Source organism: Streptomyces griseoruber (assembly GCF_001514205.1).
Taxonomy (GTDB): domain Bacteria; phylum Actinomycetota; class Actinomycetes; order Streptomycetales; family Streptomycetaceae; genus Streptomyces; species Streptomyces griseoruber.
On record NZ_KQ948763.1, the window covers coordinates 114,763 to 171,129 of the forward strand.

At 72.6% G+C, this 56,367-nt stretch carries 49 protein-coding genes and 2 pseudogenes (1 of these 51 only partly in view); 28 read left to right on the forward strand and 23 right to left on the reverse strand.

From position 1 onward, the window contains the following. The 4 genes in view from AQJ64_RS00495 to AQJ64_RS00510 are tightly spaced (each overlapping or abutting the next) and all read left to right on the forward strand, a layout consistent with a single transcriptional unit that may run on beyond the window. Positions 1 to 281, forward strand: partial view of a TIGR02677 family protein gene (locus tag AQJ64_RS00495; protein WP_059202298.1) — the final stretch only. Its footprint begins 1,297 nt before the window's first position; the window shows 281 of its 1,578 coding nt (coding positions 1,298-1,578); its start codon lies beyond the left edge, outside the window; it ends in the stop codon at positions 279 to 281. Beyond that, positions 278 to 1,477 (forward strand): TIGR02678 family protein, encoded by a 1,200-nt coding sequence (locus tag AQJ64_RS00500; protein WP_055633693.1) that lies wholly within the window; start codon positions 278 to 280, stop codon positions 1,475 to 1,477. Before AQJ64_RS00495 ends, AQJ64_RS00500 begins: the two co-directional genes overlap by 4 nt. Beyond that, positions 1,474 to 5,658, forward strand: a complete 4,185-nt coding sequence (locus tag AQJ64_RS00505; protein WP_240512594.1) for a TIGR02680 family protein — start codon at positions 1,474 to 1,476, stop codon at positions 5,656 to 5,658. Before AQJ64_RS00500 ends, AQJ64_RS00505 begins: the two co-directional genes overlap by 4 nt. Then, entirely contained in the window at positions 5,655 to 7,001 is a 1,347-nt protein-coding gene (locus AQJ64_RS00510) for a TIGR02679 family protein (protein ID WP_079061445.1), read from the forward strand. The genes AQJ64_RS00505 and AQJ64_RS00510 overlap by 4 nt, the downstream gene beginning before the upstream one ends. Here the strand turns inward: AQJ64_RS00510 and katG are convergent. After that, positions 6,964 to 9,150, reverse strand: coding sequence for a catalase/peroxidase HPI (gene katG / locus AQJ64_RS00515; protein WP_055633692.1), 2,187 nt, complete (start codon positions 9,148 to 9,150; stop codon positions 6,964 to 6,966). The two genes, AQJ64_RS00510 and katG, sit on opposite strands and share 38 nt — an antisense overlap. Before the next feature lie 26 nt (positions 9,151 to 9,176). Further along, positions 9,177 to 9,620, reverse strand: coding sequence for a Fur family transcriptional regulator (locus tag AQJ64_RS00520; protein ID WP_055633691.1), 444 nt, complete (start codon positions 9,618 to 9,620; stop codon positions 9,177 to 9,179). A gap of 208 nt (positions 9,621 to 9,828) precedes the next feature. On the opposite strand from AQJ64_RS00520, the gene AQJ64_RS00525 reads away from it, so the two are divergent. Together AQJ64_RS00525 and AQJ64_RS00530 are read left to right on the forward strand one after the other, a co-directional pair. Then, on the forward strand, positions 9,829 to 10,479 hold the full coding sequence (locus tag AQJ64_RS00525) for a TetR/AcrR family transcriptional regulator (RefSeq protein WP_055633690.1): 651 nt from the start codon (positions 9,829 to 9,831) through the stop codon (positions 10,477 to 10,479). Between the two features lie 146 nt (positions 10,480 to 10,625). Then, the gene (locus AQJ64_RS00530) at positions 10,626 to 12,239 is read left to right on the forward strand and encodes an MFS transporter (RefSeq protein WP_055633689.1); all 1,614 of its coding nucleotides are present in this window, start codon (positions 10,626 to 10,628) and stop codon (positions 12,237 to 12,239) included. Between the two features lie 553 nt (positions 12,240 to 12,792). Here AQJ64_RS00530 and AQJ64_RS00535 read toward each other — a convergent pair. Then, positions 12,793 to 13,425 (reverse strand): MarR family winged helix-turn-helix transcriptional regulator, encoded by a 633-nt coding sequence (locus AQJ64_RS00535; RefSeq protein ID WP_079061388.1) that lies wholly within the window; start codon positions 13,423 to 13,425, stop codon positions 12,793 to 12,795. Between the two features lie 112 nt (positions 13,426 to 13,537). On the opposite strand from AQJ64_RS00535, the gene AQJ64_RS00540 reads away from it, so the two are divergent. Beyond that, positions 13,538 to 14,056 carry a YceI family protein gene (locus AQJ64_RS00540; protein ID WP_055633688.1) on the forward strand — a complete coding sequence of 173 codons (519 nt, stop codon included), beginning with the start codon at positions 13,538 to 13,540 and terminating at the stop codon, positions 14,054 to 14,056. A gap of 12 nt (positions 14,057 to 14,068) precedes the next feature. Here AQJ64_RS00540 and AQJ64_RS00545 read toward each other — a convergent pair whose 3' ends face one another. Further along, entirely contained in the window at positions 14,069 to 15,760 is a 1,692-nt protein-coding gene (locus AQJ64_RS00545; protein ID WP_099053942.1) for a hypothetical protein, read from the reverse strand. Positions 15,761 to 16,000: 240 nt separating this feature from the next. On the opposite strand from AQJ64_RS00545, the gene AQJ64_RS00550 reads away from it, so the two are divergent. The 8 genes from AQJ64_RS00550 (at position 16,001) to AQJ64_RS00585 (ending at position 24,917) form a co-directional block, all read left to right on the forward strand. After that, positions 16,001 to 16,387: a cell division protein SepF gene (locus AQJ64_RS00550; RefSeq protein WP_055633687.1), complete on the forward strand. Its 387-nt coding sequence runs from the start codon at positions 16,001 to 16,003 to the stop codon at positions 16,385 to 16,387. 94 nt (positions 16,388 to 16,481) lie between these two features. Continuing rightward, complete coding sequence (locus tag AQJ64_RS00555; RefSeq protein WP_079061389.1) at positions 16,482 to 17,693, forward strand: AAA family ATPase; 1,212 nt, start codon at positions 16,482 to 16,484, stop codon at positions 17,691 to 17,693. After that, complete coding sequence (locus AQJ64_RS00560; protein WP_055633685.1) at positions 17,690 to 18,016, forward strand: nucleotide pyrophosphohydrolase; 327 nt, start codon at positions 17,690 to 17,692, stop codon at positions 18,014 to 18,016. The genes AQJ64_RS00555 and AQJ64_RS00560 overlap by 4 nt, the downstream gene beginning before the upstream one ends. Positions 18,017 to 18,243: 227 nt before the next feature. After that, the gene (locus AQJ64_RS00565; RefSeq protein WP_055633684.1) at positions 18,244 to 18,744 is read left to right on the forward strand and encodes a DUF6099 family protein; all 501 of its coding nucleotides are present in this window, start codon (positions 18,244 to 18,246) and stop codon (positions 18,742 to 18,744) included. A gap of 58 nt (positions 18,745 to 18,802) precedes the next feature. Beyond that, entirely contained in the window at positions 18,803 to 19,726 is a 924-nt protein-coding gene (locus tag AQJ64_RS00570) for an LLM class F420-dependent oxidoreductase (RefSeq protein ID WP_059202299.1), read from the forward strand. 99 nt (positions 19,727 to 19,825) lie between these two features. Next, on the forward strand, positions 19,826 to 20,797 hold the full coding sequence (locus AQJ64_RS00575; RefSeq protein ID WP_059202300.1) for a DUF4232 domain-containing protein: 972 nt from the start codon (positions 19,826 to 19,828) through the stop codon (positions 20,795 to 20,797). Positions 20,798 to 20,901: 104 nt separating this feature from the next. Next, entirely contained in the window at positions 20,902 to 22,371 is a 1,470-nt protein-coding gene (locus tag AQJ64_RS00580) for a 3' terminal RNA ribose 2'-O-methyltransferase Hen1 (RefSeq protein ID WP_055635576.1), read from the forward strand. Further along, positions 22,368 to 24,917, forward strand: coding sequence for a polynucleotide kinase-phosphatase (locus tag AQJ64_RS00585; protein WP_055635577.1), 2,550 nt, complete (start codon positions 22,368 to 22,370; stop codon positions 24,915 to 24,917). Before AQJ64_RS00580 ends, AQJ64_RS00585 begins: the two co-directional genes overlap by 4 nt. Positions 24,918 to 24,919: 2 nt before the next feature. Here the strand turns inward: AQJ64_RS00585 and AQJ64_RS00590 are convergent, their stop codons facing one another. From AQJ64_RS00590 to AQJ64_RS00600, 3 genes are all read right to left on the reverse strand, one after another. Continuing rightward, positions 24,920 to 26,011 (reverse strand): Kelch repeat-containing protein, encoded by a 1,092-nt coding sequence (locus tag AQJ64_RS00590; RefSeq protein WP_055635578.1) that lies wholly within the window; start codon positions 26,009 to 26,011, stop codon positions 24,920 to 24,922. Between the two features lie 109 nt (positions 26,012 to 26,120). Continuing rightward, entirely contained in the window at positions 26,121 to 27,020 is a 900-nt protein-coding gene (locus AQJ64_RS00595) for an NAD(+)/NADH kinase (RefSeq protein WP_055635579.1), read from the reverse strand. Continuing rightward, positions 27,017 to 28,180: an SPFH domain-containing protein gene (locus tag AQJ64_RS00600; RefSeq protein ID WP_055635580.1), complete on the reverse strand. Its 1,164-nt coding sequence runs from the start codon at positions 28,178 to 28,180 to the stop codon at positions 27,017 to 27,019. Before AQJ64_RS00600 ends, AQJ64_RS00595 begins: the two co-directional genes overlap by 4 nt. Positions 28,181 to 28,319: 139 nt before the next feature. Here AQJ64_RS00600 and AQJ64_RS00605 point away from each other — a divergent pair, with 139 nt between their 5' ends. Both AQJ64_RS00605 and argF read left to right on the forward strand, forming a co-directional pair. Beyond that, on the forward strand, positions 28,320 to 29,543 hold the full coding sequence (locus tag AQJ64_RS00605) for an arginine deiminase (protein ID WP_055635581.1): 1,224 nt from the start codon (positions 28,320 to 28,322) through the stop codon (positions 29,541 to 29,543). An 88-nt stretch (positions 29,544 to 29,631) separates the two neighbouring features. After that, the gene (gene argF / locus AQJ64_RS00610) at positions 29,632 to 30,639 is read left to right on the forward strand and encodes an ornithine carbamoyltransferase (RefSeq protein ID WP_055635582.1); all 1,008 of its coding nucleotides are present in this window, start codon (positions 29,632 to 29,634) and stop codon (positions 30,637 to 30,639) included. 6 nt (positions 30,640 to 30,645) lie between these two features. Here the strand turns inward: argF and AQJ64_RS00615 are convergent, their stop codons facing one another. From AQJ64_RS00615 to AQJ64_RS00640, 6 genes are all read right to left on the reverse strand, one after another. Further along, entirely contained in the window at positions 30,646 to 31,134 is a 489-nt protein-coding gene (locus AQJ64_RS00615; protein ID WP_055635583.1) for an ATP-binding protein, read from the reverse strand. A gap of 181 nt (positions 31,135 to 31,315) precedes the next feature. Further along, positions 31,316 to 32,527 carry a sulfate adenylyltransferase subunit 1 gene (locus AQJ64_RS00620; RefSeq protein ID WP_055635584.1) on the reverse strand — a complete coding sequence of 404 codons (1,212 nt, stop codon included), beginning with the start codon at positions 32,525 to 32,527 and terminating at the stop codon, positions 31,316 to 31,318. A 2-nt stretch (positions 32,528 to 32,529) separates the two neighbouring features. Continuing rightward, on the reverse strand, positions 32,530 to 33,432 hold the full coding sequence (cysD, locus tag AQJ64_RS00625) for a sulfate adenylyltransferase subunit CysD (protein WP_055635585.1): 903 nt from the start codon (positions 33,430 to 33,432) through the stop codon (positions 32,530 to 32,532). Beyond that, positions 33,429 to 33,995: an adenylyl-sulfate kinase gene (cysC, locus tag AQJ64_RS00630; RefSeq protein WP_055635586.1), complete on the reverse strand. Its 567-nt coding sequence runs from the start codon at positions 33,993 to 33,995 to the stop codon at positions 33,429 to 33,431. The genes cysD and cysC overlap by 4 nt, the downstream gene beginning before the upstream one ends. Positions 33,996 to 34,147: 152 nt before the next feature. Beyond that, positions 34,148 to 34,960, reverse strand: a complete 813-nt coding sequence (locus tag AQJ64_RS00635) for a PaaX family transcriptional regulator (protein ID WP_055635587.1) — start codon at positions 34,958 to 34,960, stop codon at positions 34,148 to 34,150. A 95-nt stretch (positions 34,961 to 35,055) separates the two neighbouring features. After that, complete coding sequence (locus AQJ64_RS00640) at positions 35,056 to 35,250, reverse strand: DUF5999 family protein (protein WP_055635588.1); 195 nt, start codon at positions 35,248 to 35,250, stop codon at positions 35,056 to 35,058. A 232-nt stretch (positions 35,251 to 35,482) separates the two neighbouring features. On the opposite strand from AQJ64_RS00640, the gene AQJ64_RS00645 reads away from it, so the two are divergent. Beyond that, positions 35,483 to 35,911, forward strand: coding sequence for a DUF6299 family protein (locus AQJ64_RS00645; RefSeq protein WP_055635589.1), 429 nt, complete (start codon positions 35,483 to 35,485; stop codon positions 35,909 to 35,911). 268 nt (positions 35,912 to 36,179) lie between these two features. On the opposite strand, the gene AQJ64_RS00650 is transcribed toward AQJ64_RS00645, so the two are convergent. The 4 genes from AQJ64_RS00650 to AQJ64_RS00665 form a co-directional block, all read right to left on the reverse strand. Next, the gene (locus tag AQJ64_RS00650) at positions 36,180 to 37,196 is read right to left on the reverse strand and encodes a LacI family DNA-binding transcriptional regulator (RefSeq protein ID WP_055635590.1); all 1,017 of its coding nucleotides are present in this window, start codon (positions 37,194 to 37,196) and stop codon (positions 36,180 to 36,182) included. 95 nt (positions 37,197 to 37,291) lie between these two features. After that, positions 37,292 to 38,128, reverse strand: coding sequence for an ATP-binding cassette domain-containing protein (locus AQJ64_RS00655; protein ID WP_055635591.1), 837 nt, complete (start codon positions 38,126 to 38,128; stop codon positions 37,292 to 37,294). Continuing rightward, positions 38,125 to 39,120, reverse strand: a complete 996-nt coding sequence (locus AQJ64_RS00660; RefSeq protein ID WP_059202301.1) for an ABC transporter permease — start codon at positions 39,118 to 39,120, stop codon at positions 38,125 to 38,127. The genes AQJ64_RS00655 and AQJ64_RS00660 overlap by 4 nt, the downstream gene beginning before the upstream one ends. A gap of 181 nt (positions 39,121 to 39,301) precedes the next feature. Then, positions 39,302 to 40,324 carry a sugar ABC transporter substrate-binding protein gene (locus AQJ64_RS00665; RefSeq protein WP_055634426.1) on the reverse strand — a complete coding sequence of 341 codons (1,023 nt, stop codon included), beginning with the start codon at positions 40,322 to 40,324 and terminating at the stop codon, positions 39,302 to 39,304. Between the two features lie 226 nt (positions 40,325 to 40,550). Here AQJ64_RS00665 and AQJ64_RS00670 point away from each other — a divergent pair, with 226 nt between their 5' ends. The 3 genes from AQJ64_RS00670 (at position 40,551) to helR (ending at position 44,187) form a co-directional block, all read left to right on the forward strand. Beyond that, the gene (locus tag AQJ64_RS00670) at positions 40,551 to 41,525 is read left to right on the forward strand and encodes a carbohydrate kinase family protein (RefSeq protein ID WP_055634425.1); all 975 of its coding nucleotides are present in this window, start codon (positions 40,551 to 40,553) and stop codon (positions 41,523 to 41,525) included. A 55-nt stretch (positions 41,526 to 41,580) separates the two neighbouring features. Then, positions 41,581 to 41,871, forward strand: coding sequence for a putative quinol monooxygenase (locus tag AQJ64_RS00675; RefSeq protein ID WP_055634424.1), 291 nt, complete (start codon positions 41,581 to 41,583; stop codon positions 41,869 to 41,871). A 138-nt stretch (positions 41,872 to 42,009) separates the two neighbouring features. After that, positions 42,010 to 44,187 (forward strand): RNA polymerase recycling motor ATPase HelR, encoded by a 2,178-nt coding sequence (gene helR / locus AQJ64_RS00680; RefSeq protein ID WP_397804727.1) that lies wholly within the window; start codon positions 42,010 to 42,012, stop codon positions 44,185 to 44,187. A 75-nt stretch (positions 44,188 to 44,262) separates the two neighbouring features. Here helR and AQJ64_RS00685 read toward each other — a convergent pair whose 3' ends face one another. The 4 genes from AQJ64_RS00685 to nac form a co-directional block, all read right to left on the reverse strand. Continuing rightward, positions 44,263 to 45,291 (reverse strand): L-idonate 5-dehydrogenase, encoded by a 1,029-nt coding sequence (locus AQJ64_RS00685; protein ID WP_055634422.1) that lies wholly within the window; start codon positions 45,289 to 45,291, stop codon positions 44,263 to 44,265. Between the two features lie 17 nt (positions 45,292 to 45,308). Further along, positions 45,309 to 46,124, reverse strand: a complete 816-nt coding sequence (locus AQJ64_RS00690) for an SDR family oxidoreductase (protein ID WP_059202302.1) — start codon at positions 46,122 to 46,124, stop codon at positions 45,309 to 45,311. Next, positions 46,121 to 47,128, reverse strand: coding sequence for a 2-hydroxyacid dehydrogenase (locus AQJ64_RS00695; protein ID WP_059202303.1), 1,008 nt, complete (start codon positions 47,126 to 47,128; stop codon positions 46,121 to 46,123). The genes AQJ64_RS00690 and AQJ64_RS00695 overlap by 4 nt, the downstream gene beginning before the upstream one ends. A 61-nt stretch (positions 47,129 to 47,189) precedes the next feature. After that, positions 47,190 to 48,089 carry a nitrogen assimilation transcriptional regulator NAC gene (gene nac / locus AQJ64_RS00700; RefSeq protein ID WP_055634899.1) on the reverse strand — a complete coding sequence of 300 codons (900 nt, stop codon included), beginning with the start codon at positions 48,087 to 48,089 and terminating at the stop codon, positions 47,190 to 47,192. Positions 48,090 to 48,323: 234 nt separating this feature from the next. On the opposite strand from nac, the gene AQJ64_RS00705 reads away from it, so the two are divergent. From AQJ64_RS00705 to AQJ64_RS00735, 7 genes are all read left to right on the forward strand, one after another. After that, positions 48,324 to 49,136, forward strand: coding sequence for a LamB/YcsF family protein (locus tag AQJ64_RS00705; protein ID WP_055634898.1), 813 nt, complete (start codon positions 48,324 to 48,326; stop codon positions 49,134 to 49,136). Then, positions 49,133 to 49,846, forward strand: coding sequence for a 5-oxoprolinase subunit B family protein (locus AQJ64_RS00710; protein ID WP_059202304.1), 714 nt, complete (start codon positions 49,133 to 49,135; stop codon positions 49,844 to 49,846). Before AQJ64_RS00705 ends, AQJ64_RS00710 begins: the two co-directional genes overlap by 4 nt. Beyond that, on the forward strand, positions 49,839 to 50,831 hold the full coding sequence (locus tag AQJ64_RS00715) for a 5-oxoprolinase subunit C family protein (protein ID WP_059202305.1): 993 nt from the start codon (positions 49,839 to 49,841) through the stop codon (positions 50,829 to 50,831). Before AQJ64_RS00710 ends, AQJ64_RS00715 begins: the two co-directional genes overlap by 8 nt. Positions 50,832 to 50,934: 103 nt before the next feature. Next, the gene (locus AQJ64_RS00720) at positions 50,935 to 52,248 is read left to right on the forward strand and encodes an MFS transporter (RefSeq protein ID WP_055639102.1); all 1,314 of its coding nucleotides are present in this window, start codon (positions 50,935 to 50,937) and stop codon (positions 52,246 to 52,248) included. Between the two features lie 47 nt (positions 52,249 to 52,295). Beyond that, entirely contained in the window at positions 52,296 to 53,039 is a 744-nt protein-coding gene (locus AQJ64_RS00725; protein ID WP_059202306.1) for an SDR family oxidoreductase, read from the forward strand. Between the two features lie 4 nt (positions 53,040 to 53,043). Further along, entirely contained in the window at positions 53,044 to 54,255 is a 1,212-nt protein-coding gene (locus AQJ64_RS00730; RefSeq protein WP_059202307.1) for an aspartate transaminase, read from the forward strand. Further along, the gene (locus tag AQJ64_RS00735; protein ID WP_055631712.1) at positions 54,252 to 54,929 is read left to right on the forward strand and encodes a 4-carboxy-4-hydroxy-2-oxoadipate aldolase/oxaloacetate decarboxylase; all 678 of its coding nucleotides are present in this window, start codon (positions 54,252 to 54,254) and stop codon (positions 54,927 to 54,929) included. The genes AQJ64_RS00730 and AQJ64_RS00735 overlap by 4 nt, the downstream gene beginning before the upstream one ends. Before the next feature lie 19 nt (positions 54,930 to 54,948). Here the strand turns inward: AQJ64_RS00735 and AQJ64_RS47605 are convergent. Both AQJ64_RS47605 and AQJ64_RS50415 read right to left on the reverse strand, forming a co-directional pair. After that, positions 54,949 to 55,071: pseudogene (locus AQJ64_RS47605) on the reverse strand (LysR family transcriptional regulator); the annotation flags it as partial. Between the two features lie 314 nt (positions 55,072 to 55,385). Further along, positions 55,386 to 55,570: pseudogene (locus AQJ64_RS50415) on the reverse strand (hypothetical protein); the annotation flags it as partial. Between the last annotated feature and the right edge of the window lie 797 nt (positions 55,571 to 56,367).

Here is a 56,367-nt window from a genome sequence, read left to right on the forward strand (position 1 = left end):
CGCGCGAGCGGCTCGCGACGGGTGGCCCGGTGCGGCTGTCCCGGCTGGGCGAACTCGACCCGATCGCTTTCCAGTTGTTTCTGCGCCTGCTCGGCGATGCCCTCGCGACCTGGCGGCCGGGTATGACCACTACCGCGGCGACCAGCGGGGACGGCTCGATGGAGGTCCGGCTGACCGCGCTCGACGACGGTTCGATGGCCGAAGTGCGCACGCCGGACGGGGTGTTCCGGGGGCCCGACCATCTGATCGACATCGTGGACCTGACGGCGGAGATCCGGTGACCGGCCCTCTGACCGAGATTCTCGACGGCCAGCGCGAGGCCGATCTCCAGCGGGCCGCGCGAGCCCTGCTGAAGGAGCCGCTGCTCACCGCCGACGGGCCGTACGCCGACGAGTTCCGGCTGGTGCGCCGGCACGCCGCCGCGCTGCGCGAGTGGTTCGAGCGCAACGTCGGCTGGACGCTGCGCACGGACGCCGACGCCGCACGGCTGCGCAAGACCCCGGGCACCCTGGCCGACGTCACGCACCCCGCCCGCGAGGCCGCCCGGACCGCCCTGCCGTTCAACCGCCGCCGTTACGTTCTGCTCTGCCTGGCGCTGGCCGCGCTGGAGCGGGGCGAGGCACAGGTGGCACTCGGCCGGCTCGCCGAGCAGGTGGTGCTGGCCGCGGCCGATCCCGGACTCGTCGCCGCCGGAATCACGTTCACCCTGGAACGGCGTGACGAGCGCGTCGACCTCGCAGCCGTCGTACGACTCCTGCTGCGGCTGGGCGTCCTGCGGCGGGTGGCAGGCGACGAGGAGGCGTACGTCAGCGGGTCGGGGGACGTGCTGTACGACGTACGGCGGCGCGTGCTGGCCGGGATGCCGGCCACCCTGCGCGGCCCCTCCCTCGTCGAGGCCGGGGACTTCGAGGAACGCCTGGTGGAGATGACGGCGCAGACCGCGCTCGACAGCGACGAGCTGAGGTTCCGCGCGATCCGCTGGAAGCTGACCCGCCTCCTCCTCGACGACCCGGTGCTCTACTACGACGACCTGGCCGACGACGAACTGGCCTACCTCACCCGGCAGCGCGGCTTCATCACCGCGCGGATCAGCGAGCTGACCGGGCTGGTGGCCGAGGTGCGCGCCGAAGGCATCGCCATGGTCGACCCGCTGGACGACCTCACCGACGTACGCATGCCCGAGCAGGGTACGCACGGCCATGTCACCCTGCTGCTCGCGCAGCATCTGGCGCGTGCCGCCCGACCCGTCACGGCGGCGGAGCTGGCGCTGCGCGTGCGTGAACTCGCCGTGGAGCACGGCGGTTTCTGGTCCAGGTCGGCCAGGGAACCGGGAGCCGAGCCCGCACTGGTGGAACAGGCCCTGGCGAAGCTGGAGGCCCTGGGACTCGCCGAGCGCACCGAACGGGGTGTCGTGCCGCGACCGGCTCTCGCGCGGTACGCCGTCGGTGAACCCGTCCTCAAGGAATCAGGAAGGTGAACCGCGCTGTGACCGCGCTCCCGGCTCCCGTGCTTCCCCGCCCCGCCCCCGGCCGGTGGCGGCCCCTGCGCATCGGGCTCGTCGACCTGTTCCACTACGACATCGAGGAGTTCTGGTTCCGCGACGGCCGCCTGCTGCTGCGCGGCAACAACGGCACCGGCAAGTCCAAGGTGCTCGCCCTCACCCTGCCGTTCCTGCTGGACGGGGACCTCTCCGCCCGCCGTGTCGAGCCCGACGGCGACCCGGGCAAGCGGATGGAGTGGAATCTGCTGCTCGGTGGCGAACACCCGCATCCCGAACGGCTCGGCTACACCTGGATCGAGTTCGGACGGCTCGACGAGACCACCGGCGAGCCGTACTTCCGTACGCTGCTCTGCGGGCTGAAGGCCGTCACCGGCCGCGGCATCGCCCGCCACTGGTTCGCCGTCACCGACCAGCGGATCGGCGCGGGACTGGACCTGCTCGACGCCACCGGCACCGCCCTGTCCCGGGACCGGCTCGCCGAGGCCGTCGGCAGCCACGGCATGGTGTACGACACCGCCAGGACCTACCGCCGAGCGGTCGACGAGGCTCTGTTCGGGCTGGGGGAGCGGCGCTACGGGGCGCTTGTCGACCTCCTGATCCAGCTGCGCCAGCCCCAGCTGTCCAAGCGCCCCAACGAGGCCGCCCTGTCCCGGGCGTTGACGGAGGCACTGCCGCCGATGGACCAGGCGGTCGTCGCCGACGCGGCGGAGGCGTTCAGGTCGCTGGACGAGGAGAAGGAGGAGCTGCGGGCGGCGCGCGAGGCCGAACAGGCGTCGTCGGGATTCCTCGACCACTACCGGCGCTACGCCCGCGTCGCCTCCCGTCGCCGGGCCCGGCTGCCCCGCACGGAACACGCCCGCTACGAACACATCCAGCGGGAACTCCTCAAGGCACAGGGCGACCGCGAACAGGCCGTGACGGACCGCGCGGAGGCCCAGGAGAGGGCGACGGCGCTCGACGAGCGGGCCGCGCGGCTGGCCGCTGAGGACGCGGCTCTGAGAACCGGGCCCGAGATGCGTGACGCCCGCGCACTCGACCAGGCGGCGGTCGACGCCTCTCGTACGGCAGCCGAGCTGACGCGGTCCGAGGCGGATCGGCAGACAGCTTCGGGGGCCCATACCCGGGCCCTGGGACGGCTCACCACCGCGACGAACCGCCTGACCGCCGCGCAGGAGACCCTGGACGACCTTCAGGGCCGCGTGGCGGAGAGCGCCGAGGCCGCCCGGCTCCACGCCCCCCGGACCGAGGGAGCCCCCGCCGCTGTCCTGCGCCGCGCGGCGGACGAGGCGACGGCGGGCAGACGGCGCGCCGTCGAGCACGTGGAGGCACTCGCCACGCGGGCCGAGCGGGCCGAGGAGAAACGCGGGGCCGCCCGGCTGCGTGCCGACGAGGCCGACGAGGAGGCCGTGCACAGCGGGGTACGGCTGGCCGAGGCCGAGGAGGGAGCGGCGGGGGCGGGGCATGCACTGGTCGCGGCAGTCAGAGATCGTCTCACCCGGTGCGTGGAGTTGCGGGTGACCGGGCTGCCGGGGATCCTCGACGCGCTGCAGGGCTGGGTGAGCAGCCTGGACGGTCCGCACCCGGCAAGGGCGGCCGCGACCGCGGCCCACAGCGCCCTCGCCTCTCACCTGGCCGACCAGGCCGCCGCCCTCGCCCACCGCGAGGCGGCGACGGCGGAACGGCAGCGGCTGGTGGAGCAGGAACTGGCCGCTCTGGAAACGGGCGGCCAGCGAGGCCCGTCGGCCCCGTACACCCGCACGTCCGATGTGCGGGCCCGCGGCCTCGGGGCACCGCTGTGGCGGCTCGTCGACTTCCGCCCGCAGCTCACCGAGGCCGAACGCGCCGGACTGGAGGCCGCGCTGGAGGCGTCGGGGCTGCTCGACGCCTGGGTGCGGCCGGACGGTACCGCGGTCGCGGCCGACGGGCACGATGTGCTGCTCGACCCCTTGGACCCGCCGGCCCCTCGGTCTGGGGGCGGTCTCGACCGTGCGCTGTGTCCGGCGGTCAACCACGCGGACGTGGGGGCCGCCGCCGTGGGGGAACAGACGGTCCAGCGCCTGCTCACCTCGATCGGGCTGGCCGGGAAGAACGACGACGCGCCGACGGAGGACGCCCCGGGGACCGGCGGCCACCGCACATGGGTCTCCATGGACGGACGCTTCCGGATCGGCGCACTGACCGGAAGCTGGGCCAAGGACAGCGCCCAGTACGTGGGTGAAGGGGCGCGGGAACAGGCTCGCCGCGCCCGGATCGGCGAACTGCGGATCGAGCGGGAGGCGTGGGAAACCGAGCGGGAGCAGCTGGCCGAGGCGCTGCGCGCGGTGGCCGGGCGCCGTGGCGTGCTCGACGCCGAGCTCGCGGCCGTACCGGGTGACGACGACCTGCGCCACGCCCACGCCCGGGTCACAGCCGCGGCCGACGCGATGCAGCGGGCCCTCACCCGGCAGCGGGAGCGGGCCGCCGAACTGGACAGGGCGTCGGACGACGCCGACCGGGCCGCGGCCGAACTCGGCGAGACGGCCGCCGCCATGAACCTCCCCACCGACCGGGAGGAACTGGGCAAGGTGCGGCAGGCGCTCGCCGATCACACCGCCCACCTCGCGGCACTGTGGCCCGCCCTGCGCGAGCGCGCGGACGCCGGGCACGCGGTTGCCGGGGAGCAGGCCGAGACGGGCCGGGCCGAACTCCTGGTCTCCGCACTCGCGGAGCGCGCGACCGAGGCGGCCCGGCTCGCCGCAGCCGCGGACCAGCACCTGCGGACGCTCCGCTCCACCGTCGGAGCGGCCGTCGCCGAACTCCAGCGGCAACTTGAGGAGACGGCGGCCGCCGCACGTGTCTGCCAGACCGAGCAACAGCGTGCCCAGGCGGACATCCGCGACGCCGACCGGCGCGCCGGACACGCCGAGGGGCGCATCGAGCGGCTCGCCGAGGACGTCACGGACGCCACCGCCGCGCGGGAGGGTGCCATCGCGGCGCTCCAGCGGTTCGTCGCCACCGGGCTGCTCGCCGTCGCCCTCCCCGACATCGCCGTACCGGACGACGACAGCGGTGCATGGGCGGCGACTCCCGCCGTGAGCCTCGCCCGTGTCATCGAGGCCCGGCTCTCGGCCACCGACGATTCGGACGCGGCCTGGGAACGCGTTCAGAAGCGGGTGAGCGAGGAGCTCGGCCGGCTGCAGGACGCGCTGTCCCGGCACGGCCACACCGCCACGGCCCGGCCGAGCGAGGACGGCATGCGGGTCGACATCGTCTACCAGGGCCGGGAGCGGGCCGTTCCCGAACTCGCCGAGGCGCTGGCCACCGAAGTCGCCGAACTGACGCGCATCCTGTCGGCGCACGAGCGGGAGATCCTGGAGACGCATCTGATCACCGAGGTCGCCGGGACCCTCCAGGAGCTGATCGGCGCCGCCGAACGCCAGGTACAGGCCATGAACAGGGAACTGGAGGAGCGTCCGACCTCGACGGGGATGAAACTCCGCCTGGTCTGGCGGGCCTCCCGCCGGGCGCCACAGGGGCTGGCCCCGGCCCGTGAGCGGTTGCGCCAGTCCGCCGACGCCTGGTCGCCGCAGGACAGGGCCGCGGTCGGGGCGTTCCTCCAGGAGCAGATCGCGCGCCGTCAGGCCGACGACAGTGCGGGCAGCTGGCTGGAGGACCTCACCGCCGCCCTGGACTACCGGGCCTGGCACGAGTTCGGCGTCGAACGACACCAGCACGGCAAGTGGGTACCGGCCACCGGACCCGCATCGGGCGGCGAGCGCGTCCTGGCGGCGTCCGTGCCCCTCTTCGCTGCCGCGTCCTCCCACTACGCGAGCGCGAGCGGGGCACACGCACCGCGTCTGGTCACCCTGGACGAGGCGTTCGCCGGAGTGGACGACGACTCCCGTGCCAAGTGCCTCGGTCTGCTGCGCGCCTTCGACCTCGACGTCGTCATGACCAGCGAACGGGAATGGGCCTGCTACCCCCAGGTGCCCGGCATCGCGATCGCGCAGCTCGCCCGCGTCGACGACATCGACGCCGTTCTCGTGACCCGGTGGGAGTGGGACGGCAGCGACCGGCGGCGCGGCCCCGAACCCGGCTCGACCGCGTTCGCGAGGGTGCCTGCCCAGAGTGCTGCCGCACGGGACGCTCCGGGAGAACAGGAGTCCCTGTGGACATGAATCTGCCGGCCGCACCGCGCGCCGACATCGATCGCCTCGGCCGGTTGCTCGGTGATCCGGGCCTTGACTGGCTGCTGGAGCGCGTCCGGGAGCGGATGGCCGGTGGCCGGCCGCTCACCGGCACGGTCAGCCTGGCCCGCCCGGACGGACTGCACCGCCTCGCAGCCGAGCGGCTGTTGGGGCGACCACCCGGGGCCGGTCGCTCGCTGACGGTGCGACTTGAGGCGGTGGACGCGATGCTGCGCCGCTCCGGTGCCTGCCCCGAGGGCCTGGCGGCCGCCGTGACGGCCCTCACCGGGCCCGTCGCCCTGCGCGCGGAGGCGCAGGCCGACGAGGCACAGGCGTGGCAGGAGGCGTACGCCCCGCTCGGCACCCTGGACACCGGCCTGACCGAGTGGGCGGAACGGATCCGCGCGGACGGTCTCGTACGGCGACTCGCGCGCACGCCGGAAACCGCACGCACCTTGGTGGCCGGTGCCGTACAGGCGCTGCGAGAGCTGCCCGCCGTTCCCTCGATGTCACGCGCGACGTTCGCGGCACGACATCTCGGTGGCGCCCATGCCCTGGACGAGGGGACACCGCTCGCCGCTCTCGTCCTGTCGGGCATCAGATCGCTCACGGGCTTTCCCGACGGCAGCGGCGCCGAATGGCGACGACAGGCGTGGGCGTCGGCCGGCCTGCTCAAGGACGACGTGTCCTCGACGGTCCTCGTCCTGAACCTGCGGGGCACACCGGCCCTCGACTGGATGGCCGACATGGGGGAACCCGCGGTCCTGACACTGCGTTCGCTCACTCGCCACGCGCGGACCCCCGCCCTCACGGTGACCGGAAACGTCCATGTGTGCGAGAACCCGGCCGTTCTGTGCGCTGCGGCCGACACGTTCGGGTCGGCGTGCCCACCGATGGTGTGCCTCCAAGGACAGCCCTCGGCCGCCGCCCTCACCCTGCTGCGCGGTCTGTCCGCGCAGGGGGCCGAACTCCTCTACCACGGCGACTTCGACTGGGGCGGCGTGCGCATCGCCACAGCGTTGAGGAGAAGCGTCCCGTGGCGGCCCTGGCGTTACACGGCCGCCGACTACCGGGAGGCGGTGGGCGGGACGACTGCCGCCCCGGGGCTGTCGGGCACGGCCGCGGAGACTCCGTGGGATCCGGCGCTGGCCGTGGCTCTCGCCGAGCAGGGCGTCCGTGTCGAAGAGGAGGCCGTGCTCGACTGTCTGCTCTCCGACCTGGAGACGCGGCAGCGTCCGGGGCGACCTGGGAAGGCCGGCCCGGACGCTGTTCAGCTGTTCACCGGTCGATCGGGGATCAGACCAGGTCGAACCGGTCCAGGTTCGAGACCTTGACCCAGGCCGCGACGAAGTCGTTCACGAACTTCTCCTTCGCGTCGTCGCTCGCGTAGACCTCGGCGAGGGCGCGCAGCTCGGAGTTGGAGCCGAAGACCAGGTCGGCACGGGTGCCGGTCCACTTCAGGTTGCCCGCGTCGTCGCGGCCCTCGAAGGTGTGCTGGTCCTCCGAGGTGGACTTCCAGGTCGTGCCCAGCTCGAGCAGGTTGACGAAGAAGTCGTTGGTCAGGACGCCCGGGGTGTCGGTGAACACACCGTGCTGGGAGCCGCCGCTGTTGGCGCCGAGGACGCGCAGACCGCCGACGAGGACCGTCGTCTCGGGGGCGCTCAGGGTGAGCAGGTTCGCCTTGTCGAGCAGCAGGTACTCGGCGGGCAGGCGGGTGCCCTTGCCGACGTAGTTGCGGAAGCCGTCCCAGTTCGGCTCCAGCGCGGCGAACGACTCGGCGTCCGTGTGCGCGTCGGTCGCGTCGACACGGCCCGGCGTGAAGGGGACCTCCACGTCGAAGCCGGCGTCCTTGGCGGCCTTCTCGACCGCGGCGGCACCGCCGAGGACGATCAGGTCGGCCACGGAGACCTTCTTGGCGCCGGTGTTGAACTCGGCCTGGACGCCCTCGATCACGCTGAGGACGTGGCGCAGCTGGTCGGGGTCATTGGCCTCCCAGGAGCGCTGCGGCTCCAGGCGGATCCGGGCGCCGTTGGCACCGCCGCGCTTGTCGCTGCCGCGGAAGGTGGAGGCGGACGCCCAGGCGGTGGACACCAGCTGGGAGACCGTCAGACCGGACGCGAGCAGCTTGGCCTTGAGGGCCGTGACGTCGGCGGCGTCGATGGTCTCGCCCTCGGCCTCCGGCAGCGGGTCCTGCCAGAGCAGGGTCTCCGCCGGGACCTCCGGGCCGAGGTACAGCGACTTCGGGCCCATGTCACGGTGGGTCAGCTTGAACCAGGCGCGGGCGAACGCGTCGGCGAACTCGGCCGGGTTCTCGTAGAAGCGGCGCGAGATCTGCTCGTAGACCGGGTCGAAGCGCAGCGACAGGTCGGTGGTGAGCATGGTCGGCAGCTGCTTCTTCGACGGGTCGTGCGCGTCGGGGATGATCGCCTCGGCGTCCTTCGCCACCCACTGGTTCGCGCCGGCCGGGCTCTGGGTGAGCTCGTACTCGTACTCGAAGAGGTTCTTGAAGAACCCGTTGCTCCACTGGGTCGGCGTGGCGGTCCAGGTGACCTCCAGGCCGGAGGTGATGGCGTCGCCGCCCTTGCCGGAGCCGTAGGTGCTGGCCCAGCCGAGGCCCTGGGCCTCGATCGGGGCGGCCTCGGGCTCGGCGCCCACGTTGTCCGCCGGGCCGGCGCCGTGGGTCTTGCCGAAGGTGTGGCCGCCGGCGATGAGGGCGACGGTCTCCTCGTCGTTCATCGCCATGCGGCGGAACGTCTCACGGATGTCGCGGGCCGCGGCGATCGGGTCCGGGTTGCCGTTGGGGCCCTCGGGGTTGACGTAGATGAGACCCATCTGGACGGCGCCGAGCGGGTTCTCCAGGTCGCGGTCGCCGGTGTAGCGCTGGTCGTCCAGCCAGACCTTCTCGGGACCCCAGTAGACGTCCTCCTCGGCCTCCCAGACGTCGGCGCGGCCGCCGCCGAAGCCGAAGGTCTCGAAGCCCATCTGCTCCAGGGCCACATTGCCGGTCAGGATCATCAGGTCGGCCCAGGACAGCGCCTGGCCGTACTTCTTCTTCACCGGCCACAGCAGACGGCGGGCCTTGTCCAGGTTGCCGTTGTCCGGCCAGCTGTTCAGCGGCGCGAAGCGCTGCTGGCCGGCGCCGGCGCCGCCGCGGCCGTCGGAGATGCGGTAGGTGCCGGCGCTGTGCCAGGCCATACGGATCATCAGCGGGCCGTAGTTGCCGAAGTCGGCCGGCCACCAGTCCTGGGAGTCGGTCAGTACCGCGGCGATGTCCTGTTTGACGGCCGCGAGGTCGAGGTTGTTGAAGGCCTCCGCGTAGTCGAAGTCCTCACCGAGCGGGTTCGCCACCGCCGGGTTCTGGGCGAGGATCTTCAGGTTGATGCGCTCCGGCCACCACTGGCGGTTGCCGCCGCCCTGGGTCGGGTGTGCCGCACGGTCGTGGGCGACCGGGCACTTCGCCTCGGACGAGGGGGTTTCAGACATGAAGGATTCCTTCCGAACGGGGGAAATCACGGTGCTGCGGTACCGGCGGTGGAACAGGCGGGGCACAGGCCCCAGTAGATGACCTCGGCCTCGTCGATCGCGAAGCCGCGGTCGTCGGACGCGGAGAGACAGGGGGCGTGACCGACCGCGCAGTCGACGTCGGCGACGGCGCCGCACGAGCGGCACACGAGGTGGTGGTGGTTGTCACCGACGCGCCCCTCGAACCGCGCGGGGCTGCCGGGCGGTTCGATACGGCGGACGAGTCCGGCCGCGGTCAGCGCGTGCAGCGCCTCGTACACGGCCTGGACGGAGATGTGGCCGACGCGGTCGCGCACTCCGGACGCGATCGTCTCGACATCGAGGTGGTCACCGCTGCGAACGGTCTCCAGCAGCGCGACGCGGGCGGCCGTCACCCGCAGGCCGGCACCGCGCAGCTCATCGGCGACGGTTCGGGGCTGGGGCGTGGTCATGCGAACAACCTACCCGGCTAAACACGAATAGTTCAAGAAAACGACGGCAACAAGTTTGGTGTGTCGTGTCGGAGCTGGTTCGTCCCGCTATGGTGGCGTACGGAGGGACCGGGAGAGGGTGCTCCCGGGCCGGACGGGGCCGGTGGGTCCGGTGGGGCCCGTGCCAGAATGGGCGTCCCGTCGTCACCGCCGATCACCGAGGTGCCCCGTGACCAAGCCCGTGGCCCGCGAGCCGCAGCGCCGAAATTCGCGGTCCAACCGGGCGCGCATCCTCGCCACGGCCCGCCGGGAGCTCGGCCGGAACCCCGACGTCACCCTGGAGGAGCTGGCGCGCGCCTCCGGTGTCGTACGGCGCACCCTCTTCGGGCACTTCCCCGGGCGGGCCGCGCTGCTGGAGGCGCTCGCGGAGGAGGCGTCCGAGACGCTGCGCGGGGTGCTGGAGATCGCCCGGCGGCCGGAGGAGCCGGCCGAGCGGGCGCTCGCGCACTTCGTGCGCTGCATCTGGCCCGTCGGCGACCGTTACCGGCTGCTGCTCGCGCTCGCCCGGCGCGATCTGGGCATGGAGCGTGTCGCCGAGATCCTGGCGCCCGCCCGTGACGAGGTCACGTCCATCCTGGAGCGCGGCCGGCGCGACGGGGTCTTCCCCACCCCGCTGCCGCCCGCCGTGCTGAGCGCGGCGCTGGAGGCCATGCACCTCGCCCTGCTGGAGCAGGTCAACACCGGCGCGCTGGAGGACGACGGCACCCGGACCGCCGTCGTCACGCTCATCGCGGCCGGGGTGCCGGCGGAGCGGGCGGGCGCGGTGGTCGAGGGGGTCGCGCCCGAGGTGACGGCCGTGGAGCCCGACGACGTGGGGTAGCGGCGCGCGTGAGCCGTGCGGAAGGGGGCCCTCCCTGAGGGCCCCCTTCGGCGTTTCCGTGCCCGGCCCGCTATTTGCACGCCAGTGAGCAATCAATTAGTCTGCACATCAGTGGGCAATTATCTCGTCGCCGCTAGGAGTCCCCGATGCCTTTGCTTGCCGGTACACCCGTGGAGAAGATGGCCGGGCCGTACGCACGGCGCTGGTGGGCGCTTCTCGTGCTCTGCCTGAGCCTGCTGATCGTCGTCATGGCGAACACGTCGCTGATCGTGGCCGCGCCCGACATGACGAAGGACCTGGACCTCTCCAGCAGCGACCTCCAGTGGGTCATCGACGGCTACACCGTCCCGTACGCGGCGCTGATGCTGGTGCTGGGTTCGATCGGTGACAAGTACAGCCGCCGCGGCGCCCTGATCCTGGGCCTGCTGGTCTTCGCGGGCGGCTCGGTGATGGGCAGCCTGGTCGACGAGACCGCCCTGGTCATCACAGCCCGCGCGATCATGGGCGTCGGTGCCGCGGTGGTCATGCCGGCCACGCTGTCGCTGCTGGTCGCGACGTTCCCCAAGCGGGAGCGGGCCCGGGCCATCACCGCCTGGACCGCCACCTCCGGCCTCGCCATCGCCGTCGGCCCGCTGGTCGCCGGCTGGCTGCTCCAGGACCACGCCTGGGGCTCCACCTTCCTGATCAACGTCCCCATCGCGGTCGTCGCCGTCCTCGGCGCCCTCACCCTGGTCCCGCCGTCGAAGGCGGCCGGCACGGGCCGGATCGACTACGTCGGCGGACTGCTGTCGATCGTCTCCGTCGGCTCCCTGGTGTACGCCACCATCGAGGGCCCGCACTTCGGCTGGGGCGCCGGCCCGGTCACCGCGGCCGTGGTCGCCGGTGTCGGCCTGCTGGCCTTCGTCGCCTGGGAGCTGCGCCACCCGCACCCCATGCTGGATGTGCGCCGGTTCACCGGGCGGGCGTTCAGCGGGTCGATGCTCGCGGTGCTGTTCTTCTTCTTCGGCACCTTCGGCTCGATCTACTACTCCACCCAGTTCCTGCAGTTCGTCCTCGGCTACGACGCGCTGGAGACCGGGGTCCGGCTGCTGCCGCTGGCCGGCGCGGTGTTCGCCGGCGCGGCGGTCACCGGGCGGCTGACCCCGAAGCTGGGCGTGAAGGCCATGGTGGTGGCCGGTATGACCATCGGCAGCGCGGGTGTCTTCCTGCTCACCCGCATCGGGAGCGGCTCCGGCTACACCGACTTCCTGCCCTCGCTGCTGCTGCTCGGTTTCGCGATCGGCCTGAGCGTCTCCCCGGCCACCGACACGATCATGGGCTCCTTCCCGGAGTCGGAGCTGGGCGTCGGCGGCGGTGCCAACGACACCGCGCTGGAACTCGGCGGCTCCCTCGGTATCGCCGTGCTCGGTTCGCTGCTGGGCACCGCCTACCGCGACAAGCTGACCGACCTGGTCGGCGGTCACCTCACGGCCGCCGCGCTGGACACGGCGAAGGACTCGGTGGGCGGTGGCATCGCGGTCGCCGAGCAGATCGCGAAGAACCCGGCCGGCGGTCCCCGGCAGGCCCAGGCCCTGCTCGACGCGGTGCACGAGGCCTTCGCCCACAGCGTCGCCCAGACCAGCCTCATCGGCGGGATCATCATGGCCGCCGGCACGGTGATCGTCCTCGCGGTCCTCCCCGGCCGCAGGGCCTTCCTGGACGGGCGCGGTGAGGAACCGACGCGGGCCGAGCGGCCGAAGGACTTGGCGGGCGCCAAGTAGGCGAGAGCGCCGGGAGGTCTTTGAGGGGGCCGGGCCAAACCGCCCGGCCCCCTCCGCGCACCCACCCCCGCGGCGGCCGGGTCCGACCCTGCCTCCGGACCGGGCCCTCTCCGCGTGCCGGCGCCTCGTGACCTGGGCGCGGCCCGGCCCGGGGACCGGACCTCAGCCGGAAGCACCGACGGTCTCCGCGCGGGGCTCCCCGTGCTCACCGGTGGTCCCGGTCTCTCCGTGGGAGCCGACTGTGTCTGCCCTGGTCTCTCCGTGGGGGCGGGTGGTCTTTGTCCCGGTCTTTCCGTGGGGCGGGCGGTCTCTGTGTGGGTTTCGCTGCGGGGGCCGGCTGTGTCTGCCCTGGTCTCTCCGCGGGGGCCGGTGGTCTTTGTCCCGGTCTTTCCGTGGGGCGGGCGGTCTCTGTCCCGGTCTCGCCGCAGGAGCCGACCGTCTCTGCCTCGGTCTCCCCGTGGTCACCGGCGGTCTTTGCCCCGGTCTCCCTGCGAGAGCCGGCGGTCTCTGCCCCGGTCTCCCTGCGAGAGCCGGCGGTCTCTGCCCCGGTCTCCTAGGTGGAGCCGACTGTCGTGGCCCCGGTTTCCCTGTCGAAGCCGACCGTCGCGTTCCCGGTCTCCCCGCCGGAGCCGACCGTCGTGGTCCCGGCCGGGCTCGCGGTGCCGCCGGGTGTTCCGGCCGTGTCGCCTGCCGCAGTCTCGCCGCCCGGCCCCGGCACCAGCCCGCTCATCGCCGCGCACTGTTCGGGGCCCATGACCTGGGCCAGTGCCGCGGTGACCGTCTCGGCGAGGGCGGTGGAGGCCTCGCGCAGGAGGGTGCGGGCCTTGTCGGTGAGGGCGATCTCGACGCCCCGCTTGTCGCCGCAGACGGAGCGGCGGGTGACCAGCCCGGTGTGCTGGAGGCAGGCGACCTGGTAGGTCAGCCGGGTCTTGGGGCGGCCCAGCAGCTCGGCGACCCGCGTCATGCGCAGGCCCTCCTCGGGGTGCTCCGCGAGCAGGCACAGGATCAGGAACTCGTCGTGCGAGACGTCCAGCCGCTCCTTCACCACCGCCCGCAGCCGCTGCTCCACGGCGCCCGTCGCGGCGAGCAGCACCATCCAGGCGCGCAGCTCGGGCGGCAGCAGCCCGGCGCCCCGGGCGGACGGGCAGGGGGGCAGGTCGGGGGTGTGCTCCTCGGAGTCGGCCATGAATCGAGTGTAACCGTGGTCCAATTTTGGACGACGAGGGTTGTCCAGTTTTGGATAATCGGCTAGCGTCGAGTCATCCAAATTTGAATCATCACCTGGACAGGAAACGACCATGACCGTCGCCGTGGAAACCGGACTGTGGCAGCTCGACACCAGCGCTTCCGCCGTCGCCCTGAAGCACAAGACGATGTGGGGCCTGGTGACCGTCAAGGGCACGTTCGGGGCCGTGCGCGGCGGGGGAGAGGTGGCCGCCGACGGCTCCGCCACCGGCACCCTCGCCCTCGACGTGGCCTCGCTCGACACCAAGAACGCCAAGCGCGACGAGCACCTGCGCGGCGCCGACTTCTTCGACGCCGCGAACCACCCCGAGATCACCTACGCCGTGCGGTCCGCCGCACTCCGCGGTGCCGACTCGGTCCAGGTCTCCGGCCAGCTCACCGTGCGCGGCATCAGCCGCCCGCACTCCTTCACCGCGAAGCTGACCGGCGCGAGCGCCGACGCCCTCACCCTGGACGCCGAATTCACCGTCGACCGCGCCGAGTTCGGCCTGGGCTGGAACCAGCTCGGCATGATCCGCGGCCTGACCACGGTCACCGGCACGCTCCGCTTCACCCGTGCGACGACCGCCTGACCGGCCGGCACCTCATCGTCGTACGGCGGGAGTGCGCAGCGCGGAACCCACGTCCGCGCTCGACAGCGTCTGCGGATCCGCCGTGAAGGCCCGCAGTCGGATCCGCACGCTCGGCCGGGGGAGGCGGAACGTCCCCCCGGGCGGCCGGAGGGCGTAGCGGGCCGTGCTGTGGGCGGGCAGCGTGCGCGGCCCCGCGGCCACGATCCAGTACGGGTCCATGCCCTGGCCCGTGGTGAGGGTGAAGTGCGGACTCAGCGCGCTGTCCCCGGTGTTGGTCACCCGCACGGTCATCAGCGTCACCGCGGTCGCCGAGCGATGCCGGACCGCCGTCACCCGCACCCGCAGCGGAGGCGTCCCGGTGGCCGCCGCCGTCGCGCCCGCCAGGGCGGGCAGCAGCAGCAGGACGGCCGCGGCGACCCGCGCCGGACGCCGCCCGGGACCCGCCAGCGGCCGGGGCCGCGGCTGCCACGCGCCGGCGAACTCCGGCAGCGGCGCGGTGACCACCGACGCCAGCCACAGCGGCGTCATCATCAGGTAGTAGCCGTCCTGGGAGCGCGTGGCCAGGAAGAACGCGCACCACGGCAGCACGGTCGCGGCCGGCCCCAGCCGCCGCACGAACAGCACGAACACCGCCAGCAGCCCCGCCGCCAGCAGCAGGCTCGCGTGCCCGTACCAGTCGAGCCGGTCACTGCCGTCCGTGAGGTACAGCGAGATGCCGATCAGCCCCTGGCCGTGCAGCACCGCGCCCTGCGTCAGCGGCAGCGCGATTCCCTTCAGCCAGGCCGCCGGCTGCTGCGCCAGGAAGTACGTGTTGATCAGCAGCCATACGGTGACGGCGACCCCGGCGATCCGCAGCAGCACGCCCGCCGCCGCGCGCGGGCCCAGCTCACCGCGGCGCACCGCGTAGATCCCGGCCAGCAGGAACGGCACCACGAACCACGACAGCTGCTGGGCGGCGCAGGCCGCGCCGAGGCACGCGGCCCGTGCCACGCCCGCCCGGCCGAGCAGCCCGCCGCGCCCCGTCCGCGGCCAGCGCACCACCGCCGGCAGCAACAGCGCCAGCGCGAGGATCGCCGGATAGCCCTGCCGCCCGTACATCGGCAGGAACGAGAAGCCGAGGCACGCCATGGTCGCGGCCGGCCGCCACGGCGCGGGCAGCATCCGCCACAGCGCCACCGCGCCCACGAGCAGCGCGCCGGTCGCCATGGCCGTCGCCGGGGCGCCCCCGTGCCCGAGCCACAGCAGCGGCGCGGTGAGCAGCGGGGCGAGCGGGGGATAGCCGTACGTGAAGTCGTAGCCGCCGTACACGGTCGGGGTGAGGGCGACCGTGCCGTGGCCGAACAGCCAGGGCCAGGGCCGGCCGTAGACGGGCCGCCCGGCGGCGATCTCCCGGGCGGCCTGCGTGGTCAGGACCGCCTCGTCGCCGCCCTGGTGGTACACCGCCCAGGCGCACAGCACCAGGACCACGGCGGTGACCAGCACCCCCAGGTCGACCCGGGCCAGCGAACGGGCCCGGCGCACGACGAGCGCGAGCACCCCGCACACCAGGATCGAGGCGTAGCAGACCGAGATGACGGCGGCCACGACGACCTTGTGGCTCGCGGCCGTCGACCACACCGAGCGGGTGCCGATGAAGAGCGTGACGGCGGAGAGCAGGGTCAGCACGCGATGCCACTGCGCGGGGGGTTCCGGAAGGGCGGACACCGCCGACCGCGTCCGCCGACCGGGTGTCACCAGCGAGGTATCTGCCAAGTGCACGGCACGTGAACGTAGTCGCGCTCGGTGAACGAGCTGTTCCTGGACGTGAAGATTCCGGTGTGTGGGGGGTAAGAAGCGCCCGTAGGACGCCCGAACCGGTCGCCGTCCGTGTCGCTGTTGGGCCGAACGGGTGACTTGGCGTAAGAATTGGCTGGTGCAGGCATTGAGTGCGAGTCAGTTCGGGGGGTGCCGGTGAACCGATACGACGTCACCGATGAGCAGTGGGAAGGGCTCGCCCAGGTCGTTCCCTTGCGGGGCCGGGACGCCTGGCCGTCGGCGGTGGACCATCGTTCGCTCCCCGACGACGTGACCGAGACCCGTCGGCGCTTCGTCGTGCTGCGGGTCAACATCTTCGCCGACGCCCGGGAGGTCGCCGAGACCCTGATGGCCGGCATCCCGGTCCTCCTCGACCTCACCAGCGCGGAGACCGACGTCGCCAAACGCGTCCTGGACTTCTCCACCGGAGTCGTCTTCGGCCTCGCCAGCGGCATGCACCGCGTCGACCGCAACGTCTTCCTCCTCACCCCACCGGGCACCGAGGTGAGCGGAATCATGGAGGGCGCGGGGGTGTAGCGGCCCGGGGCGTCAGCCGGGGATGTCGCTCGATCGTAGGAAGTCCGCCGGGCCGGAACGGTTCGCCCGGCGGGCGGAGTCCTACGGTCCGCATATGACCGCGCCACCCGCCCCGACGAGTTCAGCACCTTCCGACGGCTCGCCCGCCGCCGACGGTCCAGTCCGTCCCGACCGTGCGACCGCCCCCGGGCGGTTCCCGCGGCCCTGTGTGACCGAGCTGCGGCTGGCCGCGTTCGCGGGGCATCGGCGGGTGCGGCTTCCGCTGGGGGCGGTGACCGTGTTCGCGGGGGACAGCGGGAGCGGGAAGACCTCGGCGGTGCGGGCGTACGAGGCGCTGGCCCGGCTCGGCGGTGGGGCGCGGGTCGCCGACGTGTTCCCCGATCCGCTCTCCTGCGTCCCCGAGCGGGCCCGCCCCGACGCCCAGCGGCGCCGCGGCTTCCGGATCGGCTGCACCGCCGACGGCCCCGAGGGCCCGGTCCGCCTCGATGTCGCCGTACAGGCCGAACCCGAGCTGCGGATCGTGGGGGAGCGGCTGAGCGCCGACGGACTGGTGCTGCTGGAGACCGCGCTGCGCGATCCGGGACGCCGTACGGTGCAGGCCGCCTGGCACACCGGCGGATCCGCACCCGTCACCCGCGCCCCGCTCCCCGACGACCGCCTCGGCACCGCCCTGCTGCCGCTGCGCGTCGCCGGCAAGACCGACGGACAGCGGCAGGTGCTCGCCGCCGCCGAGCAGATGGTCGTCGCCCTGCGCTCGGTCTTCGTCTGCGACCCCCAGCCGGAGTGGATGGGCGCCCCCGTACCCCTCGGCTCCGGCCGGCTGCTCGGCGGCTGCGACAACCTCGCCGACGTGCTCGGGCGCACCCGCGAGGAGTGCGCCCGCCGCCACGGGCAACTGGTCGCCGCCCTCGACGCCGGCTGCGCCGGACAGGTCGTCGACCTGCGCGCCGAACCCCTGCCCGACGGCACGGTCCGCGCGCTGCTCGACCGCGGCGACGGCACCGGCACGGAACTCGCCCGCCTCGGCTACGGCGAACTGCGCTACGTCGCCCTCGCCCTGGTCCTCCTCACCGGCCCCGGTGTCCTCGACCTGGACACGGCCGGCGAGGTGCCCTCCGCGATGCAGGCGCTCACCCTGCTCTGCGACAACCTCGACCGCGGCCTGGACCCACGGCAGCGCACCGGTCTGCTCCGGCTCGCCGTGCGGATGGCCGACCGCGGGCACATCCGCTGCGTCGGCACGGTCAGCGACCCCTCCTGGGCGGCCCGGACCCACGGGGTCACGGTGGTACACCTGGGAACGTGACAGAACACCTCGACGTGGCGAAACTCCAGCGCAGACTGGCCGAGTTCGCGGCCGCGCGGAACTGGCAGCCCTTCCACACCCCCAAGAACCTGGTCTCCGCGCTCAGCGTGGAGGCCTCCGAACTGGTCGAGATCTTCCAGTGGCTGACCCCGGAGGAGTCCGCGCGGGTCATGGACGACCCGGAGACCGCGCACCGGGTGACGGACGAGGTCGCCGACGTCCTCGCGTATCTGCTCCAGCTCTGCGAGGTGCTCGGCATCGATGCGCTCGCCGCCCTCGACGCGAAGATCGACCGCAACGAACGCAGATTCCCGGCGCCGTAGCCCGCCGGGCTGTGGACAACCGAGGGACTCTCACGGTCCGCTTTCACTCTCCGGAGTCGCCCGGTGGTCCGAAACCGATTTGTTGTCCACAGATTTCCGTCTTCCTCTGGCTTTTCGCCCCACAGGCCTTCACTCTGGGTAGTGGAACGCTCTCTGTGCGCGAGGGCGGTGCGCAAGGGAGTCCGGGCGGACGTGCGAGGAGCACGTCGGACAGACGGGGGTGGCGCATGGACGCGGTGCGGCTCATCCTGACCAGCAGGCGCGCGCTCGCGGGCAGCGTGGGCAGGGCGGAGATTCTCACGGAGGTGTGGCAGGCCCAGGCACTGGCCCAGGCCATAGGAAGTCGGCTGGCCGTCTCGGGCCCGCCCGAACTGCGCGGCGAGGCCCTCGGACTGACCGAGCTGGCGGGCCGGGGCTGCGGAGTGCTGGACCCCCCCGACCTCGACCACGCCGATCTGCGGGCCGCGCAGCTCACCGCGCTGGACGACGCCCGCGAGGCCCTGCTCGACCTGGGCGGTCTGCTCGGCGAGGTCGGCATCGCCCTGGTCGCCCTCGCCAGCGCGGCGGACGACCAGGGCACGTACTGGCAGTGCATGGAGGCCATCGACGCGGCCGACGAGTCCAGGGACCGCGTCCTGGAGATGCTGCGCAAGCTGGCGGCCAGGGAGGAGCGGGAGGAGCGGGAGGCGAGAGGCGAGAAGGAGGGGGTGGTGTTGCCGGAGCGCTGACGCCCGGCAACAGGGACCTCCGGGGCGGACGGGAACCCCGCGGTGCAGGATGGGAGGCATGGATCTTCGCATTTTCACCGAGCCCCAGCAGGGCGCCACCTACGACACCCTCCTCACCGTGGCGAAGGCCACCGAGGATCTCGGCTTCGACGCCTTCTTCCGCTCCGACCACTATCTGAAGATGGGCGACGCCGACGGTCTTCCCGGCCCCACGGACGCCTGGATCACCCTGGCCGGCCTCGCCCGCGAGACCCGCCGCATACGCCTCGGCACGCTCATGACCGCCGCCACCTTCCGGCTGCCCGGTGTCCTCGCCATCCAGGTCGCGCAGGTGGACCAGATGTCCGGCGGCCGCGTCGAACTCGGCCTCGGCGCGGGCTGGTTCGAGGAGGAGCACCAGGCGTACGGCATCCCCTTCCCGAAGGCGAGGTTCGGCCGCCTCGAGGAGCAGCTGGAGATCGTCACCGGGCTGTGGGCCACCGAGCCCGGCAACACCTTCGACTTCCACGGCGAGCACTACGACCTCACGAAGTCGCCCGCGCTGCCCAAGCCCGCGCAGCCGAGGATCCCCGTGGTGATCGGCGGCCACGGAGCGACCCGTACGCCCCGCCTCGCGGCCCGGTTCGCCGACGAGTTCAACATGCCGTTCGCCTCGGTCGAGGACAGCGTGCGCCAGTTCGGCCGGGTGCGGGCCGCCGCCGAGGAGCTCGGCCGGGACGCCGACGGGATCACGTACTCCAACGCCCTCGTCGTCTGTGTCGGCAAGGACGACCAGGAGGTCGCCCGCCGGGCCGCCGCGATCGGCCGCGAGGTCGACGAACTGAAGACCAACGGCCTGGCCGGCACCCCCGCCGAGGTCGTCGAGAAGATCGGCCGCTACACCGAGACCGGCTCCCGCCGCCTCTACCTCCAGATGCTCGACCTGCACGACCTCGACCACCTGGAGCTGATCTCCGCCGAGGTCCAGTCCCAGCTGTCGTAGCCGGGCGGGGGCGGCGCATCGGTGATCTGTGACAGGCCTGTGACGGGAACTATGGCTTCCGCCACAGGCCTGCCGGGCCGCTCCTGATGGGGTGACCGGATGCGCCCACCCCGCCGGCCCCGCCCCGTTCGTCTCCTCCCGGCCGTCGCCGCCGTGCTCCTGCTCGCCACGGCGTGCGGAACGGAGCGGGCGGGCGGCGACCTCGGCGGCGACGGCGTGGGAGCCGCCTCCCGGGCGCCCCGCACCCCGGTCACCGCCCCGCCCGTCGACGGCGTCCGCGTCACCGCCGTGACCATTCCCTCCGCCCCCTCCGCCCCCTCCAGCACCCCGACGCCCAGCGCGTCCGACCGGATCGTCCACGCCGACCGCCCGGCCGACGACTCCGGCGTCTCCGCCGCCTACGAGGTCACCAACGACGGCACCGAGGCGCTGACGTACTCCGTGCTCTTCGACTTCACGACGAGCGCCGGCGAGGTCATGAGCAACCAGTGGGTGACCGTGCGGGACGTGGGCGCGGGAAAGACCGTACGAGGGACCGTCGAGCCCGGGGCCCTCGCCCCGGGCGCCTCGCCGGTGACCACCGTGAAGGTCGCCGAGGTCCGCAAGGTCCCCGCGGCCGAGGCCCCGGCGCAGGCGGGCGTCTGCCCGTCCTCCGGGATCCGGGTCACCGCCGACGACGGCGACGCCGCGATGGGCCTGCGGGTCGTCGGACTGCGCCTGGAGAACTGCGGCACGAGGGACTACACCCTCGACGGCTACCCGCGGCTCACCCTCCTCGACGAGGACCGCGAGCCGGTCGAGGGCGTGCGGATCCTGCACGGCGGCGACAGCATCACCACCGGCACCGGCCTCGACGACCCGCCCCGCGCCTTCACCCTGGAACCCGGCGAGAGCGCCGTCTCCGGCCTGGTCTGGCGCAACACCACCGAGGCCGGCCGGGATCCCGTGAACGTCCCCTACGTCCGGATCCGCGCGCAGTCCGGCGCCGCCCCAGTGACGATCACCCCCCGTCTCGACCTCGGCACCACGGGCCGGCTGGGCGTCGGCGCCTGGAAACCGGCGGAGCGCTAGCCGGAAATTCCCACGCCCCGGGGCCCGCACCTCTGTACGTTGGAGCTGCGCACAAGCGCACGACCAGCGCTTTCGCTCCTTTCCGACCTTTCGAGGCACTCACCGTGTTCCTGACGATCACCACCACCGGCACCCCCGAACGCCCCGCCACCGACCTGGGCTATCTGCTGCACAAGCATCCCGGGAAATCACAGGCGTTCTCCACGTCCTACGGCACGGCGCACGTCCTCTACCCCGAGGCCGACGCCGATCGCTGCACGGCGGCGCTGCTGCTGGAGGTGGATGCCGTGGCGCTGGTCCGGCGCGGCAAGGGCAAGGGCCGCGGCGGCGCCCCCGACGCGGCGCTCGCCCAGTACGTCAACGACCGCCCGTACGCGGCCTCCTCGCTGCTGGCCGTCGCGCTGAGCGGCGTCTTCTCCAGCGCGATGCGGGCCGTGTGCACGGCCAGGCCCGAACTCCCCGCGCAGGCCCGGCCGTTGCGCATCGAGGTGCCCGCGCTGCCCGCCCGCGGCGGCCCCGGCCTCGTACGGGCACTCTTCGAGCCGCTCGGCTGGACGGTGACCGCCGACCCGGTGGCCCTGGACTCCGCGTTCCCGGAGTGGGGCGACTCGCGGTACGTACGGCTCGTCCTGGAGTCGGAGTCGCTGACCCTCGCCGAGACACTGCGGCACCTCTATGTCCTGCTGCCGGTCCTCGACGACGCCAAGCACTACTGGGTCTCCCCCGACGAGGTCGACAAGCTGCTGCGCGCCGGTGAGGGCTGGCTGCCCGAGCACCCCGAGCAGCGGCTGATCACCAGCCGCTATCTGTCCCGCCGCTGGTCACTGACCCGGCAGGCGATGGAGCGGCTGGAGCTGGTGCGGCTCGCCGAGAGCGACGACAGCGCGGTCGAGGACATCGACAACGCCGTCGGGGCGGAGGCCGAGACCGAGGAGAAACCGACCCCGCTGGCCGTGCAGCGCCGCGACGCGATCATCGAGGCGCTGCGCACCGCCGGTGCCGCCCGGGTGCTCGACCTCGGCTGCGGCCAGGGCCAGTTGGTGCAGGCACTGCTGAAGGACCCGGGGTTCACCGAGATCGTCGGGGTGGACGTGTCGATGCGCGCACTCACCATCGCCGCCCGCCGGCTGAAGCTGGACCGCATGGGCGAGCGGCAGGCGTCCCGCGTCCGGCTGGTGCAGGGCTCGCTCGCGTACACCGACACCCGCCTCAAGGGCTATGACGCGGCGGTGCTCAGCGAGGTGATCGAGCACCTCGACCTGCCGAGGCTGCCCGCCCTGGAGTACACGGTGTTCGGCGCGGCCCGCCCCCGCACGGTCCTCGTCACCACCCCGAACGTCGAGTACAACGTCCGCTGGGAGTCCCTCCCGGCCGGACACGTACGGCACGGCGACCACCGCTTCGAGTGGACCCGTGAGGAGTTCCGCGCCTGGGCGGCCGCCGTCGCCGAACGGCACGGCTACACCGTGGAGTTCGTCCCCGTGGGGCCGGACGACCCTGAGGTGGGACCGCCCACCCAGATGGCCGTGTTCACGGCCGGCACCCCGAACGAGAAGGAGGCGAAGGCGGCATGACCGAGACATCGAACAAGGGCCGGGTGCTCCCCGTCACCGACCTCTCCCTCGTCGTGCTGATCGGCGCCTCGGGCTCGGGCAAGTCCACCTTCGCGCACCGGCACTTCAAGCCCACCGAGGTCATCTCCTCCGACTTCTGCCGGGGCCTGGTCTGCGACGACGAGAACGACCAGAGCGCCACCCGGGACGCCTTCGACGTCCTGCACTACATCGCGGGCAAGCGGCTCGCCGCCGGCCGCCGCACGGTCGTCGACGCCACCAGCGTCCAGCAGGACGCCCGCCGGCAACTGATCGACCTGGCGAAGCAGTACGATGTGCTGCCCATCGCCATCGTGCTCGACGTGCCCGAGGAGGTGTGCGCCGAGCGCAACGCGGGCCGCACCGACCGGGCCGACATGCCGCGCCGCGTCATCCAGCGCCACACCCGCGAACTCCGCCGCTCCCTGCGCCACCTGGAGCGCGAGGGCTTCCGCAAGGTGCACGTCCTGCGGGGTGTGGCGGACGTGGAGAACGCCACCGTCGTCACCGAGAAGCGCTTCAACGACCTGACCCACCTCACCGGACCGTTCGACATCGTCGGCGACATCCACGGCTGCGCAGCCGAACTGGAGTCGCTGCTGGGCAAGCTGGGCTACAGCGACGGCGTCCACCCGCAGGGCCGGACGGCCGTCTTCGTCGGCGACCTCGTCGACCGGGGCCCGGACAGTCCCGGCGTGCTGCGCCGCGTGATGTCCATGGTGAAGTCGGGCAACGCCCTGTGCGTGCCGGGCAACCACGAGAACAAGTACGGCCGCCACCTCAAGGGCCGCAAGGTCCAGCACACCCACGGACTCGCCGAGACCATCGAGCAGATGGCGGACGAGAGCGAGGAGTTCCGCGCCGAGGTGCGGGAGTTCATCGACGGTCTCGTCAGCCACTACGTCCTCGACGGAGGCCGGCTGGTCGTCTGCCACGCCGGTCTGCCGGAGAAGTACCACGGCCGCACCTCCGGCCGGGTCCGCTCGCACGCCCTGTACGGCGAGACCACCGGGGAGACCGACGAGTTCGGGCTGCCGGTGCGCTACCCGTGGGCGGAGGACTACCGGGGCCGGGCGGCGGTCGTCTACGGCCACACCCCCGTCCCGGAGGCGACCTGGCTGAACAACACCCTCTGCCTGGACACCGGCGCCGTCTTCGGCGGCAAGCTGACCGCGCTGCGCTGGCCGGAGCGCGAGCTGGTCGACGTACCGGCGGAGCGGGTCTGGTACGAGCCGGTGAAGCCGCTGCGGTCGGAGGCGCCCGGCGGGCACGACGGGCGGCCGCTCGACCTGGCGGACGTCCACGGCCGCCGGATCGTCGAGACCCGGTACGACGGGCAGACGCGGGTGTCGATCCGGGAGGAGAACGCGGCCGCGGCCCTGGAGGTCATGAGCCGGTTCGCGGTCGACCCCCGGCTGCTGCCGTACCTGCCCCCGACCATGGCCCCGACCGCCACCAGCCAGGTGGAGGGCTATCTGGAGCACCCGGCGGAGGCGTTCGCGCAGTACGCCGCGGACGGGGTGGAGCGGGTCGTGTGCGAGGAGAAGCACATGGGCTCGCGCGCGGTGGCCCTGGTGTGCCGCGACGCCGGGGCGGCACGTAGGCGTTTCGGCGTCGACGGTCCGACCGGGTCGCTCTACACCCGTACCGGCCGGCCGTTCTTCGACGACGCGTCGGTGACCGAGGAGATCCTCGGCCGGGTGCGGGCGGCGGTGGACGCGGCCGGCCTCTGGACGGAGCTGGAGACGGACTGGCTGCTGCTGGACGCCGAGCTGATGCCGTGGTCGCTGAAGGCGTCCGGGCTGCTGCGGTCCCAGTACGCGGCGGTCGGCGCCGCCTCCGGGGCCGTGTTCCCGGGGGCGCTGGCCGCGCTGGAGGGCGCCGCGGCCCGGGGCGTCGACGTCACGGACCTGCTGGCCCGGCAGCGTGAGCGCGCCTCGGACGCGGCCGCCTTCACGGAGGCGTACCGCCGCTACTGCTGGACGACGGACGGCCTGGACGGCGTACGCCTGGCCCCGTTCCAGCTGCTCGCCGTCCAGGGCCGCAGCCTCGCGGGCCTGCCGCACGACGAGCAGCTGGCCCTGCTGGACCGGCTGGTGGAGCACGACGGCACCGGACTGCTCCAGACCACCCGCCGGCACCATGTCGACACCACCGACCCCGCGTCGGTGCGGGCCGGCGTCGAGTGGTGGCTGGAGATGACCGGCCGGGGCGGCGAGGGCATGGTCGTCAAGCCACTCGGCGCCCTGGTCCGCGGCGGCGAGGGCCGCTTGGTCCAGCCCGGCATCAAGTGCCGGGGCCGGGAGTACCTCCGGATCATCTACGGCCCGGAGTACACCCGCCCCGACCACCTCGCCCGCCTGCGCGGACGCTTCCTGAACCACAAGCGTTCCCTGGCGATCCGCGAGTACGTGCTCGGCCTGGAGGCCCTGGACCGCCTCGCCGAGGGCGAGCCGCTGTGGCGCGTCCACGAGGCGGTGTTCGGGGTGCTGGCCCTGGAGTCGGAGCCGGTGGACCCGAGACTGTGAGGTCAGCGTCCGGTGGTCGCCGGAGGGTCGAGGGCCTCCACCGTGTCCAGGGCGCCGCCGCTGTAACCACCGGCGATGTAGACGCAGTTGCCGGTGGACCCCGGCGGGCAGGGCAGCGCCGCGGCTCCGACCTCCTGGCGGGGTGTCGGCAGTGACGGCAGGGTGGTCCAGGCCCGGGTGACCGGGTTGAACGACCTGGCGACGGCGGCCGCGGGACCGGTACCGCCCACCGAGTAGACACAGGTGCCCGTCTGACCGGGCGGGCAGCTGGTGGCGGCGACTCCAGGCGCCACCTGGGCGGTGGGCAGCGACGTCACCTGGCTCCAGGCGCGTGTGACGGGGTTGTACGACTCCACCGTGCGGGTGGGGTCGCCGCTGCTGCCGAGCCCGCCGACCGCGTAGACGCAGATGCCCGTCTGACCGGCCGGACAGGGGGCGGCCGCGGCACCCAGGGCCCAGCGGGCCGTGGGCAGTGACGCGAGCGTGGTCCAGGACCTGCTGGCGGGGTTGAAGGACTCCACCGTGGCCAGGACCTTGGAGCCATAGCCTCCCAGCGCGTAGACGCAGGTCCCGGTCTGGCCGGCCGGGCAGGGCGCGGACGCGGCCGCCAGGTACCTGCGGGCTGTCGGCAGCGAGGTGACCGTGCTCCAGGCGCCGGTGCCCGGGTCGTAGGACTGGGCCGTGGCGAGGATGACGCCGGGCCCGTTCCCCCCGAGGGCGTACACACAGGTCCCGCTCTGTCCGTCCGGGCAGGGCGCGGAGGCCGCCGCGAGGGCCTCGCGCGGGGTGGGCAGGTTCGCCAGGGTGGACCAGGCGTTGGTGCTCCGGTTGTACGACTCCGCCGTGGCCAGCACCGAAGTGCCGCCGTGGCCGCCCACCGTGTACAGACAACTCCCGGTCTGGCCGCGCGGACAGGGCGCGGCGGCCGAGGCCGGGGCGTACCGGGCCGTGGGCAAGGACGGCAGGGTGATCCAGTTCAGTCCGCTGCGCGCACCGGCGGGCAGCATCGCGCACAGGACGGCGACGACGGTGAGGACCCCGGTCAGGGCGCAGCGGGCGCGCCACCTTCCCGGGGACGTGCGTATGGGGGGCACGGCAGGCTCCTGTCACAGAGGGGGCGTGTACCAGAGGTGTCCCACGGCCCGTCGCGCGACCCGCCGTGACCGCCCGGCATTTCGCCCTATTGGCGCAGGGGGCCGGCGGTCATCCCACCAGCCGCAGCCGCTCCCCGCACACCCCCACCCGCACCGTCTGTCCCCAGGTCAGCTCCACCGCGTCGCTCTCGATGCCGTCCCCGAACGCGACGATCCGCTCGGACTCGACGGTGAGCGTCAGCCGGCTCCCGCCGGTCAGCTCGCCGGCCACGTACGAGGTCCCCGTCGCCGGTGACGGCCACGCCTCCCGTACGCACCACACCAGCCGTTCCTCCGTCGGGGCGGGCAGCCGGGGTCCCCCGCCCCGCTCCTGCCACACCGAGCGGATCCAGCCGGTGGCGCCCGTGCCGGTGCCGACCAGCACACCGGAGGAGGCCTGGGCCTCGACGACACCCCCGTCGTCCTCGAGGCCCAGGCGGTAGCGGGCGGTCTGGTGACCGGCGGCGCCCAGATAGATCTCGTTGAGGGCCAGCAGCCGCTGGGTGTCGTCGGCGACCGCCTCGACCATGGTCAGTTCGCAGACCCCGGTCGCGGCGGTGAGTGCCGAGGGGAGCAGGGTGCCGGCGTCGGCGGGGCGGTGGCGGACCAGGACGCCGGGGTTGCGGCCGGGGTCGGTGTCGATGCCGACCACGGGCTGCCCGGCGAGGTACTTGGCGACGTTCGCCACCAGACCGTCCTGGCCCACCACGATCACCACGTCCTCCGGCGCGAACAGGAAGCGGTCCAGGTCGGCCCGTTCCACCTGGCTCTGACGCCAGGTCAGGGGGATCGCCGAGATCACCTCCGCCAGCGCGCGCCGGGTGCGGCGGTGCCGTTCGGCGATCTCCTCGACGTCCCGGCCCCGCGAGGAGAGGAAGAAGGCGGCCTGGCCGTGGGTGCCGTGCCGGGCCACCAGCTCCTCGTACTCCGTGGTGCGGTGGACCAGCACGGCCCGCGGGGCGAGACTCACTGCTGGGCCCCGAGCTTGGCGAGCAGGCCGGTCAGCACGTCCGGCGAGATCGTGACGCTGTCGATGTGCGGCAGGTTCTCCGCGAGCCGGGTGCCGGTCAGCGCGTGCAGGGTCGCGACGTCGACGTCCGCGTGGACCCGCAGCCAGGCCGCCTGCGCCTGGGCGCGGGCCTCGCCGACCTCGCGCGCCGCCTCCGCCTCCGCCCGGGCGAGCCGTACCGAACGGGTCGCCTCGGCCTCCGCGAGCTTCACCGTGCGCGTCGCCTCCGCCTCGGCCAGCCGCTCGGTGCGCCGTGCCTCGGCGTCCGCGAGATGCACCTGCTTGGCCGCCTCGGCCTCCGCGAGCTGCACCGCGCGCGCGGCCTCCGCCTGTGCCAGCCGGACCGTCCGGGTCGCCTCGGCCTCCGCCCGCACCTGGTCCGCCGCCGCGGTCTCCTCCGCCTCCCGGCGGGCGTTGGTGCCCCGCTGTTCGACCAACTGCTCCTCGCGCCGGGCGAGTTCGATCCTGCTGGCCAGTTCGTTCTCGGCGATGGTCCGCTCCCGCTCGACCGCCACCGCCCGCCGTTCGTACGTCGCCCGGTCGGCCTCCTGCTGGATCTGCTCACGGGCCGGGGTGCGCAGCGCGCGCTCCACCTCCGGCTCGGGGCGCAGCGCCATCACGCGTACGGCGACCACCTCGATGCCCGTCGCGGGCAGCCGCGGTTCCGCCGCCAGTCCGGCCGCGACCCGTTCCCGTACCGCCGTCACGCCGTCGACCAGCGCCGCCGACAGCGGTGTCCGGGCGAGGACGTCCAGGGCGTGCTGCTGGGCCGTCTCGGTGAGCAGGGTGCCGAGCTGTTCCAGGGGCGCGCCGCGCCAGACGCCGGTGTCCGGGTCGATGGAGAAGTCGAGGCGGGCGGCGGCGACGGCCGGGTCGCTGATCCGGTAGGTCACCGTCGCCTGCACGGTGACGTCCTGGAAGTCGACCGTGCGGGCGTGGAAGGTCATGGCCAGTTCGCGGTCGTCGACCGGTACTTCGGAGAGCGCCGCGGTGAGCGCGCGGAACCAGAAGCTGAGCCCCGGGCCGTCGTGCACCAGGGTGCCCGAGCGGTGGTGGCGGATGTGTGCCGTCGGGGCGCCGCGCAGATGGCGCCAGCCGAGCCGGCGGGTGATGTCGGCCATGAGAGGTCCCCCCTCGCCTTGATTGTCGTCACTGGGACGATAATCGGAAGGATCACTTGTCGTCAAGAGGACGAAAACAAGCGGTTGCGAAACGACACAAGAGCGGGTGAAGGCGGGCGCCGATGGTCAGGATGGAGGCATGGGATTCCATGTCGACTCCGAGGCCGGGCGGCTGCGCCGCGTCATCCTGCACCGGCCGGATCTCGAGCTCAAAAGGCTCACCCCCAGCAACAAGGACGCACTGCTCTTCGACGACGTGCTCTGGGTGCGCCGGGCGCGCGCCGAGCACGACGGGTTCGCCGACGTCCTGCGCGACCGGGGCGTCGAGGTCCATCTGTTCGGTGATCTGCTCGTCGAGGCACTGGAGATCCCGGCGGCCCGCGCGCTCGTCCTGGACCGCGTCTTCGACGAGAAGGAGTACGGGGTGCTCGCCACCGACCACCTCCGCGCCGCCTTCGAGAACCTGTCCGCGCCCGACCTGGCCGAGGGCCTCGTCGGCGGCATGACCAAGAGGGAGTTCCTGGAGGGCAACCCGGAGCCGACCTCCGTGCGCTTCCACGTCATGGACCTCGACGACTTCCTCCTCGCCCCGCTGCCCAACCATCTCTTCACCCGCGACACCTCCGCCTGGATCTACGACGGCGTCGCCGTCAACGCCATGCGCTGGCCCGCCCGGCAGCGGGAGACCGTGCACTTCGAGGCGATCTACCGCCACCACCCCCTGTTCCGCGGGGAGGGGTTCCACGTCTGGTCCGAGGGGCAGGCCGACTATCCGTCGACCATCGAGGGCGGCGACGTCCTCGTCATCGGCAACGGCGCCGTCCTCATCGGCATGAGCGAGCGGACCACCCCGCAGGCCGTGGAGATGCTCGCGCACAAGCTGTTCGCGGCCGGCTCGGCGCAGACCATCGTGGCCCTGGACATGCCGAAGCGGCGCGCCTTCATGCACCTCGACACCGTGATGACGATGGTCGACGGCGACACCTTCACCCAGTACGCCGGCCTCGGCATGCTCCGCTCGTACACCATCGAGCCGGGCGTCGGCGAGAAGGAGCTGAAGGTCACCGACCATCCGCCCGAGCACATGCACCGGGCGATCGCCGCCGCCCTCGGCCTCAGTGAGATCCGGGTGCTCACCGCCACCCAGGACGTGCACGCGGCCGAGCGGGAGCAGTGGGACGACGGCTGCAACGTCCTCGCCGTCGAACCGGGTGTCGTCGTCGCCTACGAGCGCAACGCCACCACCAACACCCATCTGCGCAAACAGGGCATCGAGGTGATCGAGATCCCGGGCAGCGAGCTGGGCCGGGGCCGGGGTGGGCCGCGCTGCATGAGCTGCCCGGTCGAACGGGGGGCCGTATAGCGAACACGGGAGCCGATGGGACTGTATAGAAATGCTGGTCATCGTATAGACTTCCATGGTCCCGTTCTCGTACCTCTGGAGCGCCCCCATGGCGACTGTCCCGACCGCCCTCGCCGGCCGCCACTTCCTCAAGGAGCTGGACTTCACCGGGGAGGAGTTCCGCGGCCTGATCGAGCTGGCCGCCGAGCTGAAGGCCGCGAAGAAGGCCGGGGCCGAGGTCCAGCACCTGCGCGGGAAGAACATCGCGCTGATCTTCGAGAAGACCTCGACGCGCACCCGCTGCGCGTTCGAGGTCGCCGCCGCGGACCAGGGCGCCGCCACCACCTACCTCGACCCCTCCGGCTCGCAGATCGGCCACAAGGAGTCGGTCAAGGACACCGCGCGCGTGCTGGGCCGGATGTACGACGGCATCGAGTACCGCGGCGACAGCCAGCGGAAGGTCGAGGAGCTCGCCGCGTACGCCGGTGTGCCCGTCTACAACGGCCTCACCGACGACTGGCACCCCACCCAGATGCTCGCCGACGTCCTGACGATGACCGAGCACACCGCCAGGCCCCTGCCGGAGATCGCCTTCGCCTACCTCGGCGACGCCCGCTTCAACATGGGCAACTCCTACCTGGTCACCGGGGCCCTGCTCGGCATGGACGTACGGATCGTCGCCCCCAAGACCTACTGGCCCGCCCAGGAGATCGTCGACCGGGCCCATGAGCTGGCCGAGACCAGCGGTGCCCGCATCACGCTCACCGAGTCCGTCGCCGAGGGGGTGCTCGGAGCCGACTTCGTGGCCACCGACGTCTGGGTGTCCATGGGCGAGCCCAAGGAGGTCTGGGACGAGCGGATCGCCGCCCTCGGCCCGTACGCCGTGACCATGGACGTCCTGCGCGCCACCGGCAACCCGGAGGTCCGGTTCCTGCACTGCCTGCCGGCCTTCCACGACCTCGGCACCAAGGTGGGCCGCGAGATCTTCGAGGCCCACGGCCTGGACTCGCTGGAGGTCACCGACGAGGTCTTCGAATCCGCCCACTCGGTCGTCTTCGACGAGGCGGAGAACCGGCTGCACACCATCAAGGCCGTCCTGGTCGCCACCCTGGCCTGACCCGGGTCACTCGGGCCGCGGCCGCCACTGCGGAGGTACCACGGCCAGCCGGAACCACACCGCCTTGCCCTTGTCGGTGGGGCGGTGCCCGCAGGACGAGCTGAGGGCGCGGATCAGCACCAGCCCCCGCCCGTGCTCCAGCCAGGGGTCGGGCTCCCGGCCCGAGGGGCGTGTGAGATCGCCCGGCGGCATCGGATCGGGGTCGTGCACCTCGACCTGGCAGCCGCTCGGCCGGAGTTCCACCACCAGCTCTATCGGGGCGTCCCCGGCGGCCGTGTGCTCCACGGCGTTCGCCACCAGCTCGGCCGTCAGCAGCTCCGCGGTGTCGCTGTCCGCTCCGTGCTCCAGCTCCGCCAGCGCCGTACGGACCAGTGCACGGGCCACCGGCACGGCCGCGGCGGAGTGCGGCAGTGCGATCCGCCAGGAGGCGGCCGAGTCGGAGGGGCGATCTTGCAAGGCGAGTCCGTTCTTGGCGCAGGGTCCCGTGATCGACATCAGGTGGTCCTGCCTTCAACTTTCAGGAATGGTACGGCTAACGGGTTGCTTACCCCGCCCAACGCTCCGTCTCGCCTGCCTGCTCCCGTTGTTACCGCGTTATTGACGAGCGGTGACACTGAACTGGCCGTACAAGAAAAAACCGCCCTCCCGGAGAGGGAGGGCGGTAAGAACACTTACCTCAGCCGAGGTCCACCATGCCCGCCGTGAGCGTCGCCCCGTCGGCCGGGTCGATCAGGATGAACGCCCCCGTGCGCCGCGAGACGGCGTAGTCGTCCAGCGCGAGCGGCTCGGCGGTGCGCAGGGTGATCCGGCCCAGGTCGTTCACGGCCAGCGCCAAGGCTCCGCCGAGGTCCTTCACCAGCGCCTTGACGGTCCTGGTGGTGTGCTTGAGCAGCACCCGGTCGCCGACCCGCAGCGGACGGTCGGCCAGATGGCACACGGCCGCCCGCACGTCCCGCGTGAGCGTCGGCGCACCACCGCCCGCCGTGACCATGTCCCCGCGCGAGACGTCCCGCTGGTCCGCCAGCCGAACCCCGACCGACTGCGGCGCGTACGCCACCGGCACCTCCTCGCCCAGTACGTCGATGGCCGCGACCTCGGTGGTCTCGCCGGACGGATGGACGGTCACCCGGTCGCCCACCCGCAGCGAGCCCGACACCAACTGGCCCGCGTAGTGGCGGACATCGCCGTGCCGCAGGACGTACTGCACCGGGAACCGGACGGGCGCGTCGGCCGGGTCGGCGCCGACGGGCACGCTCTCCAGGAACTCCAGCAGGGCCGGACCGGTGTACCACCCCATGTGCGCCGACCGCTCCACCACGTTGTCGCCGGCGAGCGCCGAGACCGGGATCGCGGTGAAGCCGGGCAGCCCGAACTCGGCGGCGTCGGCGGCGAATTCCTCGACGATCCGCTCGAAGACGTCCTGCCGGTAGCCGACGAGGTCCATCTTGTTGACGGCCAGGACGACCTGCGGGACACGCAGCAGCCCGGCCACCGCCGCGTGCCGACGGGTCTGCTCGACGACGCCGTTGCGGGCGTCGACCAGGATGATCGCCAGCTCGGCCGTGGAGGCGCCCGTCACCATGTTGCGGGTGTACTGCACATGGCCCGGGGTGTCGGCGAGGATGAACCGCCGCTTCGGCGTCGCGAAGTAGCGGTACGCCACGTCGATGGTGATGCCCTGCTCGCGCTCGGCCCGCAGCCCGTCGGTGAGGAGGGCCAGGTCGGGCGCGTCCTTGCCGCGGTTGCGGGAGGCGGTCGCCACGGCCTCCAGCTGGTCGGCGAGGACCGACTTGGAGTCGTGCAGCAGCCGGCCGACGAGGGTGGACTTGCCGTCGTCGACGGACCCGGCGGTGGCGAACCGGAGGGTGTCCACTGTCATGCCGGTCATCTCTAGAAGTACCCCTCGCGCTTACGGTCCTCCATGGCGGCCTCGGAGAGCTTGTCGTCGGCACGGGTGGCGCCGCGCTCGGTGAGCCGGGAGGCGGCGATCTCGGAGATCACCTTCTCGATGGTGTCGGCGTCGGAGTCCACCGCGCCGGTGCAGGACATGTCGCCGACCGTGCGGTAGCGGACCTGCCGCTTCTCGACGGTCTCACCCGGCCGGGGCCCGCCCCACTCACCGGCCGTGAGCCACATCCCGCCCCGCCCGAACACCTCGCGGTAGTGCGCGAAGTAGATGTCGGGCAGCTCGATGTCCTCGCGGGCGATGTACTGCCAGACGTCCAGTTCGGTCCAGTTGGAGAGCGGGAAGACGCGGACGTGCTCGCCGGGCGCGTGGCGGCCGTTGTACAGGTTCCACAGCTCGGGCCGCTGCCGGCGCGGGTCCCACTGCGAGAACTCGTCGCGCAGCGAGAACACCCGTTCCTTGGCGCGGGCCTTCTCCTCGTCGCGGCGTCCGCCGCCGAAGACGGCGTCGAACTTCTCCGCCTGGATCTTCTCGGTGAGCGGGAGGGTCTGGAGCGGGTTGCGGGTCCCGTCGGTCCGCTCGCGCAGCACTCCGCGGTCGATGTAGTCCTGCACCGGGGCGACATGCAGCCGCAGCCCGTGCCGGGCGACGACGCGGTCGCGGTACTCGATGACCTCGGGGAAGTTGTGGCCGGTGTCGACGTGCAGCAGCGAGAAGGGGATCGCGGCCGGGGCGAACGCCTTCAGCGCGAGGCGCAGCATGAGGATGGAGTCCTTGCCGCCGGAGAACAGGATCACCGGGTTCTCGAACTCGCCCGCCACCTCGCGGAAGATGTGCACCGCCTCGGACTCCAGCGCGTCCAGGTGCGAGAGCGTGTACCCGCTCACACCAGCCCCCGCTCCGCCAGCAGCGCGTACACCGCGTCCGCCGACTCCTGCGGGCTCTGCTGCTGCGTCGGCAGCACGAGCGAGGGGTTCTCCGGCACCTCGTACGGGTCGTCGACACCGGTCAGCCCGGCCAGCTCACCCGCCGCCTGCCGGGCGTACAGCCCCTTCACGTCCCGCTCGCTGCACACCTCCACCGGGGTGGCGACATGCACCTCCAGGTACGGCGTCCCGCTCTTCTCGTGCCGCCGCCGCACCGCCTCGCGGCTGTCGGCGTAGGGGGCGATGACGGGGACGACGGACAGCACGCCGTTGCGCGCCAGGACCTCGGAGACCAGCCCGATCCGCTGCACATTGGTGTTGCGGTCGGCGCGGCTGAAGCCGAGCCCGGCGGAGAGGAAGCGGCGGATCTCGTCGCCGTCCAGGACCTCCACGCGGTGTCCCTGGGCCTTCAGCCGCTCGCCGAGGAGGCGGGCGATCGTCGTCTTGCCGGCGCTCGGCAGTCCGGTGAGCCAGACCGTGGCCCCCTGGGCCCTCGGAGCGACGGCCCTTGGCGTGCTGGTCATCCGCAACAGTCCTCTTTCCTACCCGGCGTACAACCCGTCGAACGGTAGGTAAGGAGTCTGAGAGGAGTTGTTAAGGAACCTGAGGTTCAGCTGAGTGACTCCTGGTGTGCAAGGGATCACGGGGTCCCGTCATGAACTGTTCACGAACGGGGTCACACCCCGGCGAACTCCGCGCCCGCGTCGCGCAGTCGCTCGTGCAGCCCGTGGAACACGGCCGCCGAACGGGCCCCCGGCCAGTCCTGCGGAAGCAGCCGGGCGGGCAGTCCCGGGTCGACGTAGGGCAGATGGCGCCAGGCGTCCAGGGCGAGGAGGTAGTCGCGGTAGGCCTCCTCCGGCGGGGTGTCCGGCCGGTGCTGCCAGGCGTGCAGCACGCTCGCGTGGCGGTCGAGGAACGCCTCGTGCTCCTTGGCGATGGCCGTCAGGTCCCACCAGCGGGCCACCGCCTCGACGGTGGGCGCGAAGCCGAGGTGTTCGCCGCGGAAGAAGTCGACGTACGCCTCCAGTCCGAGCCGCTGCAGGGTGTGCCGGGTCTCCTCGTACAGCCGGGCCGGGGCGATCCACACACCCGGGGCGGCCGTGCCGAAGCCGAGACCGGCCAGCCGGGACCGCAGGACGTGCCGCTTCTGCCGCTCCGACTCCGGTACGGAGAACACCGCCAGCACCCAGCTCTCGTCGGCGGCCGGTGCGGCGCCGTAGACGCGCCGGTCCCCGTCGTCGAGCAACTCCAGTGCCTCGTCGGAGAGTTCGTACCCGGCCGCGCCCTGCGCCGTACGGGCCGGCAGCAGCAGTCCGCGCCGCTTCAGCCGGGACACCGAGGAGCGTACGGAGGGCGCGTCGACGCCGACCGCGGCGAGCAGCCGGATCAGCTCGGCGACGGGCAGCGGACCCTGCGCGAAGCGGCCGTACGCGCCGTAGAGCGTGACGATGAGAGACCGAGGTGCGGGCTGGTCGGACACGTTGATCATTTTAGGTCGTCACCATCACGGCCGGTCACTGTGGGTGTCCCCACCGGATGTGACCTTCGTCGTGCCCGCCGGCGTGCCGGGGGCGGTGACCGGGCTCAGGCCGCGACGGTCAGGCGGTCCGCCGGGACGCGGTGGGGGGCCACCACGCTGCCGTCGGGCAGGAGTTCGCCGGAGTCGTCGAAGACGATCGTGCCGTCGCACAGCAGGTTCCAGCCCTGCTCCGGGTGGGCGGCGACGACGTGCAGGGAGCGGGCATCGGCAGAAGCGGCGGCGAAGGAGTGGGAACACATGGCGCACCTCCACGTCGGTGGGGGCCGGCCGTCCGGTCGGCCTCGCATGGAACGACCATGCGCCCGCCCCGGAGGCATCGCCAGAGCGTTTCCCGAAGCGTGACAGCACCAGGACAACTCCAGGACCGTTCGCCGACGACCGGGGCGGACTCGCCACCGAAGGAGTGACGGTCACGGCCTCGGGCCCGTCCGCCCGGTACCAGTGGAGGCCCCCCACCACAGGAGGTCTTCCATGTTGCTTCGCCCCGCACTGGCCGCGGCGGCCGGTGCCGCCCTGGTCCTGCTCGCGCTGCCGGCCCAGGCCGCCACCGCCGACCCCACCGAGACCCTCACCGTCGCGTCGGCCGGCACGATCGCCGCCGACGGCACCGTCACCCTCGCCGGCACCTACCGCTGCGTCGGCAACACGGGACCGGTGTTCATCAGCTCCGCCGTCCAGCAGGGCGACGCCCCCGCCCGCTACGGCATCGGCGGCAGCCGCGCGGTGTGCGACGGCGCCGTCCACACCTGGCGGAACGCCGGCAGGGTGCAGTCGGACGCGCTGAAGGCCGGCCCCGCCCATGTCGAGGCCACGATCACCGAACTCGAACCCCGCGGCGGCCTGCCGCTGCCCCGCTTCCACGCGATCAAGCAGCAGGACATCACACTGACCGAGGGCTGATCGGCTGCCGTACGCCCCGGCGCGCAGGGCGGCCGGGGCGACGGTGCAGGCCCGGGTGCCCCGGCGCACCCGGGCCGGGGACGCAGGCATCCCCGGTCCGCCGCCGGGCAGGGCCCGCCCGCATCGGCCGCTCCGCCGGCCGGCCCACCGCCGGCCCCCGGCGCACCCCGGAGGCGGTCCGCCGAGGCTGGTCACCGCGTCCTTCGGTCCGGCCGGCGAGGCTCATCGGCCGGACCGGACCGGACCGGACTCGCCTCGGCCGGTCGCGTCACGGAGCCGGACGTTCCCCCGACCCCCGGACGATCAGGCGGGTGGGCACGGTGAGGGTGCGGGCGCGGGAGCGGTCGCCGTCGAGGCGGGACAGGGCGGCGGTCGCGGCGGTGCGGCCGATCTCCTCGGGGTCCTGGGCGACCACGGTCAGCGCCGGTTCGAGCGCGTCCGCGAGGGCCACGTCGTCGAAGGCGACGACCGCGACGTCCTTGCGGTGGCTGCGGGCGAGTTCGGTCACTATGCCCAGCGCGACGATGTTGTTGCCGGCGAACAGGGCCGTGGGCGGATCGGGCAGGGCCAGCAACTGCGCGGTCGCCGCCGAGGCGCCGTGCTGGTCGTGGGCGTTGGTGACGAGGGAGCGGTCGTCCGGGAGGCCGGCCTCCCGCAGTGCCTCGCGGTATCCGGCCAGACGCTCGCGGCGCGTGTAGAGCTTGGTGGGCAGGTCCCCGATGAAGCCGATACGGCGGTGGCCGTGGGCGATGAGGTGGGCGACGCCGTCGTGGGCGCCCGAGCGGTTGGTGCTGACGACGCTGTCCGTGGCGAGGCCCGTGCCCGGCCGGTCGAGGAAGACGACGGGCAGCCCGCCGGACCGGTGCGGCTTGAGGTGGGAGTGGTCGGCGCCGACGGAGGGGACGACCATCAGGACGCTGACCCGGCGCGCCAGGAACGTGGCGGTCAGGGCGCGTTCGCGCTCGGGGTCGTCCGCGGAGGAGCCCATGAGCAGGGTCAGCCCCCGGTCGCGGACCGTGTCCTCGATGCTGCTGGCCACGGCCCCGAAGAAGGGGTTGCCGAGGTCGGGGATGACCAGTCCGACGGTGGTGTCGGGGCCGCCGACGCGGATGTTGCGCGCCATGAGGTTCGGCTGGAAGCCCAGCCGGGCCACGGCGGCGAGCACCTGTTCCCTGGTCTGCGCGGAGGCGGGTCCGTCCTCGTTGAGGACGCGGGAGACGGTCTTGGCGCTGACACCCACTTCACGGGCGACATCGGCCAGGGTGGGGCGGCGGCTGGCTGCCATGGAGGTGCGGATCTCCTGTGCTCGTCGGTTCCGCCCGCGGCCTCGGGCGGATCCTTGGAGTCGAATCGTGTCGCCAGAACCTGTGCGAGCGGGTTCTAGCCGGCCTGGACCCCGGCGGCCTTGGCGGCCTCGGAATCCGTCACGACAGTATCTCCGGCCGCGTCGATGGTGAGCGCGCCGGTCATGACGGCGACGACCTCGGCCATCGAGTAGTCGGACGGCTTGATCACGGCGGCGCGCCTGCCGAGGCGGTGGACGTGGATCCGGTCGGCGATCTCGAAGACGTGGGGCATGTTGTGGCTGATCAGGACGACCGGCATGCCCTTGTCGCGGACGCGGCGGATCAGGTCGAGGACCTGGCCGGACTCCTTGACGCCGAGGGCGGCGGTGGGTTCGTCCATGACGACGACCGAGCGGGCCCAGGCCACGGACCGGGCCACGGCGACGGCCTGCCGCTGTCCGCCGGAGAGGGTCTCCACCGACTGGGTCAGCGAGCGCAGCCCGATCTTCAGATCGGCCATGTGCTCGGCGGCCTCCTGCCGCATCCGCTTCTTGTCCAGCATCCGGAAGACACTGCCGAGGACTCCGGGGCGGCGCAGTTCCCGGCCGAGGAACATGTTCGAGGCGATGTCCATCGAGGCGGCCACGGCCAGGTCCTGATACACCGTCTCGATGCCGTGGGCGCGGGCGCTCTGCGGGCCGGAGAAGGTGATGGGCTCTCCGTTGAGCCGGATCTCGCCGGCGTCCGGCACCACCGCGCCGGTGAGCGCCTTGATGAGGCTGGTCTTGCCGGCGCCGTTGTCGCCGATCACGGCGAGGACCTCGCCGGGCAGCAGATCGAAGTCGGCGCCGTCGATGGCGGTCACCTGGCCGTAGCGCTTGACCAGACCGCGGGCCTGGAGGACGGGGGTGGGGGAGTCCGAGGTGGTCATCGGGCCTTCTTCCGGGAGATCTGGTCGACGGTCACCGCGAGGATCACCAGCACACCGGTGATCAGGGTCTGGTAGATGGAGGCGACGCCCATCAGCTGGAGCCCGTTGCGGAAGACACCGACGATGAGCACGCCGATGAACGTGCCGAGGACCGAACCCCGGCCGCCGAACAGGCTGGTCCCGCCGAGGACCACGGCGGTGATGCTGTCGAGGTTGTCGGTCTGGCCGGCCTGCGGGTCGCCGACGCCGGTGCGGGAGATGAGCAGCAGGGCGGCGACGCCGTACAGCAGACCCGCCACGGTGTAGATGCCGATGGTGAGCCGGGAGGTGCGGATGCCGTTCAGCCGGGCCGCCTCCTGGCTGTTGCCCAGCGCGTAGACGTGGCGGCCCCAGCCGGTACCGCTGAGCGCGTAGGCGAACAGCAGGAACAGGGCGACGGTGACGAGGGAGCCGTAGGTGATGTCGGTGCGGCCGAGCGGGAAGGTCTCCCCGAGGGCCGTCAGCGGGCCGGGCAGACCGGTGACGGTCTGCTCCTCGGAGTAGATGTGGGTCAGCGCGAACGCCACGTTGAGCATGCCGAGGGTGACGATGAACGGCGGCAGCGGGATCTTCTGCACCAGCAGCCCGTTCAGCAGCCCGAAGCCGCCGCAGACCACCAGGCCCAGGGCGATGGCGACGAACGGGGACACCGAGCCCTCGGCCGCCATCTTGGCGATCACGATGCTGCCGAACGCCATCACGGCACCGCACGACAGGTCGATGCCGGCGGTGAGGATGATCAGGGTCTGTCCGATGGCGAGGGTGCCGACCACCATGACCTGCTGCACGATCAGCGAGAAGTTCCCGCCGGTGAGGAACTGGTCGGTGAAGAAGGAGAAGAAGGCGCAGGCCAGGAGGAGGGCGACCAGTGGGCCGGTGGTGGGTGCCGTGAGCAGTCTGCGGGCCGTGGTCGGTGCCTTGAGCTCGGCGTACGGCGTGGTCGTGGCTGTCATGCGGAGTCCTTGTCGGAAGACAGATGTCCTTGCCGGTCCCCACGGGGGCTCACCACGGGGGACAAGGAGACGAGGGGGCGGCCGTCCCCGGTCGGGGGGGGGGTGGGGCCGGCCGCCCCGCTGAGGGGGAGGGCGGCGTCGTACGGGGCAGGGGGCGTCGTACGGGCCGGGCGCGGGCGGCTCAGCCCCAGCAGTTCTCCAGGCCGAAGGCGGTGTCCTGGGAGGAGACCCCGTCCTGCGCCTTGTCGGTGATCAGGGTGACGCCGGTGTCGGTGTACCCGGAGGCCTTCTTGCCGTCCTTGGCGTACGTCACCACGGCCTTGACGCCCTCGGCGGCCATCTTCAGCGGGTACTGCTGCGAGGTCGCGGCGATCTTGCCGTCCTTGACGGCCTGGGTGCCGGTGCAGCCGCCGTCGACGGAGACGACGAGGACGTCCTTCTCGCGGCCCTTGGCCTTGAGCGCGGTGAACGCGCCGAGGGCGGCCGGCTCGTTGATGGTGTAGACGACGTTGATGTCCGGCTCCTTCTGGAGGCAGTTCTCCATCGCCGTCTGGCCCTTGGCCTGGTCGCCGCCGGTGTCCTGGGCGCAGACCACGTCCTTGTCGGTGGCGCCGAAGCCCTTGAGGAATCCGTTGTGCCGCTGGACACCGACGGAGACACCGGGCGCCAGGTCGAGGGTGGCTATCTTCGCGGTCTTGCCCGCCATGGCCGCCTTGGCGTACTCGCCGATCAGCTGCCCGGCCTTGAGGTTGTCGGTGGCGAAGAGGGCGTCGACCGCGCTCTCCGGCTCGGTCGGCGTGTCCAGCGCGATGACCAGGACGCCCTTGGCGCGGGCCTTCGCGATCGCGGGCACGATGGCCTTGGAGTCGCTCGGGGTGATCAGGATGCCCTTCACACCGGCGGCGACCATGTTCTCGATCGCGGTGACCTGCCCGGCGTTGTCGCCGTCGAACTTGCCGGCCGCGGACATGAGCTGGACGCCCTCGGACTTCGCGGCCTTCTCCGCGCCTTCCTTCATCTTCACGAAGAACGGGTTGGTGTCCGTCTTGGTGATCAGACCGACCTTGACGCCGCCCGAGCCCGATCCGGAGCTCGCGGAGTCCGAGCCGGAGCCGGACCCGCAGGCCGTCAGGGTCAGGGCCGCGACGCCCATGACCGCGGCGGCTCTGAGGAGGGAGGTGGACGGACGAGTGGTGCGAGACATGAACGACTCCTGCGGGATTGCGAGCGGCGCGGCCGGCATCGAGGGATGCCGTCCCGAGTTGTCATCGTTGACTTATGTCATCGTTGACACTGCATGGCGAGGATGATGGACTCCGTCTCCCGGAAACGTCAATGCCCTCCGCCCGTCACGAATCGGCAACGTCCCACAGCCGTCCGCGCCGTCGCACGGCCGCCGTCCCACGGTCGCCCGCAGAGAAGAGCAGCCCATGAGCCCGCGTCAGATCACCGTCCTCGGAGAGTGCGTCGCGGACGCGTTCACCGAGCCCGCGAGCGCCCCGAACGAGCTCGCCCTGCGGGTCCTGCCGGGCGGCGGACCGGCGAACACGGCCGTCTCCCTGGCCCGGCTCGGCACCCCGGCCCGCTTCCTCGCCCGGCTCTCCGGGGATGTGTTCGGCCGGCTGTTCCGCGGCCACCTGGAGGCGTCCGGGGTGGACCTGTCGTACGCCGTCCCGGCCGCCGAACCCAGCACCCTGGCCGTGGCCGAACTCGACGACGGCGGTCAGGCTGCGTTCTCCTTCCACGCGCAGAACACCGCCGACTGGCAGTGGACGGCCGAGGAGCTGGCCCGGGTCGACCTGTCCGGCACCGCCTGTGTGCACACCGGATCCCTGGCCCTGGTCCGCGCGCCCGGCGCGGCCGTCGTCGAGGACTTCCTGGCCGCGGCCGCCGCCCGGACGACCGTCAGCATCGACCCCAACGTCCGCCCGCTGCTGGTCGATCCCGACGTCTACCGCGCCCGGCTGGCGCACTGGTGCTCCCTCGCCGACATCCTGCGCCTCAGCGAGGACGACCTGGAGCTGCTGCTGCCGGGCACCGCGCCCGAGCGGGCCTGCGACCTCTGGCACGCGGCCGGGGTCCGGCTCGTCGTGATCACCCTCGGTGCGCGGGGCGCCCTGGCCTCGCTCGACGGGGAACGGGTGCGGGTGCCCGCGGTGACCGTACAGGTCGTCGACACCGTCGGCGCGGGCGACTCCTTCACCGCCGGACTGCTGCACCACCTCGGCGCCCGCTCGCTCCTCGGCGGCCGGCTGACGGACGTCGGCCTCGACGACGTCACCGAGGCCTGCCGCTTCGCCGCCCGGGTCGCCGCCCTGACCTGCTCGGTCGCCGGACCCAACCCGCCCTGGCGGAGCCGCCTGGAGGAGTCCGCACCCCCGTTCGCCGACGCCGCCCGAGACTGACCGAGGCCGACCGACAACGACCGACAACGACCGACAACGACAAGGACCCGAGACGATGACGAAGACACTGCTCGCCGAGTTCACCGCCCGCGAGGGCGCCGAGGACGAGGTCGCCCGGCTGATCGGGGAGTACGCCCGCACGGTGCGCGAGGAGGAGGGGAACCTCGCCTTCGACGTGTACACCAAGGCCGCCGCCCCGCGTGCCTACTGGATCTTCGAGGTGTACCGGGACGAGGACGCCTTCCAGGCGCATCTGAAAGCCCCGTACGGCGGCCCGTTCAACGCGGCGCTCGTCCCGCTGATCGAGGAGGACGCCTCGGTGCTGACGTTCCTGGAAAAGCGCTGACCTTCCTGGAACAGCAGAAAGAGGCGGGAGACCCGCCCCTTGCCACTCTCAACGTATAGCGCACCGGGGGGCTTGCGGCAAGGCCCCCCTCGTACCGCAGAATCCCAGGTCGTGGCCAGGATCCAGCGGAGAAGTGAGATTCACGAAGTGCGTGTGCCGAGTGCGTTCGACCTCCCCGACCAGCTCTCCCGTAAGGCCGATCCGGCGCTGATCGCCGCCGACGAGCGGCACTTCGCGGCCGTCGCGGAGTGCCTCGAGGAGTCGATCGCCGAACTGTCCGACCTCCTCGACGCCGAACTCAGGGCACCCGGCGGCACCGGCCGCCAGGCGATGGACCGGGACATCGAGGTCCACCGCCTGACCGGCCGGCTGCGCACCCTGCGCCGGTTCGGACTGGACCTGTGCCTCGGGCACATGGCCGGCGCGGACGGCTCCGAGCCCGTGTACGTCGGACGGCTCGGCCTCACCGACGCCGAGGGCCGCCGGCTGCTCATCGACTGGCGCTCCCCGGCGGCCGAGCCGTTCTTCGCCGCGACCCACGCCGACCCGATGGGCCTCGCCAGCCGCCGCCGGTACCGCTGGACCCGGGGCCGGATCAGCGACTACTGGGACGAGGTGTTCACCGCCGACGGGCTGGAGGGGCATGCCGCCGCCCTGGACGACCAGTCCGCCTTCATCGCCAGTCTGGGCGGCAACCGCTCGGAGCGGATGCGGGACGTGCTCTCCACCATCCAGGCCGACCAGGACGCCATCATCCGGGCGGGCTCGCGCGGTGCGCTCGTCGTGGACGGCGGCCCGGGCACCGGCAAGACCGTCGTCGCCCTGCACCGCACCGCCCACCTGCTCTACTCCGACCCGCGCCTCGGGCACCGCCGCGGCGGGGTGCTGTTCGTCGGCCCGCACCGGCCCTATCTGTCGTACGTCGCCGACGTGCTGCCGAGCCTCGGCGAGGAGGGCGTCCAGACCTGCGTCCTGCGCGACCTCGTCCCCGAGGGAGCCGGCGCGAGTGTCGAGACCGACCCGGAGGCGGCCCGGCTGAAGGCGTCCGCGGACCTGGTGAAGGCGATCGACAAGGCCGTCCGGTTCTACGAGGAGCCGCCCGCCGAGGGCATGACGGTCACCGTCGACCTCACCGACGTACGGCTGACCGCCGCCGACTGGGCCGAGGCCTTCGACGCACCCGAACCCGGCACCCCGCACAACGAGGCCCGCAACCAGATCTGGGAGCGGCTCGTCGAGATCCTGCGGGACCGCTACGACGGCGACGACCTGCCGCCCGAGCAGTTCCGCCGGGCGCTGCGCCAGGACAAGGAACTCCTCGGCACCCTCCAGCGCGCCTGGCCGCTGCTGGAGGCGGCCGACCTGGTCGGGGACCTGTGGACGGTGCCCGCGTACCTGCGGATGTGCGCTCCCTGGCTGAGTTCCGACGAGGTACGACGGCTCCAGCGCGCCGACGCCCAGGCCTGGACGGTGTCCGACCTGCCGCTGCTCGACGCGGCCCGGCAGCGGCTCGGCGACCCGGAGGCGGCGCGGCGCAGACAGCGCAACAAGGCCGTCCTCGCCGCCCAGCGCGAGCGCATGGACCATGTCGTGGACAACCTGATCCACGCCGTGGCCGACTCCGGCGCCGACGGGGACGACGGCGAGGGCCTGGTGACCATGCTGCGGGGTGCGGACGCCCAGGTCAGCCTGGTCGACGAGTCCGAACTGGCCGTCCTCGCCCCCGATCTGCTCGCCGGCCCGTTCGCGCACATCGTCGTCGACGAGGCCCAGGAACTCACCGACGCCGAGTGGCAGATGCTGCTGTCGCGCTGCCCGTCGCGGAGCTTCACCGTCGTCGGGGACCGCGCCCAGGCCCGGCACGGGTTCACCGAGTCGTGGCGGGAGCGCCTGGAGCGGATCGGACTCGACCGGATCGACCTGGCCTCCCTGAGCGTCAACTACCGCACACCGGCCGAGATCATGGCGGAGGCCGAGCCGGTCGTCCGGGCCGCGCTCCCGGACGCCAACGTCCCGACCTCCATCCGCAGCAACGGCCTCCCCGTCGTCCACGGATCCGTCGCGGACCTGGACACCGTCCTCGACGGCTGGCTCGCCGCCCACGCCGACGGGATCGCCTGTGTCATCGGCGCCCCGGGCTTCCCCGGGACGCCCCGGGTCCGCTCCCTGCCCCCGGAGCTGACCAAGGGCCTGGAGTTCGACCTGGTCGTCCTCGTCGACCCCGAGAAGTTCGGCACGGGCGTCGAAGGGGCGGTGGACCGCTATGTCGCGATGACCCGCGCGACCCGCCAACTCGTCGTCCTCACCGGCTCCTGATCCTGTCCGGCGCCCTGTCCGGTGCCCCGTCCGGTGCCCCGTCCGTGCTCCGCGGCCCGTGCGGGCCGGCCTTGTTCACACACCGGTCAGATCCAGCAGGACCTTGGAGGCGACGGACCGGTCGTGGGCGAGGTCGAAGGCGGTCCGGCACTCGGTGAGCGGGAACGTGTGCGTCACGATCGCGTCCACCGGCAGGCCCCCGGCGAGCAGACCGATCGCCGCGTCGAACTCGCCGTCGAAGCGGAACGCGCCGCGCAGCTCCAGTTCCCGGGTGACGGCGAGGTTGCCGAGCAGCGGCACCTCGCCGGGCGGCAGCAGACCGAGCAGCACGACCGTGCCGCCCCGGCGCACCCGCTCGACACAGGTGCGCAGCCCCGCGGGCGCCCCCGACGCCTCGACGGCGATGTCGAACGGCTCCGTCCAGGCGGGGTGACCGGGGTCGTCCGCCCGGACCGTGCCGTCGGCCCCGGACGCGGCGGCGATGCGCAGCGGGGTGTCGAGGAGGTCGCTCACGACGACCTCGGCGGCGCCGCGGTGGCGCAGGACTGCGGTGACCAGGCAGCCGATCGGTCCCGCTCCGGTGACCAGCACCCGTCGGCCGGGTACGTCACCGGCCCGGTGCACCGCGTGCAGGGCCACGGACAGCGGCTCGGCGAGGACGGCGCGCCGCGGGGCGAGCCCGGGCGGCAGGGTACGGATCTGGGCGGCCGGCACGGTGACGAGCTGGGCGAAGCCGCCCTGGACGTGGGGTGTGCGGGCGGCGCTGCCGAGGTAGCGGGCGTCGCCGCAGATGTTGCGGCGGCCCGTGGCGCAGGCGGCGCACCGGTCGCACGGGGTGGCCGGGTGGACGGCCACCGGGGTGCCGACGGCGGGCCCGTCGGCGCCGGGCCCGAGGGCGGCGACGTGCCCGACGATCTCATGGCCGAGCACCAGGGGTTCCTGGACGGTGAAGTCCCCGACCCGGCCGTGACGGTAGTAGTGCAGGTCCGATCCGCAGATGCCGCCGAGGGCGACCGACACGGTCACCTGCCCGGGACCGGCGGCGACGGGCTCGCGGGCTTCGACCCGGAGGTCTCCCGCCCGGTGGACGACACAGGCGCGCATGGTGGGGTCTCCCGGGGTCACAGGACCGAGAGCATGCCGCCGTCGACGTACAGCAGCTGCCCGTTGACGAAGTCGGAGGCGGGGGAGGCGAGGAAGATCAGGGCGCCCACGAGGTCGCCGACCTCGCCCCAGCGGCCGGCCGGGGTCCGTCCGCGGACCCAGGCGCTGAACTCCTCGTCGGCGACCAGGGCCGAGGTGAGCTCGGTGGCGAAGTAGCCGGGGCCGATGCCGTTGACCTGGATGCCCAGGGGGCCGAGGTCGGCGCACATGCCCTTGGTGAGCATCTTCAGGCCGCCCTTGGTGGCGGCGTAGGGGGCGATGCCGGGGCGGACCGCCTCGCTCTGGAGCGAACAGATGTTGACGATCTTTCCGTGGCCCCGGGGGGCCATCCGGCGTGCCACCTCGCGGCCGACGAGGAAGGCGCTGGTGAGGTTGGTGGCGAGGAGCCGGTGCCAGTCGTCGTCGGTGAACTCCAGGAGCGGGGCGCGGTGCTGGACACCGGTGTTGTTCACGAGGATGTCGATCGGCCCGGTCTCCTCCTCGATCCGTGCGACGCCCGCGCCGACCGCCGCCGGGTCGGTGACGTCGAAGGCGGCCGTGCGCACCCGGTCCCCGAAGAGGGCGGCGAGTTCGGCGCGGGCCTCTTCCAGGGCAGCGGGGTCGCGGCCGTTGAGGACGACCGTGCACCCGGCCTCCAGCAGCCCCTCGGCCAGCGCCTGGCCGATGCCACGGCTGGAGCCGGTGACCAGGGCCACCTTGCCGGAGATGCCGAAGAGGGGGTGGCTCGTACGGGGGTCGCTCGTACGGGGGTGGCTCGTACGGGGGTGGCTCATGCGCCCGCTCCCGTGGGGGCGGCCGGGGCGCCGGGGAGCGCCGGGCCGCCCGGCAACGGGGTGCGGGCGGGGCGGTCGGCCAGGACGTCCAGGATGTTGTCGACGGCCAGGTCCACCATGGCGGCCCGGGTGGCCTCCGTGGCCGATCCGATGTGAGGGAGCGTCACGACGTAGGGCTCCGCCACCAGCGGGGACAGCTCCCGTCCCATCGGTTCGCGCGCGAAGACGTCGAGGCCCGCCGAGTGCAGCCGCCCGGCCCGGACGGCGTCCAGCAGCGCCCGCTCGTCCACGACACCGCCGCGCGCGGTGCTGACCAGGGTCGCCGTGGGTTTCATCGCGGCCAGCTCCCGGGCCGAGATCAGATGGCGGGTCTCGGGGGTGAGCGGCACATGGAGCGAGACGACGTCGGACTCGGCCAGCAGTACGGCCAGGCTCACCGGCGTCGAGAGGCCTTCCTCGGCGGCGTACGGGTCGTGGTGCAGGACGCGCATGCCGAAGCCCTGGGCCCGGCGGGCCACCGCCCGGCCGATCTGGCCGTAGCCGATCAGGCCGAGGGTCGCTCCGTGGACGTCGAGGCCGAGGAAGTCGCGCATCCGGAACAGGTCCCAGGAGCCCGCGGCGAGGCCGGCGCCGGCGGCGCCGATCCGGCGGCGGGCGGCCAGGATCAGGGCGAAGGCGAGGTCGGCGGTGGTCTCCGCGAGGACGCCCGGGGTGTGGGTGACCACGATCCCCCGCTCGGCGGCGGCGTCCCGGTCCACGTTGTCGAAGCCCATGCTCGCCAGGGAGACGACCCGCAGGGCGGGCCCGGCCGCGTCCATGAGGGCGGCGTCCACGGGGTCGTTGCCCAGCGCGAGGACGGCGCTCACGCCCCGCGCCAGCGCGGCCAGCTCGTCGGGCCCGGGCCTGCCGGTCCCGGACCAGGCCACCACCTCCGCCGCCCCGGCCAGCCGGTCCGGGCCGGTGCCGGGCAGATTCTCACGAGTGGTCAGCACACGCTTCTTCATGGCGTGGACGCTAATCGCGACATCCGTCGGAAACAAATAGCGGTTCAATGTGACGCCATTGTCACTCCTTATCGAAAGCGGTGACCAGTTCGAGGAAAAGGTCGTGCACGGCCAGTGCCGGTTCGGAAAGCGGCTGGCTGTCCGAGGTCACCAGGGAAAGCTGCACCCGGATCACCGGATGCGCGATCCGGCGCACGGTCAGCGCGCGCACGTCGAGGATCGCGCGCGCCGCCGACCAGGGCAGGACGGTCGCCCCGAGGTCCGCGTCCACGGCGTTGACGAGTGTCAGGGCGGACTCGACCTCGCCGACCACGTTCGGGCGCAACGCCGCCTGCTGAAAGGCCGAGTCCACCACCTGACGGATGGTGTGGATACGGCTCGGCAGCAGCAAGGGCACCTCCGCGAGCTCCTCCAGGGCCACCTCGCCGGCCTCCCCGCCGTCCGTGGGCGCCCCGATCAGATACAGGTCCTCCGAGCGCACGGGTTCGAACTGCACGCCCCGCAGCGGGCCGGCCCCGTAGATGAACGCCATGTCCATCCGCCCGGTCATGATCGCCTCGCTGATCACTCCGCCGAAGTTCTCGTTGATGTGCAGCAGGATGTCCGGATACCGCTCGCGCACACTCCTGAGCAGCGGCAACGCGAGCGCGGCGCCCATGCTGTACGGCGCGAGGCCCACCGACACACTGCCCGCGGGAGCCCGGCCCGAGACCTCCACGGCGGCATGCGCGAGGTCCACCTGCCGCAGGATCAGCTGCGCGTGCCGGTACAGCGCCCGCCCGGCCTCCGTCGGCGCGACCCCGCGCTTGCTGCGGATCAGCAGCTGCTGCCCGAACTGCGCCTCCAGCGCGGAGAGCTGCTGGCTCAGGGCGGGCTGCGCGATGTGCAGGATGTCGGCCGCGCGCGTGATGCTCCCCGCATCGACGATCTTGATGAAGGAGTAGAGCCGTCTGGTGTCCATGCGCGAACCCTCCCGTCGAGCGGAGCCTCATCGTAGGGAGCGGCGGGTGTGAGCCGCGTCATAGCGGTTCGCGATAACGCCAAAGTGAACGCGTATTGGTGGTCCGGTGAGCGGAGCACTACCTTGTGGGAAACATCCCGGCGCTGTCATTCGCCCGGCAATTCCCTCTTTCCCCTCTCTCTTTTCCCGCAGAGGTTTCTCTTCTTCTTTCCCTTTCTCATTCTCGGAGGCGTCATGGCCCGCACGGTCGATCTCGTGGCCGATCTCGGCGAGGGATTCGGCGCCTACACGATGGGCGACGACGAAGCGCTCCTGGAACTGCTCACCTCGGCCAATGTCGCCTGCGGGTTCCACGCCGGCGATCCGCGCATCATGGACGCCACCGTCCGGACCTGCGTGGCGCGGCAGGTGGCCGTCGGAGCCCACCCCGGCTTTCCCGACCTGGCCGGCTTCGGCCGCCGCGCCATGGATCTGACGCCGGAGGAGGTGCGCACGGACGTCCTGTACCAGATCGGCGCACTCCAGGCCTTCGCCGTCGCCCACGGCACCCGCGTCCGGCATGTCGCCCCGCACGGCCGTCTGGGCAACCTGGTCGCGGTGCGCGCCGACTACGCAGGGGCCGTCGTGGACGCCGTCGCCGCGCTGGACGAGTCGCTGATCGTCCTCGCCCAGGACGGCGAACTCGCCGACGCCGCCCGGGCCCGCGGACTGCGCGTGGGCATCGTGGGCATCGCCGACCGCGCCTACCGCGGGGACGGCACCCTCGTCCCGCGCTCCGAGCCCGGGGCTGTGATCCACGACCCGGACGAGATCGCCCGGCGGACGCTGCGGATGGTCACCGAGGGCCTGATCACCGGCGTCGACGGGACGGACGTCCCGATCACCTGTGACACCGTCCTCCTGCACGGCGACACCCCCGGAGCACTGGCGCTGGCCCGCCGCATCCGCGCACAACTCCTCGCCGCGGGCGTCGGGATCGCCCCGCTGGACGCCGTACTGGACGGCAAAGGGGCCCGCGTGCCGAGCGGCGAGGGAGCCCGGGTGTGAACGGGAACCTCACCGTCACCGACTGCGGTGACTCCGCCCTGGTCGCCCGCGCCGTCGGCCTCGACACCGAGCGGGCCTGGCGGCTCGTCCACGCCCTCGCCGACGCCCTCGACGCGGTACGGCTGCACGGTGTGCACGGGCTGGTGCCCACCTACGACGCCCTGCTCGTGGAGTTCGACTGCGCCGACACCGACCACGACACCGTCCGCCGGGTCCTGTGGCACGAGGCCGCCCGCATCGGCGCCGACCCGGAACCGGCGGCCCCGCCCCGGCGTTTCGTCGTCCCCGTCGTCTACGGCGGCGCGTACGGCCCCGACCTGCCCGAGGTCGCGGCCGGGCTCGGCCTGACGCAGGACGAGGTGGTCGCCCTCCACACGGGATCCGATCTCACCGTGCGCTGCCTCGGCGCGCCCGCCGGGGCCCCCATGATGGACGGCCCGCCCTTCCCGGCCCCCGTGCCGCGGCTCGCCTCGCCCCGCACCCGGGTCGATCCCGGCTCGGTCGCCGTCGCCGGCCGGCAGGCGGTGATCTGCCCGATGCCCTCGCCCGGCGGCTGGCCCCTGCTGGGCCGCACCCCCGTACGCGTCCTCGACCTCCACGGCGACCCCCTCACCCCCTACCGGCCCGGCGACACCTTCCGCTTCGTCCCCCTCGCCCCCGAGCGGTGGGACGACCACGCGGGCACCCCGCTGGCGGCCTGCCGTGGCTGACACCCTCACCGTCCGCACCGCGGGCATCGCCACCGTGCAGGACCTCGGCCGGGTCGGCCGCTCCCGCCACGGGCTGCCCGCGGGCGGCGCCCTCGACCAGCACTCGGCACGCGTCGCCAACGTGCTGTGCGGCAACGACGAGACCGCCCCGCTGCTGGAACTCACGGCACTCGACTTCGCGTGCACCCCTTCCAGCGACGTCCTGATCGCCGTCACCGGGGCACCCGCCCGGCTGACCGTCGACGGCACCGCCCGCCCCCAGTGGGAACCGGTGTCCGTGCGGGCCGGCGAGACCGTCCGTGTCACCGGCATCCGCCTCGGCCTGCGCGTCTACCTCGCCGTCCTCGGCTCCTTCGAGGCCGACTACCTCCAGGGCAGCTGTGCCCCCGACACCGTCCTGGGCTTCGGCCCGGTCCTGCGCCCCGGTGACGCGCTCACCCTGCGCACCGCCTGCCCGCCGCTCGACCACCCCTACTCCCGCATCCCGCTCTTCCGGCTGCACGCCCCCGTCCCCCCGTTCCCCGCCGAGCGGATCATCGACGTCACCGACGGCCCCGACCGGGCCGAGTTCGGGGACAGCGCGGCCCGTCTGTTCGGCACCCCGTTCACCGTGAGCCCGCAGAGCAACCACATCGGACTGCGGCTGCGCACCGAGGCGCCCCTGCCCCGCCGGGTCACCAGCGGCGAGGTGCTCTCCCGGGGCGTGCCCGTCGGCGCCGTGGAGGTGCCCGCCGGGGACGAACTCCTCGTCCTGCACCGCGGCCGCGGCGTCACGGCCGGCTACCCCGTCCTCGCCGTCGTCACCGCCACCGGACTCAGTGCCCTCGGCCAGGCCCGCCCCGGCGAGACCCTCCGCTTCCGGCACCGCACCCTCGCCCAGGCGGTCACCGCCCACCGCGCGCAGCGCCTCGCCATCGACGCCCTGCGCACCCGCGTCCGCACCGCCTTCGGCACCCTCCGCATCCCCGTCCCCGCCGACGGCTGACCCCGCATCCCTCCGCACGGCCTCCCCAGCCGCCCAGCCCAGCCCAGCCCCGCTCAGCCCAGCCCCGCCCGTCCCGTCCCGTCCCTCCCCGACAGGAGACGCCATGAGCACCGTGGCCGCCGCTCAGCCGGTACCCAACACCGTCGACCCGAGAACCGCCCGGAAGATCACCCTCGCCGGATGCGTCGGCATCTTCGCCGAGCTCTACGACAACGGCATCTTCGGCTTCATGGCCGGCACCCTGGCCGCCGTCTTCTTCCCCGGCTCCGAGAACGCCGTCCAGCTCGTCTTCCTGGGCTACGCCGTCTCGTTCTTCTTCCGCCCCCTGGGCGGCATCATCTGCGGCCACCTCGGCGACCGCATCGGACGCCAACGGATGCTGGTCTTCGTCATCCTGCTCATCAGCGTCGCCACCGCGGCCATCGGCGTCCTGCCGACGTACGCGAGCATCGGCGTCGCCGCCCCCGCGCTGCTGATCCTGCTGCGGGTCGCCCAGGGCTTCTCCGTCGGCGGCGAGGCGTCCGGCGCGATGAGCTTCCTCGCCGAACACGCCCCGGAGGGCAGGCGCGGCCTCTACACCAGCTACGCCCAGATCGCCTCCTTCCTCTCCCTGCTCACCGGCACCCTGATCGCCGCCGCCATGACCAGCGGACTCGGGGCCGAGCGCATGGAGTCCTGGGGCTGGCGCATCCCGTTCCTGCTCGCCGTGCCGCTCGGCGTCACCGGCATCTACATCCGCAAGCGCATCAGCGACACGCCCAACTTCACGCGCCTCCGGGAAGAGGGCGGCCTGGCCAGGAACCCCCTCAAGGAGGCCTTCTCCTCCGCCGAACACCGCCGCGCCATGCTGCTGGCCCTGTTCATCCCCCTGATGAACGGCTCCGGCTACTACGTCCTGTTCAGCTACATGCCCACCTTCATGAGCACCGAGCTGGGCTTCGGCAAGGTCCAGGGCCTCCTCGTCACCGCCTCCAGCCTGGTGGTGATCTGTCTGGCCATCCCGTACATGGGCCGGCTCTCCGACCGGCTCGGCCGCAAGAAGGTCATCGCCGGCGCGGCGATCGCCATGGCCGTCGTCGGCGTCCCCTGTTACCTCCTCATCGGCACCGGCAGCGTCCCCCTCGCCGTCCTCGGCGCCTGTGTCATGGCCGCCGTCTTCGCCGGGCACACCGGCGTCATCCACATCCTGCTCGTCGAGCTCTTCCCGACCCGGGTCCGCTACTCCGCCTACGGCCTCGGCTACAACGTCTCCGCCGCGCTCTTCGGCGGCACCGCCCCGCTGCTGATGACGTATCTCATCGACCGCACCGGCGACGTCCACATGCCGGCCTACTACGCCGTCCTCACCGCCCTGGGCACCCTCGTCGCCGTGTCCCGGGTCAAGGACCGCGCCCATCTGCCCCTGCGCGACGTCTGACCCCGCCCCCCGACAAGGGCCCCCACCCCACCAAGGAGCACACCCGCATGCCCATCTCCGACTACCGCACGGCTCTCGTCACCGGAGCGTCCACCGGCATCGGAGCGGTGGTCGTCGAACGGCTGGCCAAGCGCGGCCTGCACGTCCACGCGCTCGCCCGCCACGCCGAGCGCCTCCAAGCCCTCGCCGACGCCACCGGCTGCACCCCGCACGCCGTCGACATCACCGACACCGAGGCGCTCACCGCCGTACTCGACGGCCTGGAGATCGACGTCCTGGTCAACAACGCCGGGGTCTCGCGCACCGGCAACATCCTGACCGCCGACGAGTTCGCCGTCGACGAGCAGATCGCCGTCAACATCCAGGCCGTCCTGCACCTGGTACGGCTGCTCATGCCGGGCATGGCCGAGCGCGACCTCGGCCACATCGTCAACATCAGCTCCATCGCCGGCGTCTACAACTTCGGCGGCAACACGATCTACCACGCCACCAAGGCGGCCGTGCACACCCTCTCCCGGCAGTTGCGGGTGGACGGCTACGGCCGCCGGATCCGGGTCACCGAGATCTGCCCGGGCCGGGTGGAGACGGAGATCTTCGGCCGGCTGCTCGGCGACATGGAGGAGGCCCAGCGGCAGTTCTACGACGGCTACGAGTCCCTCAAGCCCGAGGACATCGCCGACGCCATCGAGTTCGCCGTCGACTCGCCCCGGCACGTCAACATCGGCCACATCGAGATCCTGCCCACCTTCCAGGTCCCCGGCGGCCTGAACTTCGAACGCCGGGAGGGCTGAGCGGATGACCACGGCAGCGCGCGTACGCCGTATCAGCCCCTCGCCCAGTGTGGCGGCGGCGCAGCGGGTGCGTGAACTCAAGAGCCAGGGGCTCACCATCCACGACCTCACCGTCGGCGAGCCCGACTTCGACACCCCCGCACACGTCAAGGCCGCCGCGATCCGGGCGATCGAGGCGGGCGAGACCAAGTACACCTCCGTCAACGGCACCCCGGCCCTGCGCGCCGCGATCATCGAGAAGCTGAGGCGGCGCCACGGCCTGGAGTACACCGACGGCACCATCACCGTCGGCGGCGGAGCCAAGCAGGTCATCTTCCTCGCCCTGACGGCCACCCTCGACGAGGGCGACGAGGTGGTGATCCCGGCCCCGTACTGGGTGTCGTACCCCGACATGGTCCGCGCCAACGACGGCACCCCCGTCGTCGTCGACTGCCCGGAGTCCGACGGCTTCAAGCTGACCCCCGAGCGCCTGCGCCCGGCGCTCACCGACCGGACCCGCTGGGTCGTCCTCAACACCCCCGGAAACCCCACCGGATCCGCCTACACCACCGCCGAACTCCGCGCCCTCGCAGCGGTGTTGCTGGAGCATCCGCACGTCCGTGTCCTCACCGACGAGATCTACGACGAGATCTGGTACGACGACGGCGCGAGCCCGTCCCTCGCGGCCGTCGAACCCCGCCTGGCCGACCGGGTGTTCCTCACCAACGGCGTGTCCAAGACGTACGCCATGACCGGCTGGCGCCTCGGTTACGGAGCGGGCCCCGCCGATCTGGTGACCGCCGTCAACACCCTCCAGTCGCAGATCTCCTCCTGCCCGTCCTCCATCAGCCAGGCGGCCGCGGCCGCCGCGCTCGGCGGACCGCAGGACTTCGTCCGTGAGAGCGTCGAGGTCTACCGGGCCCGCCGGGACACCACGGTGAAACTCATCCGTGAGATACCGCAGTTGACCTGCACGACCCCCAGCGGCGGCTTCTACCTCCTGGTGAACTGCCGGGCCGCCGTCGGCCGGCTCACGCCCACGGGGCACCGGATCCAGGACGACGAGGACTTCGCCCGCCATCTGCTGGACAGCGAACAGGTGGCGGTGATCCACGGCTCCGCGTACGGCGCGCCCGGCTACTTCCGTATCTCGTTCGCCACCTCCACGGAGGTCCTCACCGAAGCCTGCGCCCGCATCGCGGCCGCCTGCGCCGCCCTGTCCGAAAGGCCGTCATGATCCGCGTCAGCACCAAGTTCGACCGCCCCGCCCCGGAACTCGTCGAGCGCCTCGGCAGCTACTCCTCGGCGACCATCCACGAAGCCCAGGGGCGACTCGGCGCGCTCGACTCGTCCATCAAGCCGGTCGACCACCGGATGTCCCTGTGCGGGCCCGCGTTCACGGTCCGGTGCGCGCCCCGGGACAACCTGATGCTCCAGACCGCCATCGCCTACGCCCGCCCCGGCGACGTCGTCGTGGTCTCCGCCGGCGCCTACCGGGAGGCCGGTTCCTTCGGTGACGTCCTCGCCAACGCCTGCCGGGCCAAGGGGCTCGCCGGGCTGGTCACCGACACCGGGGTCCGGGACACCGAGGACCTCAGGGCCCTCGGCTTCCCGGTCTTCTCCCGCGGCGTCTGCATCAAGGGCACGGTGAAGGAGACCGTCGGACCCCTGTGCGAGCCGATCACCGTGGGCGGCGAGCTGGTCCGCCCCGGCGACGTGATCCGTGCGGACGCCGACGGCGTCGTCGTCGTACGGCGCGAGGACGCGGCGGAGGTGGCGGCCGCGTCCCGGGAACGGGTCGAGGTCGAGGCGGGCTACATCGCCGCGTACCGGGCGGGCAGGTCGGTCGCCGAGCTGTGCGGCCTCACCCCGCTCCTCGCGGCGAAGGGCCTGGTGATCGACGAGGAGTGACACCACCCGCCGTGGCCGGTCAGCCGGTGCGGTAGAGCGCGGTGAGCAGTTCCACCACGAGCTGGGTGGCGGGGTGCGGGTCGTCCCGCCACCAGGCGAGCCGTACGACGATCGGCTCGGCGTCGAGCACCGGAAGGTAGGCGGACCGGGGCTGAGGAACCGGCGCCCGCCGGAGGCCACCGCGCCGGGGCCGGCTGCGCTGCCTCGAACCGCTACGGCCGTCGGTAGGCCGAAGGGTCGGCATCCGCTCCGGGATCCCGATGTGCCCGGCGCGACAAGCGCGCGACCGACTGCTTCCCACCTGCCCGTTCTTGGCTCCGCAGATCCTCGGGCTCGAAGCGGCCACGGGCGTGGCGGCGGCCGAACTCCTCAAGCTCGACGGTGACCAGCGGGAGATGGCCGCGTACGCCAGCGAGCATGGGCTCGTCCACCTGCCGCCAGAAGATCTCCTTGAGGACCGGCGCGGAGCGTGGCGGCGATGTCGGTCATGGGCGCCGGGTTCTCGGTGGCGACGTCGAGGTCCTGGCTGGGGCGGTTCACGAGGCGGTGGGCCGCACGGCATATCCGCCGGTGAGGGCCCAGGGGATACCGGAGCCGAGCGCGATCACGTCCTCTAGGAGCCGGGTGTGCAGCTCCGGCATGTCCGTCACGCGACTGGCCGGGTGTGGGAGGCAATCCGAGGGAAGGCGTCTTCCCATACGGCGCGCACGCTGCGGCCGACGAGAGAGAGGTCCACCGGCGCGGGTGCGGGATGTTGTGGGCTGGAGGACATGACTCCGTTCTGGAGGCTGGGAAGTCGCGCGGGTCATGACGGGCGAGCCGACGTCTGGAGTGGGCGGCGCGGGTCCGTGCCGGGTGAGCTGGTTGTGGCAGCGTGTTCCGCGCCGAGCAAGAGGCGTGGCCGGTCGGCATGACGCTCTGTGCAGCGAGCGGGAGTCCCGGTTCCGGCCCCATGCCCAGAAAAGTCCCAGAGGCGCCGCCACTTCCCCGTCCGCCTCATCTTCATGCAGGTCGGGAGTGGTGTGGCGGCGCTTCGTCCGACGACCTTCAGATGTCCCGGAAGAGACCAGCGAACTCCCTGGCCTGCAGTGATGGGTGGCTAGAGGCTGCTGACCTGCGTGAATGGCCTTTCGGCTGTTTCACGCTCATGCCTGTTGATGTAGCCGGAAGTCCCAGAAAAGTCCCAGGAGACTCCCACTGCCCGCTGTCACTCTTTCGGCTCTATCCAGAGTGTGCGAGTGAGATGCGGGCTGGGGTTAGTGCATCGGTGGTCGGCCGTGAACGAACGGCAACGCGTGCTTCTCGAACGGCTTGCGGCCGGAGAGGAGCCCGGAGGCTGGGCGCCGGGTGAATGTCGGCTGATGCCCTGCGTGATCGCTGGCTCCTGACGGTCAGCCGCGGTGGTGGTGACGTGCGTATCGAGGTCACTGAGGCCGGC

What these genes read in the sequence shown, in the direction of transcription:
- AQJ64_RS00655 (WP_055635591.1), bottom strand. Translation starts at nt 38,128, where the DNA reads ATGACCACCTCGGACTCCCCCACCCCCGTCCTCCAGGCCCGCGGTCTG.
- AQJ64_RS00615 (WP_055635583.1), bottom strand. Translation starts at nt 31,134, where the DNA reads ATGTCGATCACGGGACCCTGCGCCAAGAACGGACTCGCCTTGCAAGAT.
- cysC (WP_055635586.1), bottom strand. Translation starts at nt 33,995, where the DNA reads ATGACCAGCACGCCAAGGGCCGTCGCTCCGAGGGCCCAGGGGGCCACG.
- AQJ64_RS00535 (WP_079061388.1), bottom strand. Translation starts at nt 13,425, where the DNA reads ATGGCCGACTCCGAGGAGCACACCCCCGACCTGCCCCCCTGCCCGTCC.
- AQJ64_RS00605 (WP_055635581.1), top strand. Translation starts at nt 28,320, where the DNA reads ATGGGATTCCATGTCGACTCCGAGGCCGGGCGGCTGCGCCGCGTCATC.
- AQJ64_RS00520 (WP_055633691.1), bottom strand. Translation starts at nt 9,620, where the DNA reads ATGACCACGCCCCAGCCCCGAACCGTCGCCGATGAGCTGCGCGGTGCC.
- AQJ64_RS00695 (WP_059202303.1), bottom strand. Translation starts at nt 47,128, where the DNA reads ATGAAGAAGCGTGTGCTGACCACTCGTGAGAATCTGCCCGGCACCGGC.
- AQJ64_RS00725 (WP_059202306.1), top strand. Translation starts at nt 52,296, where the DNA reads ATGCCCATCTCCGACTACCGCACGGCTCTCGTCACCGGAGCGTCCACC.
- AQJ64_RS00705 (WP_055634898.1), top strand. Translation starts at nt 48,324, where the DNA reads ATGGCCCGCACGGTCGATCTCGTGGCCGATCTCGGCGAGGGATTCGGC.
- AQJ64_RS00575 (WP_059202300.1), top strand. Translation starts at nt 19,826, where the DNA reads ATGCGCCCACCCCGCCGGCCCCGCCCCGTTCGTCTCCTCCCGGCCGTC.
- AQJ64_RS00510 (WP_079061445.1), top strand. Translation starts at nt 5,655, where the DNA reads ATGAATCTGCCGGCCGCACCGCGCGCCGACATCGATCGCCTCGGCCGG.
- AQJ64_RS00675 (WP_055634424.1), top strand. Translation starts at nt 41,581, where the DNA reads ATGACGAAGACACTGCTCGCCGAGTTCACCGCCCGCGAGGGCGCCGAG.
- AQJ64_RS00720 (WP_055639102.1), top strand. Translation starts at nt 50,935, where the DNA reads ATGAGCACCGTGGCCGCCGCTCAGCCGGTACCCAACACCGTCGACCCG.
- AQJ64_RS00650 (WP_055635590.1), bottom strand. Translation starts at nt 37,196, where the DNA reads ATGGCAGCCAGCCGCCGCCCCACCCTGGCCGATGTCGCCCGTGAAGTG.
- argF (WP_055635582.1), top strand. Translation starts at nt 29,632, where the DNA reads ATGGCGACTGTCCCGACCGCCCTCGCCGGCCGCCACTTCCTCAAGGAG.
- AQJ64_RS00635 (WP_055635587.1), bottom strand. Translation starts at nt 34,960, where the DNA reads ATGATCAACGTGTCCGACCAGCCCGCACCTCGGTCTCTCATCGTCACG.
- AQJ64_RS00685 (WP_055634422.1), bottom strand. Translation starts at nt 45,291, where the DNA reads ATGCGCGCCTGTGTCGTCCACCGGGCGGGAGACCTCCGGGTCGAAGCC.
- AQJ64_RS00660 (WP_059202301.1), bottom strand. Translation starts at nt 39,120, where the DNA reads ATGACAGCCACGACCACGCCGTACGCCGAGCTCAAGGCACCGACCACG.
- AQJ64_RS00665 (WP_055634426.1), bottom strand. Translation starts at nt 40,324, where the DNA reads ATGTCTCGCACCACTCGTCCGTCCACCTCCCTCCTCAGAGCCGCCGCG.
- AQJ64_RS00565 (WP_055633684.1), top strand. Translation starts at nt 18,244, where the DNA reads ATGGACGCGGTGCGGCTCATCCTGACCAGCAGGCGCGCGCTCGCGGGC.
- AQJ64_RS00640 (WP_055635588.1), bottom strand. Translation starts at nt 35,250, where the DNA reads ATGTGTTCCCACTCCTTCGCCGCCGCTTCTGCCGATGCCCGCTCCCTG.
- AQJ64_RS00540 (WP_055633688.1), top strand. Translation starts at nt 13,538, where the DNA reads ATGACCGTCGCCGTGGAAACCGGACTGTGGCAGCTCGACACCAGCGCT.
- AQJ64_RS00570 (WP_059202299.1), top strand. Translation starts at nt 18,803, where the DNA reads ATGGATCTTCGCATTTTCACCGAGCCCCAGCAGGGCGCCACCTACGAC.
- AQJ64_RS00585 (WP_055635577.1), top strand. Translation starts at nt 22,368, where the DNA reads ATGACCGAGACATCGAACAAGGGCCGGGTGCTCCCCGTCACCGACCTC.
- AQJ64_RS00600 (WP_055635580.1), bottom strand. Translation starts at nt 28,180, where the DNA reads ATGGCCGACATCACCCGCCGGCTCGGCTGGCGCCATCTGCGCGGCGCC.
- AQJ64_RS00555 (WP_079061389.1), top strand. Translation starts at nt 16,482, where the DNA reads ATGACCGCGCCACCCGCCCCGACGAGTTCAGCACCTTCCGACGGCTCG.
- AQJ64_RS00735 (WP_055631712.1), top strand. Translation starts at nt 54,252, where the DNA reads ATGATCCGCGTCAGCACCAAGTTCGACCGCCCCGCCCCGGAACTCGTC.
- AQJ64_RS00690 (WP_059202302.1), bottom strand. Translation starts at nt 46,124, where the DNA reads ATGAGCCACCCCCGTACGAGCCACCCCCGTACGAGCGACCCCCGTACG.
- AQJ64_RS00670 (WP_055634425.1), top strand. Translation starts at nt 40,551, where the DNA reads ATGAGCCCGCGTCAGATCACCGTCCTCGGAGAGTGCGTCGCGGACGCG.
- AQJ64_RS00530 (WP_055633689.1), top strand. Translation starts at nt 10,626, where the DNA reads ATGCCTTTGCTTGCCGGTACACCCGTGGAGAAGATGGCCGGGCCGTAC.
- AQJ64_RS00645 (WP_055635589.1), top strand. Translation starts at nt 35,483, where the DNA reads ATGTTGCTTCGCCCCGCACTGGCCGCGGCGGCCGGTGCCGCCCTGGTC.
- nac (WP_055634899.1), bottom strand. Translation starts at nt 48,089, where the DNA reads ATGGACACCAGACGGCTCTACTCCTTCATCAAGATCGTCGATGCGGGG.
- AQJ64_RS00730 (WP_059202307.1), top strand. Translation starts at nt 53,044, where the DNA reads ATGACCACGGCAGCGCGCGTACGCCGTATCAGCCCCTCGCCCAGTGTG.
- katG (WP_055633692.1), bottom strand. Translation starts at nt 9,150, where the DNA reads ATGTCTGAAACCCCCTCGTCCGAGGCGAAGTGCCCGGTCGCCCACGAC.
- AQJ64_RS00620 (WP_055635584.1), bottom strand. Translation starts at nt 32,527, where the DNA reads ATGACCGGCATGACAGTGGACACCCTCCGGTTCGCCACCGCCGGGTCC.